This window comes from Methylosinus sp. LW4 (genome assembly GCF_000379125.1).
Taxonomy (GTDB): domain Bacteria; phylum Pseudomonadota; class Alphaproteobacteria; order Rhizobiales; family Beijerinckiaceae; genus Methylosinus.
This window is the reverse complement of record NZ_KB900626.1, coordinates 803,167-856,966: the sequence shown is the minus strand read 5'-3', so window position 1 is coordinate 856,966 and position 53,800 is coordinate 803,167. Positions and strand designations below refer to the sequence as shown.

Annotated in this window: 62 protein-coding genes (1 of these 62 cut by a window edge); 26 read left to right on the top strand and 36 right to left on the bottom strand. The window is 64.9% G+C overall.

The annotated features are described in order from the left end of the window. Both METLW4_RS0104320 and METLW4_RS0104315 read left to right on the top strand, forming a co-directional pair. On the top strand, window positions 1-97 hold the end of the coding sequence (locus METLW4_RS0104320; protein ID WP_018264973.1) for a YcjX family protein. Its footprint begins 1,409 nt before the window's first position; the window shows 97 of its 1,506 coding nt (coding positions 1,410-1,506); its start codon lies beyond the left edge, outside the window; the stop codon is at window positions 95-97. Window positions 98-150: 53 nt separating this feature from the next. Beyond that, on the top strand, window positions 151-378 hold the full coding sequence (locus tag METLW4_RS0104315) for a hypothetical protein (protein ID WP_157234896.1): 228 nt from the start codon (window positions 151-153) through the stop codon (window positions 376-378). 105 nt (window positions 379-483) lie between these two features. Here the strand turns inward: METLW4_RS0104315 and METLW4_RS0104310 are convergent, their stop codons facing one another. The 7 genes from METLW4_RS0104310 to ribH all read right to left on the bottom strand — a co-directional run bounded on the left by METLW4_RS0104310 (window position 484) and on the right by ribH (window position 6,255). Beyond that, a complete protein-coding gene (locus METLW4_RS0104310) occupies window positions 484-711 on the bottom strand; it encodes a hypothetical protein (RefSeq protein WP_018264971.1) in 228 nt (75 codons plus the stop codon). A gap of 3 nt (window positions 712-714) precedes the next feature. Further along, a complete protein-coding gene (locus METLW4_RS0104305; protein ID WP_018264970.1) occupies window positions 715-957 on the bottom strand; it encodes a hypothetical protein in 243 nt (80 codons plus the stop codon). 21 nt (window positions 958-978) lie between these two features. Then, window positions 979-1,674 carry an HAD family hydrolase gene (locus tag METLW4_RS0104300; RefSeq protein ID WP_018264969.1) on the bottom strand — a complete coding sequence of 232 codons (696 nt, stop codon included), beginning with the start codon at window positions 1,672-1,674 and terminating at the stop codon, window positions 979-981. 72 nt (window positions 1,675-1,746) lie between these two features. Next, complete coding sequence (locus METLW4_RS0104295) at window positions 1,747-3,930, bottom strand: sodium-translocating pyrophosphatase (RefSeq protein WP_026191235.1); 2,184 nt, start codon at window positions 3,928-3,930, stop codon at window positions 1,747-1,749. A gap of 202 nt (window positions 3,931-4,132) precedes the next feature. After that, window positions 4,133-5,110, bottom strand: coding sequence for a thiamine-phosphate kinase (gene thiL, locus METLW4_RS0104290; protein WP_018264967.1), 978 nt, complete (start codon window positions 5,108-5,110; stop codon window positions 4,133-4,135). A gap of 189 nt (window positions 5,111-5,299) precedes the next feature. Continuing rightward, window positions 5,300-5,758 (bottom strand): transcription antitermination factor NusB, encoded by a 459-nt coding sequence (gene nusB, locus METLW4_RS0104285; protein ID WP_018264966.1) that lies wholly within the window; start codon window positions 5,756-5,758, stop codon window positions 5,300-5,302. After that, window positions 5,755-6,255 carry a 6,7-dimethyl-8-ribityllumazine synthase gene (ribH, locus tag METLW4_RS0104280; RefSeq protein WP_018264965.1) on the bottom strand — a complete coding sequence of 167 codons (501 nt, stop codon included), beginning with the start codon at window positions 6,253-6,255 and terminating at the stop codon, window positions 5,755-5,757. The genes nusB and ribH overlap by 4 nt, the downstream gene beginning before the upstream one ends. Before the next feature lie 292 nt (window positions 6,256-6,547). On the opposite strand from ribH, the gene METLW4_RS27630 reads away from it, so the two are divergent. After that, complete coding sequence (locus tag METLW4_RS27630) at window positions 6,548-7,012, top strand: hypothetical protein (protein ID WP_157234894.1); 465 nt, start codon at window positions 6,548-6,550, stop codon at window positions 7,010-7,012. 156 nt (window positions 7,013-7,168) lie between these two features. On the opposite strand, the gene METLW4_RS0104275 is transcribed toward METLW4_RS27630, so the two are convergent. The 5 genes from METLW4_RS0104275 to glyA form a co-directional block, all read right to left on the bottom strand. Further along, the gene (locus METLW4_RS0104275) at window positions 7,169-7,771 is read right to left on the bottom strand and encodes a riboflavin synthase (RefSeq protein WP_018264964.1); all 603 of its coding nucleotides are present in this window, start codon (window positions 7,769-7,771) and stop codon (window positions 7,169-7,171) included. Between the two features lies 1 nt (window position 7,772). After that, window positions 7,773-8,912, bottom strand: coding sequence for a bifunctional diaminohydroxyphosphoribosylaminopyrimidine deaminase/5-amino-6-(5-phosphoribosylamino)uracil reductase RibD (gene ribD / locus METLW4_RS0104270; RefSeq protein WP_018264963.1), 1,140 nt, complete (start codon window positions 8,910-8,912; stop codon window positions 7,773-7,775). After that, on the bottom strand, window positions 8,909-9,418 hold the full coding sequence (nrdR, locus tag METLW4_RS23970; RefSeq protein ID WP_018264962.1) for a transcriptional regulator NrdR: 510 nt from the start codon (window positions 9,416-9,418) through the stop codon (window positions 8,909-8,911). The genes ribD and nrdR overlap by 4 nt, the downstream gene beginning before the upstream one ends. Before the next feature lie 28 nt (window positions 9,419-9,446). Continuing rightward, on the bottom strand, window positions 9,447-10,025 hold the full coding sequence (locus tag METLW4_RS0104260; protein ID WP_018264961.1) for a hypothetical protein: 579 nt from the start codon (window positions 10,023-10,025) through the stop codon (window positions 9,447-9,449). A 63-nt stretch (window positions 10,026-10,088) separates the two neighbouring features. Then, window positions 10,089-11,363: a serine hydroxymethyltransferase gene (gene glyA, locus METLW4_RS0104255; RefSeq protein ID WP_018264960.1), complete on the bottom strand. Its 1,275-nt coding sequence runs from the start codon at window positions 11,361-11,363 to the stop codon at window positions 10,089-10,091. 403 nt (window positions 11,364-11,766) lie between these two features. Here glyA and METLW4_RS0104250 point away from each other — a divergent pair, with 403 nt between their 5' ends. Together METLW4_RS0104250 and METLW4_RS28245 are read left to right on the top strand one after the other, a co-directional pair. Beyond that, entirely contained in the window at window positions 11,767-13,512 is a 1,746-nt protein-coding gene (locus METLW4_RS0104250; protein ID WP_018264959.1) for an alkaline phosphatase family protein, read from the top strand. A 99-nt stretch (window positions 13,513-13,611) separates the two neighbouring features. Continuing rightward, the gene (locus METLW4_RS28245) at window positions 13,612-13,992 is read left to right on the top strand and encodes a hypothetical protein (protein ID WP_018264958.1); all 381 of its coding nucleotides are present in this window, start codon (window positions 13,612-13,614) and stop codon (window positions 13,990-13,992) included. Window positions 13,993-14,001: 9 nt separating this feature from the next. Here the strand turns inward: METLW4_RS28245 and METLW4_RS0104240 are convergent, their stop codons facing one another. From METLW4_RS0104240 to METLW4_RS0104205, 8 genes are all read right to left on the bottom strand, one after another. Continuing rightward, window positions 14,002-14,385: a hypothetical protein gene (locus METLW4_RS0104240; protein ID WP_018264957.1), complete on the bottom strand. Its 384-nt coding sequence runs from the start codon at window positions 14,383-14,385 to the stop codon at window positions 14,002-14,004. An 82-nt stretch (window positions 14,386-14,467) separates the two neighbouring features. Beyond that, window positions 14,468-14,758, bottom strand: a complete 291-nt coding sequence (locus METLW4_RS0104235) for a type II toxin-antitoxin system RelE/ParE family toxin (protein WP_018264956.1) — start codon at window positions 14,756-14,758, stop codon at window positions 14,468-14,470. Next, window positions 14,755-15,036 carry a ribbon-helix-helix domain-containing protein gene (locus METLW4_RS0104230; RefSeq protein WP_018264955.1) on the bottom strand — a complete coding sequence of 94 codons (282 nt, stop codon included), beginning with the start codon at window positions 15,034-15,036 and terminating at the stop codon, window positions 14,755-14,757. The genes METLW4_RS0104235 and METLW4_RS0104230 overlap by 4 nt, the downstream gene beginning before the upstream one ends. Before the next feature lie 57 nt (window positions 15,037-15,093). After that, window positions 15,094-16,746 (bottom strand): peptide chain release factor 3, encoded by a 1,653-nt coding sequence (locus tag METLW4_RS0104225; protein ID WP_371212319.1) that lies wholly within the window; start codon window positions 16,744-16,746, stop codon window positions 15,094-15,096. Window positions 16,747-16,843: 97 nt separating this feature from the next. Then, window positions 16,844-17,182: a hypothetical protein gene (locus METLW4_RS0104220; protein ID WP_018264953.1), complete on the bottom strand. Its 339-nt coding sequence runs from the start codon at window positions 17,180-17,182 to the stop codon at window positions 16,844-16,846. A 90-nt stretch (window positions 17,183-17,272) separates the two neighbouring features. After that, entirely contained in the window at window positions 17,273-17,863 is a 591-nt protein-coding gene (locus tag METLW4_RS0104215; protein WP_018264952.1) for a DUF3501 family protein, read from the bottom strand. A gap of 150 nt (window positions 17,864-18,013) precedes the next feature. Beyond that, window positions 18,014-19,354 carry a heterodisulfide reductase-related iron-sulfur binding cluster gene (locus METLW4_RS0104210; RefSeq protein WP_026191232.1) on the bottom strand — a complete coding sequence of 447 codons (1,341 nt, stop codon included), beginning with the start codon at window positions 19,352-19,354 and terminating at the stop codon, window positions 18,014-18,016. Between the two features lie 211 nt (window positions 19,355-19,565). Next, window positions 19,566-19,985 (bottom strand): rubrerythrin family protein, encoded by a 420-nt coding sequence (locus METLW4_RS0104205; RefSeq protein ID WP_018264950.1) that lies wholly within the window; start codon window positions 19,983-19,985, stop codon window positions 19,566-19,568. A gap of 255 nt (window positions 19,986-20,240) precedes the next feature. Here METLW4_RS0104205 and METLW4_RS0104200 point away from each other — a divergent pair, with 255 nt between their 5' ends. The 3 genes from METLW4_RS0104200 to METLW4_RS0104190 all read left to right on the top strand — a co-directional run bounded on the left by METLW4_RS0104200 (window position 20,241) and on the right by METLW4_RS0104190 (window position 21,870). Further along, window positions 20,241-20,720: a J domain-containing protein gene (locus METLW4_RS0104200; RefSeq protein ID WP_018264949.1), complete on the top strand. Its 480-nt coding sequence runs from the start codon at window positions 20,241-20,243 to the stop codon at window positions 20,718-20,720. Between the two features lie 222 nt (window positions 20,721-20,942). Continuing rightward, window positions 20,943-21,560 (top strand): hypothetical protein, encoded by a 618-nt coding sequence (locus METLW4_RS0104195; RefSeq protein WP_157234892.1) that lies wholly within the window; start codon window positions 20,943-20,945, stop codon window positions 21,558-21,560. Window positions 21,561-21,576: 16 nt separating this feature from the next. Next, a complete protein-coding gene (locus METLW4_RS0104190) occupies window positions 21,577-21,870 on the top strand; it encodes a hypothetical protein (protein WP_018264947.1) in 294 nt (97 codons plus the stop codon). Here METLW4_RS0104190 and der read toward each other — a convergent pair whose 3' ends face one another. From der to METLW4_RS0104150, 8 genes are all read right to left on the bottom strand, one after another. Beyond that, on the bottom strand, window positions 21,871-23,268 hold the full coding sequence (gene der / locus METLW4_RS0104185) for a ribosome biogenesis GTPase Der (protein WP_018264946.1): 1,398 nt from the start codon (window positions 23,266-23,268) through the stop codon (window positions 21,871-21,873). It lies immediately after the preceding gene. 50 nt (window positions 23,269-23,318) lie between these two features. After that, a complete protein-coding gene (locus tag METLW4_RS0104180; protein WP_018264945.1) occupies window positions 23,319-24,032 on the bottom strand; it encodes a tetratricopeptide repeat protein in 714 nt (237 codons plus the stop codon). A gap of 244 nt (window positions 24,033-24,276) precedes the next feature. Continuing rightward, window positions 24,277-24,642: a 2Fe-2S iron-sulfur cluster-binding protein gene (locus METLW4_RS0104175; RefSeq protein ID WP_018264944.1), complete on the bottom strand. Its 366-nt coding sequence runs from the start codon at window positions 24,640-24,642 to the stop codon at window positions 24,277-24,279. A 61-nt stretch (window positions 24,643-24,703) separates the two neighbouring features. Further along, window positions 24,704-25,858, bottom strand: coding sequence for a glutathionylspermidine synthase family protein (locus tag METLW4_RS0104170; protein WP_018264943.1), 1,155 nt, complete (start codon window positions 25,856-25,858; stop codon window positions 24,704-24,706). Beyond that, the gene (locus METLW4_RS23960; protein ID WP_018264942.1) at window positions 25,855-26,280 is read right to left on the bottom strand and encodes a hypothetical protein; all 426 of its coding nucleotides are present in this window, start codon (window positions 26,278-26,280) and stop codon (window positions 25,855-25,857) included. Before METLW4_RS23960 ends, METLW4_RS0104170 begins: the two co-directional genes overlap by 4 nt. Window positions 26,281-26,285: 5 nt before the next feature. Continuing rightward, window positions 26,286-26,693: a DUF350 domain-containing protein gene (locus METLW4_RS0104160; protein WP_018264941.1), complete on the bottom strand. Its 408-nt coding sequence runs from the start codon at window positions 26,691-26,693 to the stop codon at window positions 26,286-26,288. 78 nt (window positions 26,694-26,771) lie between these two features. Further along, window positions 26,772-27,215, bottom strand: coding sequence for a hypothetical protein (locus tag METLW4_RS28240; RefSeq protein ID WP_018264940.1), 444 nt, complete (start codon window positions 27,213-27,215; stop codon window positions 26,772-26,774). A gap of 182 nt (window positions 27,216-27,397) precedes the next feature. After that, the gene (locus METLW4_RS0104150) at window positions 27,398-27,859 is read right to left on the bottom strand and encodes a flavodoxin family protein (protein WP_018264939.1); all 462 of its coding nucleotides are present in this window, start codon (window positions 27,857-27,859) and stop codon (window positions 27,398-27,400) included. Window positions 27,860-28,076: 217 nt separating this feature from the next. On the opposite strand from METLW4_RS0104150, the gene lnt reads away from it, so the two are divergent. The 10 genes from lnt to METLW4_RS0104095 all read left to right on the top strand — a co-directional run bounded on the left by lnt (window position 28,077) and on the right by METLW4_RS0104095 (window position 37,546). Then, the gene (lnt, locus tag METLW4_RS0104140) at window positions 28,077-29,759 is read left to right on the top strand and encodes an apolipoprotein N-acyltransferase (protein WP_018264937.1); all 1,683 of its coding nucleotides are present in this window, start codon (window positions 28,077-28,079) and stop codon (window positions 29,757-29,759) included. Between the two features lie 123 nt (window positions 29,760-29,882). Further along, window positions 29,883-30,326: a helix-turn-helix domain-containing protein gene (locus tag METLW4_RS0104135; protein WP_018264936.1), complete on the top strand. Its 444-nt coding sequence runs from the start codon at window positions 29,883-29,885 to the stop codon at window positions 30,324-30,326. Between the two features lie 150 nt (window positions 30,327-30,476). Further along, on the top strand, window positions 30,477-31,667 hold the full coding sequence (gene metK / locus METLW4_RS0104130; RefSeq protein WP_026191231.1) for a methionine adenosyltransferase: 1,191 nt from the start codon (window positions 30,477-30,479) through the stop codon (window positions 31,665-31,667). A gap of 41 nt (window positions 31,668-31,708) precedes the next feature. After that, the gene (gene trmB, locus METLW4_RS0104125; RefSeq protein ID WP_020493710.1) at window positions 31,709-32,431 is read left to right on the top strand and encodes a tRNA (guanosine(46)-N7)-methyltransferase TrmB; all 723 of its coding nucleotides are present in this window, start codon (window positions 31,709-31,711) and stop codon (window positions 32,429-32,431) included. Window positions 32,432-32,489: 58 nt separating this feature from the next. Then, window positions 32,490-33,383, top strand: a complete 894-nt coding sequence (locus METLW4_RS0104120) for a thioredoxin family protein (protein WP_018264935.1) — start codon at window positions 32,490-32,492, stop codon at window positions 33,381-33,383. Between the two features lie 47 nt (window positions 33,384-33,430). Further along, entirely contained in the window at window positions 33,431-34,099 is a 669-nt protein-coding gene (locus METLW4_RS0104115; RefSeq protein ID WP_018264934.1) for an LON peptidase substrate-binding domain-containing protein, read from the top strand. Window positions 34,100-34,235: 136 nt separating this feature from the next. Continuing rightward, window positions 34,236-34,460, top strand: coding sequence for a Trm112 family protein (locus METLW4_RS0104110; RefSeq protein ID WP_018264933.1), 225 nt, complete (start codon window positions 34,236-34,238; stop codon window positions 34,458-34,460). Between the two features lie 4 nt (window positions 34,461-34,464). Next, complete coding sequence (locus METLW4_RS0104105; protein WP_018264932.1) at window positions 34,465-35,352, top strand: acyl-CoA thioesterase; 888 nt, start codon at window positions 34,465-34,467, stop codon at window positions 35,350-35,352. A 318-nt stretch (window positions 35,353-35,670) separates the two neighbouring features. Beyond that, on the top strand, window positions 35,671-36,009 hold the full coding sequence (locus METLW4_RS0104100) for a P-II family nitrogen regulator (RefSeq protein WP_003610684.1): 339 nt from the start codon (window positions 35,671-35,673) through the stop codon (window positions 36,007-36,009). A 31-nt stretch (window positions 36,010-36,040) separates the two neighbouring features. Beyond that, window positions 36,041-37,546 carry an ammonium transporter gene (locus METLW4_RS0104095; protein WP_018264931.1) on the top strand — a complete coding sequence of 502 codons (1,506 nt, stop codon included), beginning with the start codon at window positions 36,041-36,043 and terminating at the stop codon, window positions 37,544-37,546. A gap of 83 nt (window positions 37,547-37,629) precedes the next feature. On the opposite strand, the gene METLW4_RS0104090 is transcribed toward METLW4_RS0104095, so the two are convergent. The 4 genes from METLW4_RS0104090 to METLW4_RS0104075 all read right to left on the bottom strand — a co-directional run bounded on the left by METLW4_RS0104090 (window position 37,630) and on the right by METLW4_RS0104075 (window position 40,186). Beyond that, complete coding sequence (locus METLW4_RS0104090) at window positions 37,630-38,343, bottom strand: SAM-dependent methyltransferase (protein ID WP_018264930.1); 714 nt, start codon at window positions 38,341-38,343, stop codon at window positions 37,630-37,632. A 32-nt stretch (window positions 38,344-38,375) separates the two neighbouring features. Continuing rightward, entirely contained in the window at window positions 38,376-39,464 is a 1,089-nt protein-coding gene (gene hrcA / locus METLW4_RS0104085) for a heat-inducible transcriptional repressor HrcA (protein ID WP_018264929.1), read from the bottom strand. Window positions 39,465-39,563: 99 nt separating this feature from the next. After that, window positions 39,564-39,908 (bottom strand): type II toxin-antitoxin system RelE/ParE family toxin, encoded by a 345-nt coding sequence (locus METLW4_RS0104080; protein WP_018264928.1) that lies wholly within the window; start codon window positions 39,906-39,908, stop codon window positions 39,564-39,566. Then, window positions 39,905-40,186: a type II toxin-antitoxin system ParD family antitoxin gene (locus METLW4_RS0104075; protein WP_043332161.1), complete on the bottom strand. Its 282-nt coding sequence runs from the start codon at window positions 40,184-40,186 to the stop codon at window positions 39,905-39,907. The genes METLW4_RS0104080 and METLW4_RS0104075 overlap by 4 nt, the downstream gene beginning before the upstream one ends. Window positions 40,187-40,289: 103 nt before the next feature. Between METLW4_RS0104075 and METLW4_RS0104070 the strand changes: the two genes are divergently transcribed. Continuing rightward, entirely contained in the window at window positions 40,290-41,330 is a 1,041-nt protein-coding gene (locus METLW4_RS0104070; protein ID WP_018264926.1) for a patatin-like phospholipase family protein, read from the top strand. A gap of 59 nt (window positions 41,331-41,389) precedes the next feature. On the opposite strand, the gene METLW4_RS0104065 is transcribed toward METLW4_RS0104070, so the two are convergent. After that, window positions 41,390-42,637, bottom strand: coding sequence for a glycosyltransferase (locus METLW4_RS0104065; protein WP_018264925.1), 1,248 nt, complete (start codon window positions 42,635-42,637; stop codon window positions 41,390-41,392). Beyond that, a complete protein-coding gene (locus METLW4_RS0104060) occupies window positions 42,634-43,821 on the bottom strand; it encodes a glycosyltransferase (protein ID WP_018264924.1) in 1,188 nt (395 codons plus the stop codon). The genes METLW4_RS0104065 and METLW4_RS0104060 overlap by 4 nt, the downstream gene beginning before the upstream one ends. Before the next feature lie 232 nt (window positions 43,822-44,053). Between METLW4_RS0104060 and METLW4_RS0104055 the strand changes: the two genes are divergently transcribed. Together METLW4_RS0104055 and METLW4_RS0104050 are read left to right on the top strand one after the other, a co-directional pair. Next, window positions 44,054-44,953, top strand: a complete 900-nt coding sequence (locus METLW4_RS0104055; RefSeq protein ID WP_018264923.1) for a hypothetical protein — start codon at window positions 44,054-44,056, stop codon at window positions 44,951-44,953. 81 nt (window positions 44,954-45,034) lie between these two features. Beyond that, the gene (locus METLW4_RS0104050; RefSeq protein WP_018264922.1) at window positions 45,035-46,201 is read left to right on the top strand and encodes an LptF/LptG family permease; all 1,167 of its coding nucleotides are present in this window, start codon (window positions 45,035-45,037) and stop codon (window positions 46,199-46,201) included. Between the two features lie 90 nt (window positions 46,202-46,291). Here the strand turns inward: METLW4_RS0104050 and METLW4_RS23955 are convergent, their stop codons facing one another. Both METLW4_RS23955 and METLW4_RS0104040 read right to left on the bottom strand, forming a co-directional pair. After that, window positions 46,292-47,032 carry an ABC transporter ATP-binding protein gene (locus tag METLW4_RS23955; RefSeq protein ID WP_018264921.1) on the bottom strand — a complete coding sequence of 247 codons (741 nt, stop codon included), beginning with the start codon at window positions 47,030-47,032 and terminating at the stop codon, window positions 46,292-46,294. Beyond that, window positions 47,022-47,819: an ABC transporter permease gene (locus METLW4_RS0104040; RefSeq protein WP_371212328.1), complete on the bottom strand. Its 798-nt coding sequence runs from the start codon at window positions 47,817-47,819 to the stop codon at window positions 47,022-47,024. The genes METLW4_RS23955 and METLW4_RS0104040 overlap by 11 nt, the downstream gene beginning before the upstream one ends. Window positions 47,820-48,030: 211 nt before the next feature. On the opposite strand from METLW4_RS0104040, the gene trxA reads away from it, so the two are divergent. From trxA to METLW4_RS0104015, 5 genes are all read left to right on the top strand, one after another. After that, entirely contained in the window at window positions 48,031-48,357 is a 327-nt protein-coding gene (trxA, locus tag METLW4_RS0104035) for a thioredoxin (RefSeq protein WP_018264919.1), read from the top strand. Window positions 48,358-48,398: 41 nt separating this feature from the next. Beyond that, entirely contained in the window at window positions 48,399-49,118 is a 720-nt protein-coding gene (gene modB, locus METLW4_RS0104030) for a molybdate ABC transporter permease subunit (protein ID WP_018264918.1), read from the top strand. After that, complete coding sequence (gene modC, locus METLW4_RS0104025; protein WP_018264917.1) at window positions 49,115-50,209, top strand: molybdenum ABC transporter ATP-binding protein; 1,095 nt, start codon at window positions 49,115-49,117, stop codon at window positions 50,207-50,209. Before modB ends, modC begins: the two co-directional genes overlap by 4 nt. A gap of 102 nt (window positions 50,210-50,311) precedes the next feature. Further along, on the top strand, window positions 50,312-51,706 hold the full coding sequence (locus tag METLW4_RS28870; protein WP_083919214.1) for a tetratricopeptide repeat protein: 1,395 nt from the start codon (window positions 50,312-50,314) through the stop codon (window positions 51,704-51,706). A 444-nt stretch (window positions 51,707-52,150) separates the two neighbouring features. Further along, window positions 52,151-53,800: beta strand repeat-containing protein (locus tag METLW4_RS0104015; protein ID WP_026191225.1), on the top strand; the 1,650-nt coding region annotated here is incomplete at its 3' end.

The following is a 53,800-nucleotide window of genomic DNA, read 5'->3' as shown; positions in this document are numbered from 1 at the left end:
GATCGCCTCCCTCGGCCGCGACAAGGAGCCCTTGCCCTTGCCGCATATCCGGCTGGATCGGGCGATGGAGTTTTTGTTCGGGGATCGGTTGGGGTGAGGTCTGGCCTTTCGTCCCGCCGTGAGACGCAGACCAATTCCCTTGAAGGCAAAATGATGGCACCTTCCATTTATAGGTGGCGCAAGACTTCGGACGTCAATCGCGATTACGCGCTGTTCGAGTTGATATGTGGTGAGACTGCGCTACTCGACCTTGGATTTTCTGACGACGGGACACTTGAAATTGTCTTCAATACAAACATCAGCGGAAAGATTTTAGGATGGGCGGAACTTCTCGAGTTGCTCGAGGAGGGCAAAGCCTTGGCGGAGCTTGATCGATGAAATCAGCCAAATGCTTGCGAGGAAGCGGCGTCAATACAACATGGTTCTGCGACAGGCTATCCGGTCTACGGTCGGAACAACGTCGCCTCGAGCGGCCAAAATGGATTATTTTTCTACCAATTTGCTGCGGTTGAAAACGATGATGTCTGCCGATTCGTCATCCTGGAAATGTTCATGCTCCCACTTAGGGTTCAATTGCATCTGCTCTGCACATCGAGCAAAGAAATCTCTCAGGGCGAGAGCTTTGGATTGATCGATACATATTGTGACCTCTCGTAGCTCTATTAGTTTTTTTCCATTTAAAAGGCCATAGCCGTAAAGCTTGATCGTCATCACTCACTCCATGCCCTCGAGAATGGACAGCTTCTCATAGAGCGATCCGAAACGCTCGAGACTGGACTCATAGGCGGACATGACATGCACTCGCGGTCGCGACTTGTCATGCTTTTCGACATAGGCGCCGAGCGCGTCCTCGACAATCGACTGAAGGGGCCGACCCTCTTTCTCGGCGATCCTACGAATTGCTGTCAGCAAATCGCGATCGACGCGGGCGACAATTTTCTCCCGAGGGATGGTCATCACATTCTCATCGGCATGAAGTTAAGCTCTCGACAATAGTTCGATCACCGCCTCGAGACGCGAGAAATCCTCGACCACATGCTCCGCACCCTCCTCGCGCAGTCGCTCGGCCTCAGCGCCGCTTCCCACGCCGAGAAAAGAGAAGCCGAGCGCTCGCGCCGTGACGACGTCCCAGACTCCATCGCCAACCAGCACGATCCTCTCGAACGAACCAACTGTGCGCTCGACCGCAAGAGAGAAAATGCGCGCGCGTTCGATGGCGTCATCGCCGCAGGCGAAGGGAAAGCCCCCAATGTCGACGCCGGCGACTGCAAGCTTCATCGAAATCGGCGCTCGCCACGCGCCTGTCGCGATCGCCACCTCGAAGCGAGCGTCGGCCGCGAGAGCGCTCAAAAGACGCGAAGCGCCGAGCGTCTCCTGAAGAACCTCGCGACCGGACACCGCCGCCTCGAGACGCGACATGAAACGTTGCCGAAAATCGCGCAGCTCCTGCGCCGTCGGCGCGCGACCGAACCTGTGCGCATAGAGCTCCGTGACGACGCCGGGGTCGGTCACATGCTCATAGGTCGTCCAGTCCAGACTTATGTCGGTCGTATCGAAATGCTCGAACAATGCCGCGCCATAGCACTCGCCGTCCACGGCCATCGACTGGATGAGAGTGCCATCGACGTCAAAAACGACCAAAGTCTTGCGTTTTGTTTCAAAAACCGCGGCCATCGGCCTGTCCTCTCGAAATAAAAAAGGCGGGGTCGCCCCCGCCTCTCTTCGCTACTCGCTATTCGCCCGCTCTCACCGCGCCAAAATCGCCAGCAGCAGCAACGCCACAATGTTGGTGATCTTGATCGCCGGATTCACGGCCGGGCCGGCGGTGTCCTTATAGGGGTCGCCGACCGTGTCGCCCGTCACCGAGGCTTTGTGCGCGTCGCCGCCCTTGTAATGGGTGACGCCGTCCTTGTCGGTGAAGCCGTCTTCGAAGCTCTTCTTGGCGTTGTCCCAGGCGCCGCCGCCGGAGGTCATCGAGACCGCGACGAAGAGGCCGTTGACGATGACGCCGAGAAGCGCCGCGCCCAGCGCCGCAAAGCCATTGGCCTTGGAGCCGGAAATCAGCGTCACGCCGAAATAGACCACGATCGGCGCCAGCACCGGCAACAGCGACGGAACGATCATCTCCTTGATCGCCGCCTGCGTCAGCATGTCGACGGCGCGGCCGTAATCCGGGCGCTCCGTGCCATCCATTATGCCGGGCTTCTCCTTGAACTGGCGGCGCACCTCCTCCACCACGGAGCCGGCCGCGCGGCCGACCGCCGTCATGGCGACGCCGCCGAAGAGATAGGGGATGAGGCCGCCGAGGATGAGGCCGGCGACGACATAAGGATTGGCGAGATCGAAATCGACCTTGCCGATATCCTTGAAGTAGGGAACGCCGCTCTCGGTGAAATGCCGCAGATCATTGGAATAGGCGGCGAACAGCACCAGCGCGCCGAGACCGGCGGAGCCGATGGCGTAGCCCTTGGTGACGGCCTTGGTGGTGTTGCCGACGGCGTCCAGCGCGTCGGTATTGTGGCGCACTTCCTTGGGCAGGCCCGCCATTTCGGCGATGCCGCCGGCATTGTCGGTCACCGGGCCGAAGGCGTCGAGCGCGACGATGATGCCGGCGAGGCCGAGCATGGTCGTCACGGCGATGGCGACGCCATAGAGCCCGCCCGCCTGATAAGCGAAGATGATGCCGAGCGCGATGACGATCGCCGGCGCCGCCGTGGCCTCGAGCGAGACGGCGAGGCCCTGGATGACATTGGTGCCATGGCCCGTCACCGAGGCCTGGGCGATCGACGCCACCGGGCGCTTGCCCGTGCCGGTGTAATATTCGGTGATGTAGACGATGAGGCCTGTCACGACGAGGCCGATGAGGCCGGCGAAGAACAGGCCATAGCCGTGGATCGCCTCGCCATTGGCCTTGCCGATCTCACCCCAGCCGACCGTGAAGGTGGTGGCGAGGAAGAGGCCGCCGATCGACAGCACGCCGGCGGCGATGAGGCCCTTGTAGAGCGCGCCCATGATCGTGTCCGGCACGCCGATCTTGTCGAACAACGGGCCGGCGATCTTGCCGATCTCGGAATCATCGGCGCCGAGCTTCACGAAATAGGTGCCGGCGATGGAGGTGACGATGGAAAGGCCGCCGATCGCCAGCGGATAGACGATCGCAGAGGCGAGGCCCGCCTGCCCGGCGAAGAAGATCGACGCCAGAACCATGGTCGCGACAATGGTGACGACATAGGTCTCGAAGAGATCGGCCGCCATGCCGGCGCAATCGCCGACATTGTCGCCGACATTGTCGGCGATGGTGGCGGGGTTGCGCGGATCGTCCTCGGGAATGCCGACCTCGACCTTGCCGACGAGATCGGCGCCGACATCCGCGCCCTTGGTGAAGATGCCGCCGCCGAGGCGCGCGAAGATGGAGATCAGCGAGCCGCCGAAGCCGAGCGCCACCAGCGCGTCGACCACGACGCGATCGGAAGGCGCATAGCCCGCGAAGACGGTGAGGATGAAGTAATAGATCGCGACGCCGAGCAAAGCGAGGCCGGCGACCAGCAGGCCGGTGATCGCGCCCGCCTTGAAGGCGATGTCGAGCCCGCCGGCGAGCGATTTCGTCGCCGCCTGCGCGGTGCGGACATTGGCGCGCACGGAGACATTCATGCCGATGAAGCCGGCCGCGCCGGAGAGCACCGCGCCGATGAGAAAGCCGAAGGCCACCGCCCAGCCGAGCAGAATGACGAGCAGCACGAAGATGACGCCGCCGACATAGGCGATCGTCGTATATTGGCGTTTCAGATAGGCCTGCGCGCCTTCCGCGACGGCGCCGGATATTTCCTGCATGCGCGCAGAGCCGGCGTCCGCCTTCTCGAGTTCTTGCCAAGTCTTGACGCCATAGGCGACAGACAATAGTCCGAAGACGATGCTGAGAAACAATACCATGACGATTGCGCCCTCTCCGTTCCTCGGCCGCGCGCGCTGATTTGTTCTCGTGGCCCGCGCTTGCGGCAATTTCGTCCCCGCGACAACGATAGTCCGACCGCAGTCGAATCGTACGGCTGCGGCGCCGGGGGAAAAGCGCGTCAGTCATGCCAGAAACACCGGTTTTCGGCAATGCCGGCAAAGGTCGCGCACCGCCGCGCGATTAGAAGTGACTGAAGGATAGACGGTTGAATTTTATAATCGTTCCAGAAGAATTTAAGAATTGTGGCGGCTCGGCGCCGGCTGTGACGACGCCGATCTCAGCGAGGGCGATCCCCGCCTTCCCTGCCGCCAGCGCGGGGGCGGCCTCGGCGGAGGCGCAGCAGAGGATCTCGTAATCGTCCCCGCCCGTGACCGCGCGGGAGAGCAGCTCCGGCTCGCGCGCGATCGCCTCCTGCGCCGCCGCCGAGAGCGGAACCTTCTCGAGCTCCACCCGCGCGCTCGTGCCGCTCGCGCGCAGCAGCTTGGCGAGATCGCCCGCGAGCCCATCGGAGACGTCCATGGCGGCGCTGGCGTGCGCGCGCAAGGCTGCGATCAAGGGCAGCCGCGGCTGCGGAAGCCGGTAGCGCTCGAGCAGATGCGTCCGCGCGCCCTCGCCGAGCCTTTCCGCGAAAGCCTCGCCGCGCGCGACGCCGAGGCCGAGCGCGGCGTCGCCGATCGTCCCGGAGACGAAAATGCGATCCCCCGGCCGCGCGCCCGATCGCGAGACGAAGCGCGTCGCGCGGCCGAAGGCGGCGATGGAGATGGTCAGAGGACCGGGCGTCGCCGTCGTGTCGCCGCCGAGCAGCGGACAGGCGAATTCGCGCGCATCCTCGGCGAGGCCGGCGGCGAAGCTGCGCGCCCAGTCATTCGTCCAATCGGGCGGCAGCGCCAGAGTAAGCAGAAAACCCAGAGGCTCCGCCGCCTTGGCCGCGAGATCGGAGAGATTGACGCGCAGCGCCTTCTTGGCGACGAGGCCAGGCGGATCGTCGGGGAAGAAATGCACGCCGGAAACCAGCGCATCGGTGGTGACGACGACCTCCCGCGCTCCGCCCAACGGCAGCAGAGCCGCATCGTCGCGCAGGCCGAAGGCGCTCTCCGCGGCGAGCGGCGCGAAGATTTCGGCGATCAGCTCGTCCTCGCTGAAGCGGCGCTCCGCCATGAACTCTCTCTCGAAAGCGAGTCTCCCGGCTCGCATCGCCCCTGGCCGAACAGTCCCCTCATCCTGAGGAGGCCCCGAAGGGGCCGTCTCGAAGGATGGGCCGCCGCGCCTTCTGAAGCATCCTTCGAGGCTTTTTGCGTTCCGCAAAAAGCGCCTCAGGATGAGGGCGCGTGGTTTCGATCACGCGCCTCACTTCTCGGAAAAATGCTCCGGCCGCGCCTGTCGCGCCAGACGATCCAGCACGGCGTTGATCATGCCGGATTCGGTCGCGCCGAAAAATGCGCCGGCGACGTCCACATATTCCTTGATGACCACTTTGACAGGTATGTCGCGCCGAAACCCCAGCTCGAAGCCGCCCGCGCGCAATATGGCGCGCATCACCGCCTCTATGCGCTGCAGCGGCCAGCCGCCCTGCAAAGCCTGGTCGAGCGCGCGGTCGATCGTCGCCTGATTGTCGAGCACGCCCTTCACGATATCGCGAAAAAACTGCAGCTCGGCCGGCTTATATTGGTCGCCCTCGATCTCGCGGCCGATCCAATGCGACTCGAATTCGGCGTAGATCTCGTTGAGGCCCTTGCCGGCGACCTCCATCTGATAGAGCGCCTGCACAATGGCGAGCCGCGCCGCCGATCTCTCCTCGACGCTCACGAGCGGCCTCCGAGCTTGCGCTTCAGGCGCACCAGCGCCAGCGCGGCCAGCGCGGCGTCGCCGCCCTTGTCGGCCCCGCCCTGCTTGGGATCGGCGCGCACGGTCGCCTGCTCCTCATTGTCCACGGTCAGGACGCCATTGCCGAGCGGGAGACGGCGCGCGACCGAAAGCTCAGTGAGCGCGCGCGCGCTCTCATTGGCGACGATCTCGAAATGATAGGTGTCGCCGCGAATGACGCAGCCGAGCGCCACCACGCCCTCATAAGGCGCGCCGGCGGCCTCGGCCGCGTCCAGCGCTATGGCCGCGCCGGCCGCCAGCTCCAGCGCGCCGGGGACGGTGATGGTGGTGACGTCGCAGCCGAGCTCCTCCAGCGCGCGGACGGCGCCCTCGTGCAGAAGCTCGACGATATCTTCGTTGAAATGCGATTCGACGACGAGAATGCGCGCGCCTTCGACAGGCGCGAGATCATCGTCATCGGCGCGGTAGGACCCTGCCATTCACGACTCCATGGGCGGAGGGGCCGCCCCTCCCTCACCCTCTTCCGCTTCGCGGGAGAGGGATGCAATGAGCGCTGCGCGCACTCTCTTATGAAACGCGCAACCTGCCCCCTCTCCCGCGAAGCGGGGGAGGGCTGGGGAGGGGGCGCGCGACGCTCTCTAGAAACGAAGCGGCGATGGATACACATTTTTTCGGGGAAAGCCTACCGCTCGCGAATGTCGTCGGACACATATTTGCGCCGATGGCTATCGGCTCGTAATCAATTATTTTTTGGCCGACGAGGAGGACTGAATGTCTATCTCGAATCCGTCTGAGACGGGAGCACGGCACATCTCTTTTTCTGCTAGAGAGAGAGCCGAGGATTCTGTCGAGTTGGCGATACGAGCGTTCGGAGAAGATTTTTGTGCCAGCGGAGCGGCATTTTTCAGTATCGCGGAGCTCAAAATTTTTGTGTCCGCGCTTCGCGGTTTTCCATTGATTGAAGAGCCATTTATATCTGGAGGATATTTTGATGACGCCGGAGATAACATCTCTAACGAAAATTTCTACATTTCCGTGGCAAAATTAAATACAACAGGCCTTTTGGTGATGAAGGTCAGAGCATTTACGCCACACCCAGAATATTGGAAGAAAGGACTGGGCTCTGGAGGTCAATGCAGCTATTTTCTATATTATGAAGATTTAAAGAAATTCGCTGATGAGTTCGAGCGCCTCATCGAAGGCGAATCCTCATATTTAATTTTAGCAACTTCATGAACATTTGAGAACGCCTGATGCACAGCGGCATCCACGTTAGGACGCAGTTCGATAGTCTGTCCGATACGAAATGACAACGCCAATCGCTTCAACAGCTTGGACAGGCCCAGCCAGCGTTGTGCAAGACGCCGTCGTCGCGAGCCGAATGATGACGCCCTACTTCGCTTCCGCCAGCCGGGCGGCGTATCTCGCCATCAGATCGACCTCGAGGTTGAGGCGGTCCCCTGCCCTGTAGCCGCCCCAGGTCGTCACCGCGAGCGTGTGCGGGATGATGAGAACGGAGAAGCGGTCGCCCTCCACCGCATTCACGGTGAGCGAGGTTCCGTCCAGCGCCACAGAGCCCTTCTCGGCGATGAAGCGCGCATATTGATGCGGCGCCTCGATCCAGAAGCGCGACATGCCGTCGAAATCATCGCGCGAGACAATCGTCGCGACGCCATCGACGTGGCCGGTGACGATATGGCCGCCCAATTCGTCGCCGATCGTCAGCGAGCGCTCGAGATTTATGCGGCGGCCGACCGCCCATTCGCCCGCCGTGGTGCGCGCCAAGGTCTCGGCGGCGGCGTCCACCTCGAAGACCGTGCGGGCGCCATCGCGGCGCAGGCCCACCGCCGTGAGGCATGGGCCGGAGCAGGCGATGGAGGCGCCGAGCGCGATGCTCTCCAGCGGATAGGCGCAGGCGATGGCCAGGCGGCGCAATTCGCCGCGCGGCTCGACCGCGAGGATTTCGCCGACGTCGGTGACGAGGCCCGTGAACATTTCAGCCGATCCTCTCGTAGCGGGTCATGCGATCGACGCCGAGCATGGCCGTATCGGCGAGGCGATAGCGGCTCTCATCCTCGAGAATGGCGCGCGCCGCCGGGGTGAGCGCGAGCCGGCCCTGACGGCCGAGCGGCTTCAGCCCGGTATGGAGAACGACGTCGTCGGCGAGCGCGGCGGCGAGCAGGCTCTCGGCGATGCGGGGACCGCCCTCGCTGAAGACGCGGGTGATTCCACGTTGCGCCAGCAGGCCGAGCGCTTCCCCCAGAACAAGGCGGCCGGCGGCGTCCACTCCGGCGCGCGCGACCTCTATTCCGGTGGCGGCGGCGAAGTCCTGCGCCTCGGCCTCGGCGACGCCCTCCCCTACGATGACGAGCGTCGGCGTCTCGCGCGCCGTGGCGGCGAGGCGGGAGCTGCGCGACAGGCTCAAACGCGCATCCAGCACCACACGCAGCGGCTTGAAGGCCTCGAGGCCGGGCAGGCGCACGGTGAGCAGCGGGTCGTCGACAGAGGCAGTGCCATAGCCGACCATGATCGCGCTGTGCAGCGCGCGCTCGATATGGGTGACGCTATCGGCGAGCGCGCCGGTGATGAAGAGGCGCGGGTCGTGCTCGGCCCCGGCGGCGTAGCCGTCCGCCGTCTGGGCGAGCTTCAGAGTGACCATGGGCCGCCCCTGCGTCACCCGCAGAATATGGCCGAGATGATCGGCGCGAGCCTCACGCGCACGCACGCCGGTCGTCACCTCTATTCCCGCTTCCCGCAGCCGGGCGTGGCCGCGGCCGGCGACGCGATCGTCCGGGTCCTCGAGCGCCGAGACGACGCGGGCGATTCCAGAGGCGATGATCGTGTCCACGCAGGGCGGCGTCGCCCCGTGATGGGAGCATGGCTCCAGAGTGGCGTAGAGCGTCGCGCCGCGCGCAGCCTCGCCAGCGGCGGCCACGGCGACCGCCTCGGCATGCGGACGCCCGCCCAGCGCCGTATAGCCGCGCGCGATCACGACGCCATCCTTGACGAGGATCGCGCCAACGGCGGGATTGGGCCCGGTGCGGCCGAGATTGCGCCGGCCGAGCGCCAGCGCCGCCGCCATGAAGGCGTCGTCCAGAAGGTCCAGTGAATCGGATTGCGGCTTCGTCGCGGTCATCTCCCGCCCGGCGCGGTTTCGGCGTCCACCACCGTATCCGCGCGCTGCTCGCCCTCGCTATGCGACAATTCGTCGATCAGCGCATGGAAATCGCCGATCTCGCGAAAGTCACGATAGACGGAGGCGAAACGCACATAGGCTACGTCATCGAGCGTTTTGAGGCCCTGGATCACCAATTCGCCGATCTGCGTGCTCTCGATCTCCGTATCGCCGGAACTCTCGAGCTGGCGTACGACGCCATTGACCATGCGCTCGACGCGCTCGGGATCGATGGGCCGCTTGCGCAGCGCGATTTCCAGCGAGCGCATCAGCTTGTCGCGATCGAAAGGCACGCGGCGGCCCGATTTCTTCACCACGATCAGCTCGCGCAGCTGCACGCGCTCGAAAGTGGTGAAACGGCCGCCGCAGCCGGGACAGACGCGCCGACGCCGGATCGAGGAGGAATCCTCGGCCGGCCGGGAGTCTTTCACCTGCGTGTCGGGCGAGCCGCAATAGGGACAGCGCATCAGTGTTGCTTTCGTCGCTTCCGACTTTTCATGTCGCGTCGGTGCTCTCGGTTTCGAGCTGCTTCGAGAGTGGCGGCATCGAGACGAACTCGCCGATCCGTTTTCTGTCCTCTGAACAGAAAGCCCTTGTAGGGATAGCCATGAGGCCAGAACTCGGCTCTCGGAAGACAAGCTTCTTCTTCGTCAATTTAACGGCCTTCAGACTGGACCATGGCCAAATTTTCGTGACCCCGGCGCCGTCCCTCGAAAGAATAGAGATCGCATCCAATTCGTAATAACGATCGAGAGCCCCCGGGACCATCCGATTGAATTTAAAATATATTTTCAGAATCGCAGAAGCAAAGGCGACCAGCACGGAACCGAGCGCGAACCAAGGCGCCGGGGAACGGAAAAACCAACCGCCAACCAAGCTCGGGTCAAACGGAGCATCCACCATTTCCGGTCGCAGAAACTTCATCGCATCGACTAGCAAGACAAGCCATAGGCCGAATGCCAGCAAGAGCGAAACAAGGAGCACGAGAACAAAGCGAAAAAATATGACAGCCGGTGAAGCGAGAAAGTCAAAAAGACCCAGCGTCGTCCGTCCGAACACTTTCGCTTCCGACATGCTCACCAAATCCTATTTATGCGTCCCCCTCCTCCCAATTGGAAGGAGGGGGACATCATCCGATCAATAGATCGGGAACTTCGCCGTCAACGCGTGGACCTTCTCCTTCACCGCGGCTTCGGTCGCGGCGTTGTCCGCCTCGCCCTTGGCGGCGAGACCGTCCAGCACCTCGACGATATAGCCGCCGACCGTCTTGAACTCGGCCGTGCCGAAGCCGCGCGAGGTGGCGGCCGGCGAGCCGAGGCGGATGCCGGAGGTGACGAAGGGCTTCTCCGGGTCGAAGGGGATGCCGTTCTTGTTGCAGGTGATGTGGGCGCGGCCGAGCGCCGCTTCCGCCGCCTTGCCGGTCAGCTTCTTCGGACGCAGGTCGACGAGCATCAGATGATTGTCGGTGCCGCCGGAGACGATGGCGAGGCCGGCGTCGACCAGCGTCTGCGCCAGAGTCTGGGCGTTGTCCTTGACCTGCTGCTGATAGGCCTTGAACTCCGGCTTCAGCGCCTCGCCGAAGGCCGCCGCCTTGCCGGCGATGACATGCATCAGCGGGCCGCCCTGCAGGCCGGGGAAGACTGCCGAATTGATCTTCTTGGCGATCTCTTCGTCATTGGTCAGCACCATGCCGCCGCGCGGGCCGCGCAGCGTCTTATGCGTGGTGGTGGTGACGACATGGGCGTGCGGGAAGGGCGACGGATGCAGGCCCGCAGCCACCAGACCGGCAAAATGCGCCATATCGACCATGAAATAGGCTCCGACGCTATCCGCGATCTTGCGGAAGGCCTCGAAGTCCCAAATGCGCGAATAGCCGGAGCCGCCCGCGATGATGATCTTCGGCTTGTGCTCGGCGGCGAGAGCGGCGACCTGCTCCATGTCGATGCGCTGATCGTCCTTGCGCACCGTATAGGGAACGGGCTTGAACCATTTGCCGGAGAGATTGACCGGCGAGCCGTGGGTCAGATGGCCGCCAGCGGCGAGATCGAGGCCCAAGAACGTATCGCCGGGCGTCGCCAGCGCGAGGAACACCGACTGATTGGCCTGGCTGCCGGAGTTCGGCTGCACATTGGCGAAGCCGGCGCCGAACAGCTGCTTGGCGCGCTCGATCGCCAGATTTTCGGCGATGTCGACGAATTGGCAGCCGCCGTAATAGCGCTTGCCCGGATAGCCTTCGGCATATTTGTTGGTGAGGACGGAGCCCTGCGCTTCCAGAACCGCCTTGGACACGATGTTCTCGGAGGCGATGAGCTCGATCTCGTCGCGCTGACGGCCGAGCTCGAGGCCGACGGCCTTGGCGAGATCAGGGTCCGAATCGGCGAGCGAGGCAGTGAAGAAAGCGGATTGGCTCATTTAGCATCCTCTATCGAGACAAGGCGCGGCAAGTGACGGCGGCTCCCGGCTCGCCCGCGCCTTCGGGCGGAGCCGTTCGCGGGAAGCGAGGTTTCGCTCGGGGACGCCGGAAACGGCGACCCCGAAACGGCCTCGAGCTCCCGTTTTCAGCGCAAAACTCTTCCGGCCGATCGAAATCCGGCCGCAGAATGCGCGCTCGCGCATCGGTGTGAGGGTTCGCTTATCACGCTCTCGCAGGGACGAAAAGAGGCGCAACCGACGCGGAGACGGAGTTTGTCGCGGCGCCGGCCAATTCGCTCCGCTTTCTGGGGCGTCGCAGGCGATCGAAGCGTCGCCGCGACTGTCACAGGCCCGATATTTTGCGTCGCTAGCGTCCGCCCCGCCAATATAAGGGGGCTACAAAATGTTCCTGAAGCACTCGATCGGCGGCCTCGCGGCCCTCGCCTGCGCGGCGTCGGCTACTCCCGCCAGCTCAGAATCTCTGCACGAATTCAATCACATCGTCGTCATCTACCAAGAAAACCACAGCTTCGACAATCTGTTCGGCCTGTGGGGCGCGGTGAATGGCGAGCCGGTGCAGGGACTGCCCTTCGCCGACGCCGCGCACACCAAGCAGGTCCGCGCCGACGGAACCACCGCCTATTCCTGCCTGCTACAGAATGATGCGAATCTCGCCTCGCCCTCGCCTTTGGCGACGAGCTGCACGGATGCGACCGGCGCGACGTCCTTTGTGAGCGCCTTCCAGAACAAGCCCTTCGAGATCGACGATTATATCGCCTCGACCGACAAGACCTGTCCCGCGCCCGGCGTCTCCGCTGCGAATGGCGTGCCGAAGAACGCCGCCGGCGCCCTCACGGGCGGCTGCACGCGCGATCTCGTGCATCGCTATTACAGCGAGCAGTTCCAGATCAACGGCGGCAAGCAGAACCGCTATGTGACGGGCAGCGACGCCGCCGGCCTCTCCATGGGCTATTACGACACCACCAAGCTGCCGATCTATGTCGCGCTCCACAAGCATGGCGCGCCGCATTACGTCATCGCCGATCATTTCTTCCAATCGGCCTTCGGCGGCTCCTTCCTCAATCATCAATGGCTCGTCGCCGCGGCGACGCCGGTCTTCGCCAATGCGCCGAATGACGCCAGCGCGAACGACCTCCATTCAGTGGTCGACGCCAATGGCATGGCGACCGGCGCGCCGCTCTATTCCAACTCGCTCGGCTCCGCCGCCAAGGACGCGCAGCTGACCGCCTCCTGCACCCCGCCCGCGGGACGTCCGGCGACGCCGGCGACTGTCGTCTGCGGCGATTTCGCGGTCAACACGACCCAGCCTTATTATCAGCCCTACGCGCCCGGCACGGCGGAGGCGAAGCGTCTGCCGCCGCTGGAAAATCCGACGATCGGCGATCGCCTCTCCGCGCGCGGGATCGACTGGGCCTGGTATTCGGGCGGCTGGTCCAACGCCAATGGCGACATAGGCGCGCCCGGCTGGACCAATGGCGCCGGGACGAACTGCGCCGATCCGAACGCGCTGGCGACGGCGGTCTTTCCGAACTGCCCGGACAAGCTGTTCCAGTTCCACCATCAGCCATTCAACTATTTCAAGGCCTATGCGCCGGGCACGGCGGCGCGCCGCGATCATCTGCGCGACGAGGCCGAGTTCGTTCAGCTCGCCAAGACCGGGCGGCTCAAGCCCGTCAGCTTCGTGAAGCTGATCGGCGCGGAAAACGAGCATCCCGGCTACGCCAGCGAGCCGGATGGCAGCTCGCATCTCGTCGATCTGATCGCCTCCATCGTCAACGGCCCCGACGGGCGCGAGACGCTCATCATCGTCACTTATGACGAGTTCGGCGGCGCCTGGGACCATGTCCCGCCGCCGCCCTATCAGACCGAGCAAGTGGCCGAAGGCGAACGCCATCACGGCCGCGAGCATCACGCCGGCGGCGGCGCGCATGATCGCTGGGGTCCCGGCACGCGCATTCCGGCGCTGCTGATCTCCAAGCGCTTCGACCGCTCCGGGGTGGATCATGTGAATTACGACACGACCTCGATCCTGAAGCTGATCGAGGAGCGCCATCATCTCGCCCCGCTCGGCTCCCGCGACGCGGAGGTCCACAGCCTCGCGCGGGCGCTGGAAGCCGCCGAGCGCTGAGCGACGCCACGCACGAGAAAACGGCCCCGCGCGAGCGGGGCCGTTTTCATCTTTGTCACGAAAGTCGCGTCGAACTTTTCAGAGCTGCGCGATCATGCGATGAAGCCTGCGGCGCCGGCCCGTTCGCCCGCGCAGCAGAAGGGGCTCGCCAAGATGAATTCCTCCAGCTCCGGTCGGCGCGCGACGCTCGCCTGCATCGGCTCGCTTCTCGCGCTCCTGTCGGGAGCGGCGGTCGCGCAGGACGCCGAATTCTCGCAATTGCCGCTCTATCGGGAGTTTCGCGACCAGCTCGCCGCGCAGGGCTGGAGGCCGGACGCCGGCTTCGGCCTCAAGCTCCCCTCCGGCAAGCCGCTCTATCGCTTCCCCGAGGTTCTGTGCGGGCCGAAAATCTGCCACGCGCGCTGGCTCCGCTCGGGAACGGAGAAGATCGTCACGCTGATCCGCGGCGATCTCACCGAGGAATATCGCGTCTCGCCCTGACGCGCCGGCTCATTGCCGCGCCGGCGCGGCGGTCTGCGTCGCGAGAACGGCCAAGAGCCGTTCAACGAGATCGCCCGCGACCGCCGAGGGAAGCGCGAAGGCGAGCCGATTGCCGTCCGGCGAGACGAGGGTGAGCAGAAGATTGTCGCCGAGCATCTCCCGGTGCAGCGCGATCGACTCCACCGGCGTCGCCAGCACCGCCTCGACCTCGCCGCTGGCCGGCTGCCGCTGAGCGAGGCCCTTCTCGCGCAGCGCCAGGGCGGAGCGGGTCAAGTCGAGAATATCGGCGGCGGTGAGGACGATTTTGGCCGTCACGCCATCGTCGCCTTTCCGGCTCAGAATGAAATCCTCTCCGATCGGATCGAGATTGAGGCCGGACGACGCCTCGGACATGGGTCGGTGCTCCTTTGCTCTTGCGATCGGGCAGCATAGGCGAAGGCGAACGGATTGTCTCGCTTGGCCGTGGCGAGGATCGTCAGGCCAGAGCGGCCTCCCAGTCCTTGCCGCCGTAGAACAGGCGAAGGATAGTGACGCGCTCTTCCTCGACGAAAAAGGCGATCGTCACGCGCCGCTCGAAACCGACCGCACGAAGCCCAGGCCGCAGATCATCTCTGCGACGCCCTCTTTCGGACGCCCGGCAATAGGTTTCGAGCCGGCCGATATAGGCGAGCGCGACGTCCGAGCCGGCCCTCTCTTCTATCCAATCGTAAATCTGCAGAATGTCGTCGCGCGCTTCTGGCGAGAAAACGATCGCTCGCCGTCTCAACCGCGATCCTTCGATCGAAACGCGTGACGCGCCCGCACCTCGTCGAATACCGAGTCGATAGAGACGGCGCGGTCCGGCTCGGCGCGCATGGCGTCATAAACGGGCGCGACGTCTTCCCGTAGCCATCGCTCGACGGCGGCGTCCCGCTCCTGCAAGGCGGAAAGCGCCGCGCGGATCACATCGCTCTCCGAAGCATAGTCTCCGGCGGAGACCTTCGCCTCGATGAAGGCCAAATTCTCGGTCGGCAGGCTGAAGCTCCGCTTTTCGACATTCGCCATCCGCGCTCTCCTCGCGAAAACTGTAACACGATCGCGCCACAGGCGACAGCGAGCCGCTCACCCCTTCCCCGCCCCGCTCTTCTGATAATCCTTCACATCCGAGAACACGATGGACGAATGCCGCTCCGCGTCATAGCGAAGCTGGAACTCGCTCGACGACATGAACACGGGCGCGCCGTCTATGTCCTCCGCCATCGAGGAGCCGTGCGAGTCGATGAAGCTCTTCAGCGCGATCGGGTCCTGAGAGGTGATCCAGCGGCATATGCCGAAGCGCGAGGTCTCGTATTTCGTCTCCAGCCCATATTCGGCCTCGAGCCGCGTCGCCAGCACGTCGAGCTGTAGCGCGCCGACGACGCCGACCAGCGCGCCGGAGCCGTCATTGGGCAGGAAGAGCTGCACCACGCCCTCCTCCGCCAGCTGGCGCAACGCCTCGCGCAGCTTCTTGGCCTTCATGGCGTCGGAGATGACGATGCGGCGCAGAATTTCCGGCGCGAAGCTCGGCACGCCGCGGAAGGAAATCTCCTCGCCCTCGGTGAGCGTGTCGCCGATGCGCAAAATACCATGATTGGGAATGCCCACCACATCGCCCGCATAGGCTTCATCGGCGATGGAGCGGTCGCGCGCGAAGAAGAATTGCGGCGCATTGAGCGAGATGGTTTTGCCCGTGCGCACGATCTTCGCCTTCATGCCGCGCGAGAGCTTGCCCGAGCAGACGCGCATGAAGGCGATGCGGTCGCGATGGTTGGGGTCCATATTCGCCTGAATCTTGAACACGAAGCCGGCCATCTTCGGCTCCTTGGCCTCGACATGGCGCTTGTCGGCGTCCTGCCCGCGCGGCGAGGGCGCATATTCGGCCATTGCGTCGATGAGATCGCGCACGCCGAAATTGCGCAGAGCGCTGCCGAAGAAGACCGGCGTCAAATGCCCCTCGCGAAACGCCGCGAGCTCGAACGTCTTGCAGCCCTCCTCGGCGAGCATGGCCTCTTCCAGCCAAGCGTCCGCCTCATGCGCCGGCAGCAGCGCGAGCAGCGCCGGATCGTCGAGGCCGGAGACCACCATCGGCTCGGTGTCGGCGTCGATCTTGCGCACGGATTTCGTCGCGAAGCAGTAGGTGCCGGCGAAGCTGCGGCCGGAGCCGATCGGCCAAGTCACCGGCGCCGTGTCGAGCGCCAGCGTCTTCTCGATCTCGTCGAGCAGCGAGAAAGGATCGCGCCCCTCGCGATCGAGCTTGTTGATGAAGGTGACGATCGGAATATCGCGCAGCCGGCACACTTCGAACAGCTTGCGCGTGCGCGCTTCTATGCCCTTGGCGGCGTCGATCACCATCACCGCCGCATCCACGGCGGAGAGCGTGCGATAGGTGTCCTCCGAAAAGTCCTCATGGCCCGGCGTGTCGAGCAGGTTGAAGACGCAATCGCCATATTCGAAGGTCATCACCGAGGTGACGACGGAAATGCCGCGCTCGCGCTCTATGCTCATCCAGTCCGAGCGCGTCTGCTGGGCGTTGCGCTTGGCCTTCACCGCGCCGGCGAGCTGGATCGCGCCGCCGAACAGCAGAAGCTTCTCGGTGAGCGTGGTCTTGCCCGCGTCCGGGTGGGAAATGATGGCGAAGGTGCGCCGCCGCGAGACGGGGTCGCTCGGCTGGGAGGTGGTCAAGTCTCGAACTCGCTGGAAGGGAGTGGCGAATGTCGCCACGCCCTTTAAGGTCATTCGACCGATAAGGCCAGAGGGTCGAAGGCCGACGGGACTGCTCCAAGGGTTAAAATACTGAAAAATCAGCGAGGCAGGCGAATGAATCGGTGATATCTCACAGGAGGCTCGAGACCGCGAATTTGTGAGCGGACGAATGCTCATGGAGCCTGATCTGTCTGCCGAGCTCCGTCACGGGTCCGACTCCGTCGATCTTTCGACCGTCTCGCTTGGTGAGCCCGTCATAGTCATAGCCCGTCACAAAGCGGCCTCTCATTTGGGCTTTCTTGACGACGAACGCATCGAATTTGCTCTCGAGAAGGAGCAGCGATTGGCTCGTGCCGTTGACATGATAGCCGAGAAGCGCGTTGTCGACGGCCCTGAGCTCGGCGCTCCTTTTCGCGCCGAAAATATAGGTGCGCGTCATCCATTGCTGATAGGTCATGATCTCGTTCATTTTCGTCCCCTTGCTCGCCATTGCGATGGACGAAGATTTACGAGACGCGCTTCCGAAAGGATGTGGCCAAAGCCACGACTCGCGCAGCCGTCAGTCGAAATCGCCCGACAGCTCCGCCCGCACCGCCTCCGGCATCACTGCGATATGCCCGTAATTCTGATGGGTGAAGCCGATCAGCGCGCGCGCTCCCGGCTCGCGAAAAGCCGCGACCTGCACGTCGGTGAAGGGGAAATGCACGAATTGCACGGCGGAGGCCTTGCCGTCCTCCCTGGTGCGGTCCTGGTCCGCCTCGGCGACGCCGGCGATGCGCTCGCCGCCCAATTCGATGAAGGCGGTCTCCTCTATCGCGCCCAGCGTGTCCAGCACGCGCTTTCTGCGCAGCGGATCATCGATCTCGATCATGAAAGTGGCGACCAATTCGCGGCCCTTGGGGATCAGCGGCGCATAGGCGGCGATCTCGCTCGGCGCCTGCTCGAGCGTCCCCTTCTCTATGTGGATCATCTCCTGGATCTGCAGCCAGATCGTCTCGAAATCCTCGAAATAAAAGGTCACGAAAGGCCCGACCTCGACGCGGCGACTGCGCTTGCGCGCGGCGATGCGGCGGCGGCTCTCGACGCGGATCTTCGCATATTCGTCCGGCGGAAGAAGATCGGCGACGGTGATGTGGTGCTTTTGCGCCATTGATCGCTCCAATTCTTCAAGCTACGCGAGCCCCCTCCCCGGCCCTCCCCCGCTTCGCGAGAGAGGGAGCAGATTCGGCCCTTCATCGAGGGTTCGCGAAACGCCGGCCGCCCCCTCTCCCGCGCCAGCGGGGAGGGTGAGGGAGGGGCCTCACTTCACCCCATAGGCCCGCGCGATCAGCTCGATCGGATGGACGAGAAGCTCGGGCTTTTTCGCCTCCGCGTCCAGTCGCTCCATGCCCTGCGCGATATGCGGGCCGGAGAGCGGACATTCGGAAACGATATAGGCTTTGCCGGCGGATTGCGCCTGTCGCGCCACCGGCTTGCCGACCTTCAGCGCCGTCTCGAAATTCTGCGCCTTATAGCCCCAGGCGCCGCCATGGCCGGAGCAACGCTCGATGACGGCGACATCGGCCTGCGGAACGAGATTCAACAGCTCAGCGCCTTTCCGCCCGATATTCTGCGCGCGCGAATGGCAGGAGACATGGAAAGCGACGCCGCCCTCGATCGGCGAGAGCCCTTCCGCCAGCCCCTCCTTGCGCGCAAGGCCGACGACATATTCGCTGAGATCATAGGTGGAGGCGGCGAGACGCTTCACTTTTGGATCATCAGTGACGATCAAAGGCCATTCGAATTTCAGCATCAGCGCGCAGGAGGGAACCAGCGCGATAATGTCATAGCCCTTGTCGATCCAAGGCTCGAAGGCGGCCGCGACCTGTTTCGCGGAAGCCGCGACCTCGCCGATGAGCCCCTGCTCCAGCAGCGGCATTCCGCAGCAATGCGGGTGCAGAATCTCCGTCTCGACGCCATTCTTGGCGAGCACGGCGCGCGCGGCGAGGCCGACGCCGGGATCATTATATTCGCCGAAGCAGGTGGCGTAGATCACCGCCTTGCGGCCGAAGCCCGGCGCCTCTCTGTTCACCTCGGCCGGCGTCTCCTTCGCGAGCGCGGCCAGCGTCTTCTTCGAATATTTCGGCAGCACGGCCTCATGATGCAGGCCGGCGAGCTTCTCCAACGCATCGCGCGCAGCCGTGTGTACGCAATCGGTCGCCCAATTGGCGAGCGGCGCGAGTTTCGTCGCCAATGCGCCATTGCGGTCGGTCTCGGCGAGCTGGCGATCCGCGAAGCCGACGCCCTTCTTCTTCGCCTCGACGGCGCGATAGCGCAGCATCAGATGCGGGAAGTCGAGATCGAACTCATGCGGCGGCACATAAGGGCATTTGGTCAAAAAGCACATGTCGCAGAGCGTGCAAGCGTCCACGATCTTTTTGAAATCCGCGCTGGCGACGGTCTCGACTTCGCCTTTCGCCGACTCGTCGACGAGATCGAACAGGCGCGGAAAGGAATCGCAGAGATTGAAGCAACGCCGGCAGCCGTGACAAATATCCAGCACGCGGCGCATTTCGGCGTCGAGCTTCGCCTCGTCGTAGAAATCTGGATTTTCCCAATCCAATGGACGCCGGAAGGGCGCCTCGAGCCCGCCTTCTCTCATCGCTTCCATGCCCTGGTCGAATTATTCCGATCGGCTCATGCGTTTTCTCCCTCTCCCCGCGCGCGGGGAGAGGGCCGGGATGAGGGGCTCGGGGCGTGAGCCACAGACGGAAAACGCCCCGAGCCCCTCATCCGCACCTTCTCCCCGCAGGCGGGGAGAAGGAAGGCGGCGAAGGCCGCGCAAAGGATCAGCCGGAAATCGGGTCGCGCGCTTACTTCAGCTCGTCGAGCGCCTTTTGGAAGCGGCCGGCGTGCGAGCGCTCGGCCTTGGCCAGCGTCTCGAACCAATCGGCGATCTCCTCGAAGCCCTCCTCGCGGGCCGAGCGCGCGAAGCCCGGATACATATCCGTATATTCATGCGTCTCGCCGGCGACGGCGGCCTTCAGATTGTCCTCGGTCTTGCCGATCGGCAGTCCGGTCGCGGGGTCGCCCACCACCTCGAGAAATTCGAGATGGCCATGGGCATGGCCCGTCTCGCCCTCGGCGGTGGAGCGAAACACGGTCGCGACGTCATTATGGCCTTCGATATCGGCCTTTTGCGCGAAATAGAGATAGCGGCGGTTCGCCTGAGACTCGCCGGCAAACGCATCCTTCAGATTCTGTTCGGTCTTGGTGCCCTTGAGCGTAGCCATGACTAAAGCTCCTTGGATGTACTCTCATGGGGACGCCCGCTGTCCCGACGGCCAGTCGGAACGCCCTTGTTTAGAATAATTTGAAATTACCGCTTGCCAAGCGCCATAGCGGCCTTTGGCTGGGGACGGCGGGTCAAAAACCATGCTGCAACGCGATATTGGCTTCGAAACTGCATGTAACGTGAGATTGTACGAATGCGGCGGCCCCTTTCGCACAAAAGCGACGGAGCGCCCGACGGCACGAGAGCGGACCGAATGGCGGAGCAATTGGACTGGGTCGTCTGGAACGGCTCGCTCGGCGTATCCGACAAGGTCGCGATCGGCCGCGTCGAGACCGTCGACGGCGTCCGCATGGCCTGTCTCGCGCCGCCCTATGATGTGGTGGGGCCGTTCAGCCTGGACGAATTGGAGACGCAGGGCCGCATCGCCTTCGGCGCCTGCTTCGTGATGTCGCTCCAACGCTGGAAGGAAGATCAGGTCGAGCTGCGCTTGGAGGGCCGCAAGCAGCGCGCCGCCTTCCAGAAGATGTTCGATTTCGACCAGGACGACAATCAGGAGCATCGCGAGACGCTGGAATTGCCTCTGGAAGGCGCGCTGGAGCCGGCCGAGATCAAATCCGCCTTCCGTCGCCTCGCCAAGACCGCCCATCCCGACGCCGGCGGCAGCGCGGAGGACTACCGCCGCATCGCCGAGGCGCGCGACGCGCTGCTGGCGCAGTTCGAAGGGGCGAGCTGAGGAGCGCGGGGCGACCGATTTCCGTTCCCGGAAAGCAGCGATCGTTGTAGTCTGCCTCCATTGCAAGTCCCGGAGGCGGCGATGGGGCAGACGACAGAGCATTATAGGATCGAAACGCGATATTTACGCGGCGGCGACCTTTGGGGCCGCGCTCTGCTCGCCGCCGGATTGACCATCGCCAGCGTCTCCGTGCTGTTCTCGGGACTATTCGGTCTGGTCGTCATGACGCTGGCGGCGATCGGCGCGCTATTTTGCGGCGCAGCGACGCTCTCGGCGTTCGGAAAGCTGCTCGACCGATCTCCCGCCCTAGTCATCGATGCAGAGGGCTTGGTCTATCCCTCCGTGTCCGCCGAGCTCCTGCCCTGGCGGGACTTCGAATCGATCTCCCGGACGAAGCACGGCGGACGCGAATGGTGGACGCTGCGACTGACGCCTGTCGCGACGCGACGCTTTCTACGCGGCAGTTTCTGGAACTGGATCGCCCAATGCGACCGCCGAATGCCGCAGGAAATTTTTCTCCCTGCTTTGCGCCTCGACATTGAAACGACGCAGCTCGTGGAGATCATAAGGGCGCGCATCGAAGCCGCTCATGGCGCGGAGAGCCTCGAAGTAGATGCTTCGACTATCGATGATGCGCCGCCATTTCGCAGTCTCGGACGGGCGCTCGGCGCGATCATTCGCAACCTGGGCTATGTCCTGTTTTGCGTGGTGGTCGGCGCAACGCTGCTCTCCGGCTCACCGGAAGAAATTTACGGGGCGCTCCTCGCTGTCGGCGCCGGCATTGTCGTCCAGCTCGCACAGAGCCATTTCGTGAAAAGCTACATTTTAGAAAGGCGTTGAGAGCACGGAGCCGAACATGCGCTTTTTCCGAAGACACGCCCGCATCATTTCCGCCATTCTACTCAGCGAGCTCGATTTGACGCTCGCTCTTTTCGGCGCGCTGCTCACCCTGCTGCCGATCGGCCGATCGGAGCGCGCGAACAGAGGGTCCGCCGATCCGACAAAGCCCGGCGCCTATGATTTTTGGCATCCGCTGACCCCCATCACACGGCCCGAGCAATTCAGGAGAGACCAGACGACCGAGCTGATCGTCGAGGCGCCGGCGAAGCCGTCGCTCGCGCCGAAGAAATCGGACGTCGAGCGAGGATGACTACCTCTTCCCCTTGTCGAACGGATTCTCGCCCGAGCGCGTCGAGATGCGGATCGGCGTGCCGGGAAGATCGAAGGCGCGGCGCAATCCATTGGTGAGAAAGCGCTGATAGCTCGTCGGCAGCTCGTCGAGCTGATTGCCGAACAGAATGAAATGCGGCGGCCGCGCCTTGGCCTGCGTCATATAGCGGATCTTGATGCGCCGGCCGGAGACCGCCGGCGGCGGCGTCTCGTCGATCGCGCTCTCCAGCCAGCGATTGAGCCGCGCGGTCGAAATGCGGCGATTCCAGACTTCATGCACATCGAGAATGGCGCGCATGAGCTTGTCGAGCCCATAGCCGGTCACGCCCGAGACGGCCACGACCGGCGCGCCTTTGATCTGCGGCAGCAGGCGCTCGGCTTCCTCGCGCAGCTTGCCGAGGCGCGTTCCCGGATCGTCCACCGCATCCCATTTGCCGAGCGCAATGACCACGGCCCTGCCCTCGCGCGCGGCGAGATCGGCGATGGTCAAATCCTGCTTCTCGAATGGAATGGCCGAGTCGAGCAGCAGCACGACCACCTCCGAGAAGCGCACGGCGCGCAGCGCATCGGCGCCGGCGAGCTTCTCCAGCTTGTCGACGACCTTGGCGCGCTTGCGCAGGCCGGCGGTGTCGAAGAGCTTCATATCGCGGTCGCGCCAGCGGAAAGGCACGGAAATGCTGTCGCGGGTAATGCCCGCCTCCGGCCCGGTGAGCAGGCGGTCCTCGCCGAGCAGCCGATTGATGAGCGTCGATTTGCCGGCGTTGGGCCGCCCGACCACGGCGATGCGCAGCGGCTTGGTGGGATCGACCTCGCTGCCGTCCTCATCGGACGAGACGGCGACGTCGGTCGTCGCCTCTTCGTCCTCTTCCCAATCCGCTGTCGCCTCCGGCAGCGCCTCGCGCAGCGCGTCGTAGAATTCGCCGAGGCCCTCGCCATGCTCGGCGGAGAGCGGCACGGGATCGCCGAGGCCGAGCTCATAGGCCTCGACCAGGCCCGCCTCGCCCTTGCGCCCTTCCGATTTATTCGCGGCGAGGATCACCGGCTTGCCGGCGCGGCGCACCAGATCGGCGAAATATTTATCGTCCGGCGTCACGCCGACGCGCGCGTCGATCATAAAGAGAATGGCGTCGGCGGTCTCGATCGCCGCCTCGGTCTGCGCGCGCATGCGCCCTTCCAGCGTGGCGGAGGCGCCTTCCTCCAGCCCGGCCGTATCGATGATGGTGAAGCGCAGATCAGCGAGGCGCGCCTCGCCCTCGCGGCGGTCGCGCGTCACGCCGGGCCGATCGTCGACGAGCGCGAGCTTCTTGCCGACGAGCCGGTTGAACAGAGTCGACTTGCCGACATTCGGCCGGCCGATGATGGCGAGCGTGAAGGACATTGTGGCCCTTTGGTCCAACGTCGCGGCGACGCCGCCTGTGAGGCTCGCGCTTACTTGGCGGGAGCGGGTGCGGAAGCGGGAGCGGCCGGCTCCTTGGCGGCCGGCGGCGGCGCGGAGCCGCGCGCGGCGTCCAGCAGCGCCTTATAGGCGCCGGCGCGCTGGCGCATGGCGTGCGGCGCCTCCTGATCGTTGAGGATCACCTTGAAGGCGCGCTCGGCCTCGTCGAAATCGCTGTCCTGCAGCGCGTCGAGCCCGATGAGCTCCTGCGCCGTGTAGCGGAACGGGCCATTGGCGGTGACGAGCTCGCCGAGCAGATCCGCCATCTTCTGGCGGTCGCCCTGCTCGAGCAGCAGCACGCCGGCGCGCAGCTTGGCGACCTGCTGGGTCAGCTTGTCGACGCCCTTGTCCTCGGCGATGGCGGCGAAGGCGGCGACGGCCTTGGCCTTGTCGGTCTTGGCCAGCCCCTCGGCAGCGCGCATGCGCGCCAGAGTGGCGTAGCCCCGCGGCGAATCCTTGGCCAGCGCCTCGAAGGCGGCGACCGCCTCGGCGTCCTTGCCGTCGGTCGCCAAAGCGGCGGCCGCGTCGAAACGCAGATTGGCGGCCTCGGCCGTCTTCAAGCGATTGCTCTCGTAGAAGCTGTAGACGCCCGTCGCGACGACGACCAGAAAAGCGCCGACGAACACCGGCGTCTGATAGCGCTTCCAGAGGTTGGCCGCCTTGTCCCGGCGGACGTCTTCGTCGACCTCGTGGAAAATGTCGGACATGACCGCTCCTGTCGCGTGGGCGCCGGCGGTTCCCGGCGCGGAGGCCGCTGTTAGCATGCGCGCGCACGCAAGGCCAGTTCCCCGGGCGTCGCCCGCGCCGAAACCGGCTTCGCCACAGCCAGGGGCGAAGCCGGCGGGAAAATCGCCAGGATCGATATAGCGCGGCGCCCGCTCGAGGGGGCTGTCGACGCGTCTGATCCAGAGCCGGCCTGCGGCTCTGGATCGAAAGCGCTCGGGCTCAGAGTCAGGCGCCGCCGGGCTCTCCGGTGAATTTCACCAATATGTCCTGGTCGCGCACCACATATTGGCAGGCGAGCCGAAACTTGGGCGGAATATCGTCGACCACCGCGCGGGAAATCTCCTCCGCTGTGATCTTGCCCATGGATTTCAGCTGCGCTTTCTCCTTCTCGGTGAGCGTCGCGCCCATGGTCTTGTCGTCGAGCGGCGTCACCTCGATGAGGCAGGAGCCGCATTCGCCGTCCTTGCAATCATGCGGGATCGGAATCTTATTCGCCTCGGCGACGGCGAGTATCGTGTGCGTGTCGCCGGCGACCGCATAGACCGTCACATTTTTATGGAGAAGAGGGGTGGAGAAGGTGACATCGGGCATGGCCGTCCTCCCTTGTTTTTTTATTTTGCAGGGAAGAGCGTACGCCCCGACTGGGTAAGCGTCAATCGATGATCGCATGCGGCAAAAAGCGCGAGCGATCCGTCGTCACCAATGACGAATCCTCGCGCACGCCCATGCCGGCCGGCTCGCCGCCGACGAGCCAGCAGCCGAGCACGGGATGACGTCCGCCGAAGCTCGGCAACGCGCATAATTGCTGATGCACAAAGCCTTCGCCGCCATAGTCGCCATCCGTGCGCGCGAGCAGAGTCTCTCCATCGTAGAGCGCGACATTGGCGCCCTCGCGCGAGTAGAGCGGCTTGCGCGCATATCGCGTCAAAGACGCAGCGCGCGCGTCATCCTCGAAGAAGCAGGGCAGAAGATTGGGATGGCCCGGCGCCGCCTCCCACAAATAGGCGAGAAATCCCTTGCTGGACGCGATCGCTTTCCATGGCGGCTCGACGAAACGCGTCGCGCCCATCGCCGCCGATTTGCCGAAAGCGTCGGCGAACATCCATTCCCAGGGATAGAGCTTGAACATTCGCTCCACGCGCCGGCCCAGGCGATCGACGAATCTCTCGCCTGCGAGGCCGATGTCGCGCATGTCGATGCGCGCGGTCCAGGAGCCGGCCTGCGTCGCGCAATCGGCGAGATAGGCGACATTGCCGCGATCCTCGACGCTCTGCGTCATGCAGGCGAAATGCACAGGGCCGCCGTCGGCGATCTCGCGCCAGCGCGCGATCAGGCGATCATGCAGCGAGTTGAACTGATCCGCGCCTTTCGGCAAATGGCCGCGCGCGATCATCTGCTCGAGCCAGAACCATTGCACGACGGAGGATTCGTAAAGGCTCGTCGGCGTGTCGGCGTTATATTCGAGCAGCTTCGGCGGCCCGTCCCCGCCAAAGGAAAAATCGAAACGGCCATAGAGCGAAGGATCGCGCCGCGCGAAGCTCTCGGCGATGAGCCCCCATGCGTGACGTGGAATGCGCAGACGCTCGAGCGCCCGCTCGTCTTTCACGATGCGCGCGACGACCTCCTCGCTGAGCGCGGAAAGATCGGCCGTCGCTTTCTCGAGATCGTCCTCGATCTCGCGCAAGGAGAAAACATAGCGCGCGCTCTCGTCCCAATAAGGCTCGCCGTCGGGCTGCGCATATTGAAAGCCGATTTTGCGCGCCTCCTCGGCGAAGTCCGGCCGCGGCGGCGAAAGTTCGCGCCTCACGAGCCGCCGCCGTGGCCAGCGCCGGCGCCGCCGAAACCGCCGAATGAGACGGCATGACCGAGAGAGGAGCCTCCCGCATGGCCGGACGCGCTCTCGCCCGAGGATGAATGCGAGGAGGAAGACGACGAGCCGCTGGAATAGGAATGTCCGCCCGAGCCGCCGTGGCTGCTGGATTGACTGCTGGATTGGCTGCAATCCTGCCGCTCGGGATCAGCGCTCTCGGGACAATCGCGCCGCGGCTTCTCCATCAACGCGAGCGCGCCGATCGACAGCGAGCCGACCGCTATCGCGGCAATGGCGAGCGTGCGCTTGCGAAACGGAGACGCAGAAGCGCCGCCGCCAGCAAGCCCTTTGGGCGCATGGGTGACGATGGGCGGCGCCATTCCGCGGCGGCCGAATTCCTTGCGCGGCGGCTCGGCCATGGCTCTCACGGACTCATGCAGGCGGCGCTGAGCACGCCCGCGGAAATGGAGACCGCGCCGAGCCACACCGCCGCGGCGATGGCGTTCTGCTCGATCGCCTGCGAAAGCCCAGGATGCGCGAGCCGCGCGAGAAGAAAAGCGATGATCTGCGTGGCGAAGGCGACAAAGCCCCAAATGATGAATTCGAGCGCCGTCTGCGTGTTGTGCACCGCGCCGGCGAGTGCGATGGCGAAGCCGATGAGGCTGCCGCCGAAAGCGATGGCGGCGGAGGCGTTGTGCTCCTCGACGATGAGGTCGAACTCGCAATGCGGCGTCAAGCGCGTGTAGACGACGCAAAATGCGGCGCAATAGGCGATGGCCCCGAGAAAATACGCCGCAAAGGACAGAAGGCCGGATGCGAGATCTGCTGGCAAGGTCGGTCCTCTCGTAAAAATCGCGACGAGGTTAGCAAAGCGGATGAACGAAAGATAGAAGCGCAGCCAGGCGCCGTCTCACGAGCCGCCCGCGTGAAAGCCGCCGCTTTCGCCGAATCCGCCGTAATAGGCATGATATCCCGACCAACCGCCGCCGCCGCCGCCGCCCCCACCTCCGCCGCCCCCGCCTCCCGGGTCGCTGCCGCGTTCACAATCGCGCCGCGGATCGGCCGCGCATATTTGACGATCGACGATCTGCGCCAGCGCGAAAATTCCGATCGAGATCGCGCCGAGAGCGATCAGCGCGATGGCGAGCGGCCACGCTTGCTCTGACGGCAGATGCAGAGATTCGCCGACGGGCTCCTCGAGGCGAGGCGGCGGAGCCGGGCGCGGTCCGAGGCCGTGGCCATAGATCGCTATGCCTTCGCGTTCGACGCGAAGCGATCGCTTGCGCGGGCTCTCCGCGCGTCTCGGCCCCAGACCGTGGCCGAACAATTCGATGCCGGGCTCTTCCTCCACCATGACTCATCGACCGTGGGGAAAAGCGATGCAAAGGAACAGCGCCGACGCAATGACGCCGATGACAAATCCCGAGCGCAAAGTCGCACCTTTCGAAAATAGATACGCGAACATATCGAGAGACCGCGAAGAAAGATAGGCGCGCCGGAATCGACGACGCCTCGCGCGACGGACCGCCGCCTCCTTCAAAACACCCCCGCCTCCAGCCCCGCCGCCATCGCCATGCCGAGCTCGCGGCACGCCTCGACGAACTCCTCGCGCCAAGGCCCGCGAAAGATCAGCGGCTCCTGCACGGCGCGCCAGCGCAGCCCGGTCGCGACCGTCTCGACGCTGCGCCGCGCGCCGGAGCCGTCGTTTCCGGCGCGAATATAGAGCGCATAAGGACGGCCCTGCATGCGCTCGAGACAGGGATAATAGCTGCGATCGAAGAAATCCTTCAGCGCGCCGCTCATATAGCCGAGATTTTCGGTCGTTCCCAGAATGAGCGCATCGGCTGCGAGCGCATCCTCCGGCGTCGCCTCCAGCGGCGCGCGCATCACGATTTCGACGCCGGCGATCTCGCGCGCGCCGGCGTGAACCGCCTCGCGCAGACGCTCCGTATTGGGCGAAGGCGCATGGGCGAGGATGAGAAGGCGCTTGGCGGTCATCGGGCGAATTCGTCTCTCGATTCGTCTCGCGCGGCCGTTGCCGCGTGCGCCGCCGCACAACGCGGCCGTGCGCGGAAATGATAACGATTCTCGCAAATAGCGCGAGCGATCACAATTCGATCCCATTGAAATGCGAGAGCCGTTTTCCAGCCGGCTCTAGGGCGTAGCCATTGGACGGGATAAAGTCGTTACGCCAATTCGAATCGAACGGATGCACATGGCGCAGCAATTTCTCACCCGCTCCTTCGCCGATGGCGCGCGGACGGGGCCGACACTTCCGCAACGCATCATCCTCGCCGAGGGCTGGACGCGCCGCGCCATCGCCTTCGCCGCGGGCGCCGTGGGCGCGCTGGCTCTGGCTCCGCTCGATCTCGCGCCGGCCATGCTCGTGACCATGTGCGTCTCCGTGTGGCTGCTCGACGGCTCGGCCTCGGCGCGCGGCGACGGCGGCCTCTCCTATCTCGCCGGCTCCATGCGCCGCGCGGCGGGCGCCGGCTGGTGGCTCGGCTTCGGCTATTTTCTCGCGGGGCTTTGGTGGCTCGGCGCGGCCATGCTGGTGGAGCCGGACCAGTTCGCCTGGGCGCTGCCGCTGGCCGTCATCGGCGCGCCGGCCGTCCTCGCGCTGTTCCCGGCGCTGGGCTTCGCGCTCGCGCGGGCGTTGTGGTCGGGCGGCTCGGCGCGCATTTTCGCGCTCGCGGCCGGGCTCGGCGCCTCGGAGTTTCTGCGCGGCCACATCCTCACCGGCTTTCCCTGGAATGATTTCGGCATGGCGCTCGCCGCCATTCCCTTTCTCGATCAGACCGCCGCGATCGTCGGCCTGCATGGGCTGGATATTCTCGCGGTCATTCTGTTCGCCGCGCCGGCGACGCTCATCGACGGCCCGCGCCGCCTGACGCCGGCCATCATCGTCGCGCTCGTCCTCTCCATCGGCATGGCGGGCTATGGCGCGCTGCGGCTCGGCGCAGGCAAGACGGAATATGTCGAGGGCGTCAAATTGCGGCTGATGCAGCCCAATCTCCCGCAGGACGCGAAATTCAAGCCCGAGAACGGCCCGGCGATCGTGAGCCGCTATCTCGAGCTCTCCGATCGCGCCGTCGCGCCCGGCCGCTCCGGCGTCGCCGACGCAACGCATCTGATCTGGCCGGAATCGGCCTTCCCCTTCATTCTCTCGCGCGATCCCGAGGCGCTGGCGCGCATCGCCGCGACCATGCGCGGGGCCGTGCTGCTGACCGGCGCGGCGCGCGCGGAGGAGGATGCGCGGCGCGAGGACGGTAAGCGCCACACCAAGATTTTCAATTCGATCCTCGCCGTCCAAGGCGGCCGCATCGTCGCCGCCTATGACAAGGCGCATCTCGTGCCCTTCGGCGAATATCTGCCACTCTCCAAGCTTCTCGCGCCGCTCGGCGTCTCGCAGCTAGTCCCCGGAACGTGGGACGAAGGAACCGGGCCGCGACGGCTCGCCGCGCCGGGATTGCCGCTGGCCGCGCCGCTGGTCTGCTATGAGGCGATCTTCCCCGGCGAGACGGCGGAGCCCGCCGGCGAGCGGCCGCAATGGCTGCTGAATGTCACCAATGACGGCTGGTTCGGCATGACCAGCGGACCCTATCAGCATTTCGCCCAGGCGCGTCTGCGCAGCATAGAGGAAGGGCTGCCGCTGGCGCGCGTCGCCAACACCGGCGTTTCCGCGGTCGTCGACCCTTACGGCCGCGTTCTCCACCGCCTTCCGCTCGGCGTCGATGGCGTCATCGATGCGCGCCTGCCGCGCGCGGCCGATGCGCCGCCCTTTGCCGCCCATCCTTTTCGCTGGACTTCAACGCTTTGGTTCTTCACAATAATTTTCGCCCTGTTCGGACGCTTTCGTGGCCTCGCGGGTTCGACTTCCGGTCGTGCGAGCGCGTGACGACACGCTCCTCGACACTATGGCGAGCACCACCGCGCCAGCGATCGAAAGGGCGAAATCCGCTGTAGATCAGCCTCTTCGAAACAAAAGGCGGCACCTGATGAGCAAAAGGAAGCATTCGCAGTGAAAAAAGCGCCCGATCCGATCGACAGGCATGTCGGAAGTCGCGTGCGCATGCAACGCATCCTGATGAAGATGAGTCAGGAGAAGCTCGGCGAGGCTCTGGGCCTCACTTTCCAGCAAGTGCAGAAATACGAGAAAGGCACCAACCGCATCGGCGCGAGCCGGCTGCAGCAGATTTCCAAGACGCTGAACGTGCCGCCCTCCTTCTTCTTCGAGGGTGCGCCCAACGCCCAGCCGGCCTCCGGCGACGGCTTCGCAGAGGAGTCCTCCTCGCAATATGTCGTCGATTTCCTCTCGACGGCGGAAGGCCTGCATCTCAATCGCGCCTTCGCCCGCATCAAGGACCCCAAGGTGCGCAAGCGCGTCATCGACCTCATCTCGACGCTGGCCGAGCAGGAGGAAGTCGCGCGGGAGCCGGCGATAGGCGACACGGCCGACAAATAGGCCGAAGCTCGGCGCAGCCCGCCCGAGTTCTCTATAAAGAACATTTTGGCACATACGGCTTGACGAAACGAACGCCGCCTGTACTGATTTAGGCGAATGGAGAGGTCTGTCCGCCGAAGCGGCGGAGCGGCGATTGGACGGAGATTGGATGTGACGCGACAGAACTATCTTTTCACCAGCGAGTCGGTTTCCGAAGGCCATCCCGACAAGGTCTGCGACCGCATTTCCGACGAGATCGTCGATCTGTTTTTTCGTGAGGGCGCCAAATTCGGCGTCGACCCTTATCAGATCCGCGTCGCCGCGGAGACGCTCGCCACCACCAATCGCGTCGTGATCGCCGGCGAGGTGCGCGGCCCCGCCATTCCCAAGGAGCAGATCGTCGACGTCGCCCGCAAGGCGATCAAGTCCATCGGCTATGAGCAGGCCGGCTTCCATTGGCAGAACGCCGACGTCGAGGTGCTGCTGCACGCCCAGTCCGCCGATATCGCGCAAGGCGTCGACGCCGCCGGCAATAAGGACGAGGGCGCGGGCGATCAGGGCATCATGTTCGGCTACGCCGTGCGCGAGACGCCCGACCTGCTGCCGGCGCCGATCTATTACGCGCACAAGATTCTGGAGAAGCTCGCCCACGCCCGCCACACCGGCAAGGAGAAGGGCCTCGGCCCGGACGCCAAGAGCCAGGTCACGCTGCGCTATGAGAATGGCAAGCCGGTCGAGGCCACGCAGATCGTGCTCTCGCATCAGCACACCGACGAGAATCTGACGCCGCAGGACATTCGCGCCATCGTCGAGCCCTATATCCTCGAGGCGCTGCCCGCGGGCTTCGTCACCAAGGGGACGGTTTGGCACGTCAATCCGACCGGCAAGTTCCACATCGGCGGCCCGGACGGCGACGCCGGCCTCACCGGCCGCAAGATCATCGTGGACACCTATGGCGGAGCCGCGCCCCATGGCGGCGGCGCCTTCTCCGGCAAGGACCCGACCAAGGTGGACCGCTCCGCCGCCTACGCCGCCCGCTATCTGGCCAAGAACATCGTGGCCGCCGGCCTTGCCGATCGCGCGACGCTGCAGCTCTCCTACGCCATCGGCGTGGCCGAGCCGCTGTCGATCTATGTCGATCTGCATGGCACCGGCCAGGTTCCCGAGGACAAGCTCGAGGCCATTCTGCCGCAGATCATCCGCCTGTCGCCGCGCGGCATTCGCGAGCATCTGCAGCTCAACAAGCCGATCTACGCCCGCACCTCGGCCTATGGCCATTTCGGCCGCACGCCGGACGAGGAAGGCGGGTTCTCCTGGGAGCGCACCGATCTCGTCGACGCGCTGAAGGCGCAATTCTCCTGACGCAGGCGATTTCCGGCGACGAAGACGCCCGAGACGAAGCCATGGAAGAGGCGATCGACGGCGGCGCGGCCCATGTGGCGCGCCGCCTCTACGGCCGCAGCAAGGGCAAGGCGCTGCGCGCCGGCCAGGCTCGGCTGCTGCAAGAGCTGCTGCCACGGCTGACGCTCGATCTCACGCAGCCCTGCGCGTCCGCCGTCGGCCTGTTTCCGACCGCGGTGACGGAGGTGCGTCTCGAGATCGGCTTCGGCGGCGGCGAGCATCTAATCGCCGCCGCGGCCGCCCGGCCCGATGTCGGCTTCATCGGCTGCGAGCCCTTCGTCAATGGTATGGCCAAGCTGCTCGCGCGGATCGACGCGCTCGGCCTCGCCAATATCCGCCTCCACCAGGGCGATGCGGCGGAGGCGATCGGCTGGCTGCCGCAGGCGAGCCTCGGCCGGACCTATCTCTTCTACCCGGACCCCTGGCCCAAGCGCCGGCATCGCAAGCGCCGCTTCGTCTCGAAGGAGACATTGGCGGCGCTCGCCCGCGTGATCCGCCCCGGCGGAGAATTGCGTTTCGCCACGGATATCGACGATTATGCGGGCTGGACGCTGGCGCGCGTCCGAGAGTCCACGGATTTTGCATGGACAGCTCGAGCCTCGGCAGATTGGCTGACGCCCTGGCGGGGCTGGACACAGACGAAATACGAGGCGAAAGCGATGGCGGCCGGACGCAAACCGGTCTATCTGACTTTCGAGCGTCGTGACGGAGCTCGCGACGCCTAGAGTTTTCGAGCGAAGCGGAACCGGCCGAAGCTCTGCAGACGGTGCGGGAGAGGGTGCGATGGCGGCGGAACTGACGGCGCAAGACGACGCCCGAACGATCGAGACGACGACCGAGAGCTTTCGCGCCGACGTCCTCGAGGCGTCTCTGCGCCAGCCCGTGCTCGTCGATTTTTGGGCGCCCTGGTGCGAGCCCTGCAAGCAGCTCGCGCCCGCCCTCGAGCGCGCGGTGAAAGCCGCCGGCGGGCGCGTCAAGCTCGTCAAGATGAATATCGACCAGCATCCAGAGGTCGCTGGACAGCTCGGCGTCAAATCCATTCCCGCCGTCGTCGCCTTTCAGCGCGGACGGCCGGCGGACGGCTTCGTCGGCGCGCTGCCGGAGAAGCAGCTGCGCGGCTTCATCGAGCGCCTCGCCGGCCCGCTGGAGGACGAGGGAACCGACGATTTCCTCACCGCCGAGGCGCTGATCGGCGAGGGCCAGCTCGAGGCCGCCGAGGCGATCTTGGCTCAGCTCGTCGCGCATCAGCCCCCTTACACGAAAGCGGCGGCCGAGCTCGTCCGACTCTATGTCGAGCAGGAGCGCCTCGCCGACGCGCAAGCGCTGCTCGACGGCCTGCCCGACCCCATCCGCGCCGATTCTCTGGTCGCCGCCGCGGCGGCGTCGCTGGAGAATGCGCTCGCCGCCTCCGATCTCGGCGAGATCGACGAGCTGCAAAAACGCGTCGCCTTCGATCCCGACGATCTGCAGGCGCGCTTCGATCTCGCCCTCGCGCTCAACGCCAAAGGCAAGCGCGACGAGGCTGCAACGGCGCTCCTTGACATCATCCGAAAGGACCGTAGTTGGAGCGACGACGGGGCGAGGAAGCAGCTCATCCAGTTCTTCGACGCCTGGGGACCGCTCGACAAAGCGACCATAGGCGCCAGGCGACGCCTGTCGTCGCTGCTGTTCTCATGATGTGAGCGCGTTTTCTCGAGGAGCAGCGGCGACCGCCGCCGACCGCCATGAGCGTCAATCATCCCTATAAAGACACGAGCGCCCTGCCCGTCGTCATTCCCGTTTTCCCGCTGACGCGCGCGCTGCTGCTGCCGCGCGGCGAGCTGCCGCTGAACATATTCGAGCCGCGCTATCTGGCCATGGTCGACGACGCCATCGCCTCGCAACGCGTCATCGGCATGATTCAGCCGCTGCCCGGCCAGGACGAGCGCGAGCAGACGCCCGCGCTGCACAAGATCGGCTGCGCCGGCCGCATCACGCGCTTCTCCGAGACCGGCGACGGCCGCTATCTCATCTCGCTCACCGGCATAGCGCGCTTCCGCATAGAGGAGGAGCTGCCGACGACGCTGGCCTATCGCAGCTGCCGGGTCAGCTATGACGACTTCCTCGTCGATCTCGAGCCCGGCGCCGGCGAGGACAATGTCGATCGCACCGGGATGATCCGCATGCTGCGCGAGTTCGCCGACGGCTCGCAGCTCGACGTCGACTGGACCAGCATAGACGCCGCCCCCAATGAGGCGCTGGTCAATGCGCTGGCCATGATGAGCCCCTTCGGCGCCAGCGAGAAGCAGGCGCTGCTGGAGGCCGTCGACCTGCGCTCGCGCGCCGAGATTCTGGTGGCGCTGGCCGAACTCGATCTGGCGCAGAACAGCGACGATCCGCCGCAATTCCATTAGAGACTTTTTCCGCCGCTGCGGCATATAGCGAGATAGTTTTTACCTCAACCGGGCCGCGGCCGAGGCTGCCTGCGGCGTTTTCCAGAAAGCCCCGGTGTTCCCGAGGCCCCGCGGCTCGCAGCAGAAAGGCGTCACGATGAGCGACAAATCCGACAAGCCCGCGCATGAGGGCGAGGACGCGTCCGAGGCGACGAAGGTCGATCCGCGCCTTCTCGAAATTCTGGTCTGCCCTCTCACCAAATCGACGCTCGAATATGATTCCGAGCGCCAGGAGCTGATCTCACGCTCCGCGCGGCTCGCCTATCCGATCCGCGACGGCATCCCCATCATGCTGCCGGAGGAGGCCAGGCCGGTCGACTGACCCGATGGACGCGCTCAACCCCACGCGCGAGCTGCTCGCGCTTCTCGATCTCGAGCCGATCGGCCCGGACGCCTATCGCGGCTACAGCCGGTGCAAGAATGCGCGCGTCTATGGCGGGCAGGTGGTGGGCCAGGCGCTGGTCGCCGCGCAGCGCAGCGTGCCGGCAGACCGCCCCGCCCATTCCCTGCACGCCTATTTCCTGCTCGGCGGAGACCCGCACGAGCCGATCGACTTTTTCGTCACCCGGCTGCGCGACGGCAAGAGCTTCACGACGCGGCGCTGCGAGGCGAAGCAGCGCGGGCGGACCATTTTCTCGATGGAGGCCTCGTTCCATATCGAGGAGCCGGGTCTAGAGCACGCCGTTCCCGCGCCGGCGGCGCCGCCGCCCGAGACGCTGCCGACGAAAAACGCGCTGGCCGAGCGTTTCGCCGATTTTCTCCCGCTCGCGGCCACGCAATGCATCGCCGGATCGCCGTCGGTCGATATACGCGTGATCGATCCGAGCGCCTTTTTTTTGAACAATGCCGCGGCGGATGCTCGACAATTCATCTGGTTCAGAATCGCCGACCGCATCGGCGACGAGATCGGCCTGCATCAGGCGCTGCTCGCCTATCTTTCCGACATGACGCTGCTCAACACGGCGCTGGTGCGGCACGGCCGCTCGATCTTCGACGAACGCCTGCAGGTGGCGAGCCTCGATCACGCTTTGTGGTTCCATCGCCCCTTCCGCGCCGACGAATGGCTGCTCTACACGCAGGACAGCCCCACCGCAGCCGGAGCGCGCACGCTCACGCGGGGAATGATTTTCTCCTTTGACGGACGCCTCGTCGCCTCCGTGGCGCAGGAGGGCCTGATCCGCGATCATTCATCCGAAACTCGAGCAGCGGATTGATGATTTTATAGGCGCCTGCCGCCTTTTTGCAGGCGCCTGCGCTTTCTGCGGCGTTCCGGCCCCTCTCCGCAACCGCCGGCGCAAATCCTTTTCGCAGCAGGCCCTGCGCTTCCTGCGGCGCTTCGCCACGGACTTGATTTTTTTTGCAGTTCTTTTCCAATTCGTGTCGCGCCGCGAGAGCGCGCCAGAGATGGCACGGCATTTGATGGTTCTGCGGCATGAGCACAACGGTGCTCATCATGGCCATCGCCGCATTGGGCGCCGTCTCGCGACGCGAGCAGTCATAGCCATGAAGGTCTAAAACAACAGGATAGGCAGATGAAAATCGTGACAGCGATCATCAAGCCCTTCAAGCTCGATGAGGTCCGTGACGCGCTGACGAACATCGGCGTCCACGGACTCACCGTGACGGAAGTCAAGGGATACGGGCGCCAGAAGGGTCATACCGAGATCTACCGCGGCGCGGAATACGCCGTCAGCTTCCTTCCGAAGCTGAAAATCGAGGTCGCCGTGACGTCCGAGCTCGTCGCCAAGGCCATCGAAGCGATCACGACCGCCGCCCATACCGGCCAAATCGGCGACGGCAAGATTTTCGTCCTTCCCCTCGAGCAGACGATCCGCATCCGCACCGGCGAGCGCGACGCCGACGCGCTCTGACCCACTCTCGAAAAATCACCAGGAGTTCCAAATGAGACTTCGTCTGCCTCGGAGCCTGTCTGCGGCTTCGACTTTCGTCGGCGCGGCGATCGCCGTGGGCCTCGCCGATCCCGCCTTCGCCGCCGGCAACGCGCCCGTTCCCAACCCCGGCGACACGGCCTGGGTGCTCGTCTCGTCGGCGCTGGTGCTGCTGATGTCGATCCCCGGCCTCGCGCTGTTCTACGGCGGCCTGGTGCGCTCGAAGAACATGCTCTCCGTCCTCACGCAGACCTTCGCCATCGTGGCGCTGGTCGGCGTCGTCTGGACGCTCTACGGCTATTCGCTCGCCTTCGGCGACGGCGGCTCGCTCAACGCCTACATCGGCGGCTTCAACAAGCTGTTCCTGAAGGGCGTCGACGCCTCCTCCAACGCGCCGACCTTCACCCCCGGCCACGTCATTCCCGAATACGCCTATTTCGTGTTCCAGATGACATTCGCCATGATCACGCCGGCGCTCATCATCGGCGCCTTCGCCGAGCGCATCAAATTCTCGGCGGCCTTCGTGTTCGTGCTGCTGTGGGTGACGTTCATCTACTTCCCGGTCGCGCATTGGGTGTGGGGCGTCGCCGATCCGAACGCGCTCGTCGACGCGGCCACCAAGCTCGCCGCCGCCACGACGGATGAAGCCAAGACCGCCGCTCAGGGCGAGATCGACAGCCTCTCGGCCTCTGTCGGCTGGATCGCCGGCGGCCTCGCTCCTTGGATGAAGGGCGTCGGCGCGCTGGACTTCGCCGGCGGCACCGTCGTTCACATCAACGCGGGCATCGCCGGCTTCGTCGGCGCGCTGATCCTCGGCAAGCGCATCGGCTATGGCAAGGAGGCCTTGCCGCCTCACTCGCTGACGCTGTCCATGGTCGGCGCCTCGCTGCTGTGGGTGGGCTGGTTCGGCTTCAACGCCGGCTCCAACCTCGAGGCCAATGGCACGACGGCGCTCGCCTTCGTCAACACCATGGTGGCGACCGCCGCGGCGGCGCTCTCCTGGCTGCTGACGGAATGGGCGCTCAAGGGCAAGCCCTCGCTGCTCGGCCTCATCTCGGGCGCCGTCGCCGGCCTCGTCGCCGTGACCCCGGCCTCCGGCTTCGCCGGTCCGATCGGCTCCATCGCGCTCGGCTTCATCGTCTCGCCGATCAGCCTGTTCTTCGTCTCCAAGGTGAAGAACTTCTTCGGCTATGACGACTCGCTCGATGTGTTCGGCGTGCACGCCATCGGCGGCATCACCGGCGCTCTGGCCACCGGCATTCTGGTGAGCCCGGACTTCGGCGGCGTCGGCATCACCGACTACACCAACATCGGCGAGAATTTCGCCGGCAAATACGATCTCGTGCAGCAGATGATCTCGCAGGCGACCGCCGTCGGCGCGACCATCCTCTACTCCGGCATCGGCTCGGCGATCCTCTACAAGATCGTCGATGTGGTGATCGGCCTGCGCGTCGCTCCCGATCAGGAGCGCGAGGGCCTGGACATCGCCGATCACGGCGAGCGCGCCTACAACTACTGAGACCTCGGTCTCGCGAAAGCAGAACGGCGTCCCTCGGGGCGCCGTTTTTGTTTGTGGGCCTGCAGGCACGCGCGACATCGCGCTCAGATTCGTTTCGTCATCATCCAGCCGCCGAAGAGGAAGGTCTGATAGAAGCGGATGGGCGCGCCGAAGCCCGCCTCGCGCAGCAATTCGAGCAATTCGCCCTCGGAAACGAAGGCGATGTCACTCTCGATATGGGCGCGATCCTTCTCCAGTTCCGGCGCAGCGGCTCCATGGGACGCGTAGGACGCCAGCCATGCGTCCAGCAGCGTGCCGAATTCGCTCGAAGCTCTGTCACCGAAAAGGTCGGCGAGGAGGAACGATCCTCCAGGCTTCAGCAGCGACGAGATCGCGCGGAAATAAGCGAGCTTCTCCTCCCGCCCCGCGATGAAGTGGGACACGAAGATGGACGAGGCCGCGTTGAAGGACGTCGCCGATCGAAACTCCTGCACACGCCCCTGGAAATAGGCGACGCGCTCCGCCATGCCCGCGGCGGCGACACGGTTGCGGCAAGCCGTCGTCATATCGCTCGAGACGTCGACCGCAGTGAAGCGCCAAAGAGGAAAGCGGCGGCCAAGAGCGAGAATCTCGGCGCCCGTTCCAGCGCCGGCGGAGAGAAATTCGGCGCGCTCCGGCAGGCGCGAGAGCCAAGCCGCTGTCATGTGATGCAACGCGTCATAGCTCGGACAGAACGATCGAATGCGCCGATCGTATCGCGTCGCGGAAGCCTCGTCGAAATGCGCCGCCGCATCGAATGCGTCGCCGGGCCGTGACATGAAAATCCCTTATCTAAATCGGCGCGCGAGCGCTAACCGCCCACGACGCGCGCCACCACCTTCGCCGTGTAATCCACCATGGGCACGATGCGCGCATAATTGAGCCGCGTCGGGCCGATGATGCCGAGCGCGCCGACGATGCGCTTATTGCCGTCGCGCAAAGGCGCGGCGATCATCGAGGAGCCGGAGAGCGAGAACAGCCGGTTTTCCGAGCCGATGAAGATGCGCACGCCCTCCCCCGTCTCGGCGCGCTCCAGGAGATCGATGACCTCGGTCTTGGTCTCGAGGTCGGAGAAGAGGAGGCGGATGCGCTCGAGATCGGCCATCGCCGTCAAATCCTCGAGCAGATTGGCTTGGCCGCGCACGATCAGCTGGCGATGCTCCGCCCCCGCCCCGCCCCAGCTGGCGAGCCCGGCGTCGACGAGCCGCGCGGTCAATTCGTCGAGCTCGGTCTGCGCGGCCTTGCGCGCATCCTCTATTTCCGTGCGGACCTGGCCGAGGGTGAGGCCACGAATGCGCGCGTTGAGATAATTGGCGGCTTCGATCAGCGAAGAGGCCGGCAAATCGCGCGGCACCTGCAGCACGCGGTTTTCGACCGAGCCGTCCTCGCCGACGAGAATGGCCAGCGCGCGCTCCGGCTCGAGGCGCACGAATTCGATCTGCTTCAGCCGAGCATTGTCCTTGCTCGTCACCACGACGGCGGCGCCGCGAGTGAGGCCGGAGAGCAGGCTCGTCGCCTCCGCCAGCACGCCTTCGAGATCATGGTCCTTGGAGGCGGCCTCGACCTGCGCCTCGATCTGCGCGCGCTCATCCTCGGCGACATCGCCGATCTGCAGCAGAGAATCGACGAAAAAGCGCAGGCCGAGCTCGGTGGGCAGACGGCCAGCGCTGGTGTGCGGCGCATAGACGAGGCCGAGTTCCTCCAAATCCTGCATCACATTGCGCACCGAGGCCGGCGACAGCGCCATGGGCAGCAGCCGCGACAGCTGGCGCGAGCCGACGGGATCGCCGCTCGACAGATAGGTGTCGACGATCTGGCGAAAGATTTCGCGCGGCCGATCGCCGAGATTGGCGAAGCTCTGCGCGCCGGCGGGAGGGATCGAATGGCCCATGCGGATCATGACGGAAGAATGGCGCCTCGGCGGCGCGGGTCAAGCCCGGTCTGCGCGAAGGAGCGAAGGGATTTCAAATAGGCGCTCCGCGCCATGCCGGCGACAGCGTCAACCGATATCCGACGGGATATGCCGAGCGAGGTCCATGGCGTCATGCAGGATGCGCAGCACTTCGACGACCCTCCCCTCCGCCCTGCGATACATGATGAAATGCCGTCCGCGGCGACCGCGCCGCGCCAAATGGAGCGTACGAAGCCCCGGAAGGATTTCGTCGCGCGCTAGGCTACCCGCCACATTCGGTCCTTGCGTCAGCTCGGCGAGGGCGTCCATGAGCGTCGCTTTATAAATCGCCATCTGACGCGACCCGAAGGTCTCCGCCGTATATTGCAGAATGCGCAGAAAATCGCGCTCCGCCTCGGCGCCGAGGCGGATGCGCCAAGGCGCCTCGGTCACTTTTCCACGGCCTCGGAAGCGGCGAGCGCGTCGAGATGGGCGAGAAGCGCGGAGGCGTCCACGAATTCTTTGAACTCCGCGCGATCGAAAGCCGAAGCGCCGTCTCGCGCTGCGCTGCGCAGAGCCTCGAGCTTGCGCGCCTCCTCGATCTCACGGCTCTCGACGAGGCGCAGGCCTTCCCGCAGCACCTCGCTCGCATTCTGATAGCGGCCGCTCTGAACGAGCGCCTCGATCAAGCTTTCCTGCCTCTCGGTGAGAACGACGTTGCGGGTCGGCATGACGGACTCCTCGCTTTTCATAATCATAGTGTCCTTTGGCATATTATGCCAGCGCGAGCCGCGCGGGATGGCGAGCGGAGCCGACGCCCTATCTCTCCTGGATATGATTTTAGGCGGGGCGGGCGCGATGCGAGACGAAATCCTCGTCGATCTGGCCTTGCAGGGCGGCGGCGCGCATGGCGCCTTCACCTGGGGCGTAATCGATCGGCTGATCGAGGAGCCGTGGCTGCGCATAGACGGGGTCTCCGGCACTTCGGCCGGGGCGATGAACGCCGCCGCGCTGATCCACGGGTTCTCGCAGGGCGGCGTCGAAGGCGCCCGCGCGGCGATGGAGGAGTTCTGGCGGCGCGTCGCCGCCGCGGCGCGGTTCAGCCCTTTGCAGCGCAGCCCGCTGGATATGCTGCTCGGCCGCTGGACGCTCGACAATTCTCCGGCCTTTCTCGCCATGGATTTGTCCTCGCGGCTGGTCTCGCCCTATGACCTCAACCCTGCCGGCGCCAATCCGCTGCGCGATATATTGTGCGAGACCATCGATTTCGAGCGTCTGGCGCGCTCGCCGATCAAGCTCTTCGTGACGGCGACCAATGTGCGCACCGGCCGCGCGCGCGTCTTTCGCAACGCCGATCTTTCCGCCGAGGCGCTGCTCGCCTCCGCCTGCCTGCCGACCATGTTCCAGGCGATCGAAATCGACGGCGAGGCCTATTGGGATGGCGGCTACGCCGGCAATCCGACCATCACGCCGCTCGTGCGCGAATGCGCGTCGAAGGACACGATTTTGGTGCAGGTCAATCCGATCGAGCGAAAGGAGACGCCACGCAGCGCGATCGACATATTGAACCGGCTGAACGAGATTTCCTTCAACTCGCCGCTGCTGAAAGAGCTGCGCATGATCGCGCTGCTGCGCGAGGTCGCCGATCCCGGCCATAGCGAGGGCGCGCGCTGGGCCTCCATGCGCATTCACGCCATCGCGACGGACTTGGCCGCGGAGCTGTCGGCCTCCTCCAAGCTGATCGCCGAATGGGATTTCCTGCTGATGCTGCGCGAGGAAGGACGGCGCCGCGCGGAGGCGTTTCTCGAGCGCAATGGCGATGAGCTGGGCAAGCGCTCGAGCTTCGATCTCACAGCGATGCTGGATTATGTCTGATCGTCGAGAATGCGAGCCTGAAGGCTCGCGGTCCAGGGCGCGCGTCGGACCGCGCGCCTTCAGGCTCGCATCTTCGCGCCGATGAGCGCCGGCGCGAGAGCGGCGAGATTGGCGCGATAGGCGTCGAGCGAGAAATGCGCGTCATAGAAGCGGCGCATCTCGCTCGCCGCGCGTTGCGCCTCGCTCGGAACGCGCGCATCGGCCGCCGCGGCCTTCAACGCGCGCGCGAAATCTTCCGCGCTGTCGGCGATCGTCACATCGGCGAAGCGCGCGAGATCGACATGCATTCCGCGAAAAGCGTGGCTCGTCGAGAGAAGCGGCAGGCCGCTCGCCAGCGCCTCCACCGTCTTGATGGAGAGGCCATGGCCGCTGATCGTCGGCAGCAGCACGAGCCGCGCCGTCGCATAGGCGGCGCCGGGATCGTCGACGCGGCCGACGAAGGATGCGCGATGCGCGGCGTAGAGCGCGGGGTCGCGCGCCTTCACGCCGGCGTCGACATTGCCGACGATGCGCAAATGCGGAATGCGCGTATCGCCGAGAACCTCGCGCAGGAACCAGCAGACGCTATCGACATTGGCGCTGTTGTTGCTGGCGACGAGTAGAATATCCTCGCCGCCGGGGCCGAGCGGCGCTTCCGGCGCGCTCGGATAGAGCAGCGCATGGTCTTTCTCGGGCAGAAGCGCGCGGAAATCATCATATTCCTGCGCGTTGAGATGCAGCAGAAGATCGGCGCCGCGCATCAGCTCCAGCTCGCGGGCGAGCATTTGCTCATAGGTCACGCGCGGCGGCAGCCAGGGCATGTGCTCGTTCATCAGCGCGAATTGGCGCGCCTGCAGATCATGACTGTCGAGCATTATGGGCGCGCCGCGCGCGAGGCGCTTCGCCGCCGACATCAGGAAGAAATGATTGCAATGCACGAGATCGAAGCGCCGATCCATGAGGCCCAGCGCCAGCTCCGCGCGCTCGGCCACGCCGGCGCGAATAATGGCCTGATCGCCATGCAGATAAGGCCACAGAACATCGCGCAGAAAGCGCGGCGTCGCGAAAGCGTGGAAAGGCGCGCCGCCGAACCAGCGCTCGCCCCGCGAGAGCTCGGGCGTCGCCTCGACGAAAGCGCGCCAGCGCCAGGCGCGCTCCGGCGTGAAGCCCGGCATGTCGCAAATGGCGACCGGCGCGACGCGGGCGCCGAGCGCGCGATAGGCGGCGACCTGCCCCAGCACGACGCGATATGTGCCGCAGGAATGCCAGGCCGGATGCACAATGGCGACATGACGCCCGGCGAGCGGCCGAGAAGCTGTGTCTTTCATCGCGCGAGCAACGGCGCCGCCGTCTCGTGCAAGGCGCGCGCATAGGCGGCGGGGCTGAACATATCGTCATAGAGGCGGCGCGTGTCGGAGACTTCGCGCGCGCCCGCGTCGCGACGCTGGCCGATCTCGCGCAGGGCGGCGGCGAAATCGGCGGCCTCATCGGCGAGAATGACATTGCCGAGCCGCTCGGGATCGATGGCCATGCCGCGAAAGGCTCGGCGCGTGGCGATGAGCGGCGCGCCGCTCGCCATCGCCTCCACCGCCTTCACCGAAAGGCCGTGACCTTCGACTGTCGGCAGCAGCACGCAGGCGGCCTGCGCATAGACCGCGCCGATATCGTCGACGCGCCCCTTGAACAGCGCGCGATGGGACTCGAAGAGCGATTTGTCGAGGCGCTTCACGCCGGAATCGATGTTGCCGTAGATTTCCACCTCGACGCCAGGGGCGAGCGGCGCGACCTCGCGCAGAAACCAGCGCAGGCTGACGAAATTTCCGTAATTGTCGCTGGCGACGATGATGATGCGATCGCCGCCCGGCCCGCAGGGAACCGGCGCGATGGCGGGATAGACGAGACGATGGCGCGCCTGCGGCAGCAGACGGGCGAACTCCGCCCGCTCCTCCTCATTGAGGTGTATGCAGAGATCCGCCGCGCGCATCCACTCCAGCTCTATCGACAGCATGTCGTCGTAGGACACATAGGGCGGCAGGAAGAAGCCGCCTTGGTTGCGCAGAATATACTGACGCGCCTGGATATCCTGCGTCTCGACCATGACCGGGACATTTCGCCCGCGAAGCAGTCGAGCAACAAAAGGCAGGGTGAAGTAATGATTCGCATGCACGAGATCGACATTCTCGTCTGCGAGGCCCGCAGGAAGATCGACGAGCTTGGCGAGCTCGACGAGCCAGGTCGCCTGATCGCCATGGATCAGCCGCCACCACGCGTGAGCGAGAAAGGACGGCGATAGGGCGGCGAGCCGGCTCGGACCACAGAAATAGCGCTTGTCGGCCGGCAGATCGGCGGAGGCGGCGAAATAGGCCTCCCAGCGCGGCCCATGCGGCGGACGCGGGGCTGGCGCGTCCATCAGAGCGACGGAGATCGTCCGCGCTCCGAGCGCGCGATAGGCCTCGAGCTGGCTGACATTGACCTGATAGCTGCCGCAGGAATGCCAGGCGGCGTGAATCACCGCGACCGTTTTCCCGGCGAGCGGTCCTGCGGCGACGGAAGCGTCGTTGGAAACCAGCTGCTCTATCGCCCCCTCCCGTTCCCCGCGACTTTAGGACGCACAGCGCGCTGGCGCCCTCCCCTTCAAGGGGAGGTGGAAACGCCTCTTCCTGCGCGGTTCCGCAGTTTCCGACGCCGGCGCCGTCCGCCCGCCCCGCTTGCCCTGCGACGGCGTTTCCAAGTAGACGGGGTATATGAGCCTTCGACCCGCAAATCCAGATTTTTCCCCGCTACGCGCCGCCTCGGACCAGAGCGGGGCCGCGGCCGGCAAGCGCTATGGGATCGCCATCGTCGGCAATGACAAGATCATCGACTGGCTGCTTCCCTTCCTCGAGAGCTATGCGCAGACCAACGCGCATCTGCCGCTCTATCTCGTCCCCTATGACGAGAATGTCGCGCAGACGCGCCGCGCGGCGGACATATACGGCGCCCATTTCATCGAGGAGGTTCCCGAGGCGATCGACCGGCTCGCGGCCGAGCTCTATCCCGGCCCCTTCAATGGCAATCGCCGCCGGCTGCGCAAGCTGCAGGCCCTCGCCCTGCCGCTGGACGAGGTCGCCTATGTCGATGTCGATGTGGTGCTCTATCGCGATTTCTCGCCCATTTTCGGCCGGCTCGAGGCCAAGAAGACGGAATTCATCGTCGCCTCGCCGAGCTTCGAATATGTCTACAACGAGAAGAAGGCGAACTACCCCTTCCTGCGCGACGCGCTGCTGTTCAATGACGGTTTCTGGGTCACGTCCAACCAATATTTGAAGCTCGACCATTTCATCGAGACGATGCGCGAGGACGCCAAGCTCTTCCATGAGGTGCGCAAGCGCGGGCAGCTCTTCGCCCAGCCGCTGGTGAATTTCGTAACGCATCGGCGCGGGCTCGCCATCACGCTTTTGCCGCATTGCGTCGAGCGCGCCTCGCATGAGAGCTTCTATCAGGCGCCCGGAATCACCTTCGCCGACGGCAAGCCGCTCGATCCCGACGGCAAGGAGATCTACTTCTGCCATTGGGCGGGAGCGACCGCCCTCCCCTCGACGGGCGTTTTCGACGCCTCGTGGAAGGAGTTTTCCAAAGCCGCCTGGGCGAAATTTCGCAAATAGGCCGAATTCCGCTATGAGACTCTCGTGCGGCGGCGGCCCTCCCTCCGGGACGGGCCATTCTCGACGCGCGGAACAGGACCAATGCCTCGCCTACTCTTTCTCTATCTCGCACGGCGCATCCTGTTCACCACGCTCGTCGTCCAGCTCGCGCTCATCGTGCCGGTCGTGCTCTCCTATCTGCTCTACACGCTGACGCCGGCGGCGATTCGCGCCGGCCTGCTGGCCCCGGCGCTCATCGGCACCATGCCGACGGTCGGCTTCATCACCCTGCCCATGGCCATAGGCGTCGCCACGGCGCTCGAATTCGCGCGAATGTCCAATGAGGGCATGATCGCCGTGCTCTATGCGCTGCGGCTGTCCGTATGGTCCATCTGTCGGCCGGCGGTCGTCTGCGCCGGCGCGCTGGTCGTGCTCGGCTACGGGCTCGCCAATCTCATGGCTCCCTATTACGCCAGCGGCTTGCAGGACGTCATCAATGTGGTGCGCAACTCGCTCAATCACCGCATGCTGGACGCGGCGCATTTCTACACTTTCGACAATGGCGTGAAGACGCTCTACCTCCAGCGCTGGGAGTCGCCGGACATAGCCGTCAATCTCTTCGTGCGGCAGATCTCCATCGAGAAGCGCCAGGAGGAGACGATCACCGCGGCGCGCGCAGAGTTCCGTCGCCAGCCCTCCGGCGTCGTGGTGGCGCTGTCCAACGGCAGCATTCAGACCAAGCCCTTCGACACGGACGAGGTCCGCATCGCCAATTTCGACGAATATGCGATGGCGCTGCCGATGCAGGGCAGCGAATCGCTGCCGCCGCGCAATTGGCGCGGCGTCTATGAGCTGACCTTGCCGGAATTCATCGCCAATTGGCAGACCGCCAAGCTCGACCGCCGCCAGGCTGGCGAATGGATGGCGGAGGCGGCCAAGCGCTTCGGCGTGCCGTCGCTCGCCATTGCGCATACGCTGCTCGCCATGGCGCTGGTCTTGACCTTCGGCAATGTCACCGGACGACGCGGCGGCATGAGCTCGCTGGTCATCATCGCCATTCCGGCGGTGCATATCCTCTTTCTGGTGGCGCTCGAATCGCTGCTGCGCGCCGACGCCCGCTTCGCTTTCCTTCTGGGAGGAGCGGCGGCGCTCGAGGTCGGCGTATCGATCCTGCTGATCTACCGGCGCAACAGAAGCACCAGCCCGATGCGCAAGCTCTCGGCCTTCGAGACCATCGCCGCAGCCGAGCCGCAGACTGTCGCGGCCTGACCAACCTTCGTCCATAGCGAGGAGCGAAGCGGCGATCCTGGGGGCCGCCCTCGTCTCCTGGATTGCTTCACATCGCTCGCGATAACGACATCACGCCGCGGCGAGCACCACCTCGCGATAATGGGGGATGACGACATCCGGCGCGCCGGTCTCGCGCACCGCGCCCTCGTCGATCCAGATCACGCGGTCGCAGAGATCGCCGAGAAAGCGCAGATCGTGCGAGACCATCAAAATGGTCCCTTTCTTGGCGAAATCGGCGATGAAGGCCTCGCATTTGGCCTGGAAAACCTCATCGCCGACCGACAGCGCCTCATCGACGATGAGAATGTCGGCGTCGGCGTTGGCGCAAATGGCGAAAGCGACGCGCGCCACCATGCCGCTGGAATAGAGCCGCATGGGCTGATCGAAGAACGCCCCGATATCGGCGAATTCGGCGATGGCCGGCAGGCGCTTCTCCACCTCCTTGCGCTTCAATCCGAGGATCGCGCCGCCGATCATGGCGTTCTCGCGTCCGGTGAGCAGGCCGTCGAAGCCCGAGCCCAGCGCCAGAATCGGCGCCACGCGGCCCTTGACCTCGAAGGAGCCGCGCGTCGGCCGCGTGATGCCGCACAGAATTTGCAGCAGCGTCGTCTTGCCCGCGCCATTGCGGCCGATAATGCCGACCTTCTCGCCCTTGCCGACCTCGAAGCCTATGTCGTGGAGCACCCAATGCTCCTGATAGAACTTCTTCCACAGGCCGAAGAGGATCTGCTTCAGCTGGTCGTTGCGGTGCAGATAGAGCTGGAACGCCTTGCCGACGCCGTCGCAGCGGATGATGGGTTCAGATGACATCGACGATGACCGATTTGTAGCGCATGAAGAACTGATAGCCGAACAGGAATATCCCGTAAGACACCAGGGCCAGCGCGACATAAGCGATGGGGTTGGGCAGGACGCCGTCGAGCGCCACGCCGCGCAGCATCTCTATATAGTCGCCGACGAGATTGAGGCGCAGCCAGATCGAAATATGCGACGGCATCTGATCGAGCCGATAGAAGATCGGCGTCGCGAACATCAGCACCGGCACGACCGACACCATGATATGCGCCACATCGCGGGTGAAGGCGCCGAGCGCCATCAGAAACCAGACGACGCCGAGCATGAAGCAGGCGAAGGGCAGAATCAGCAGCGGCGCGAAGAAAATCGTCATCGGCAATTCGCCGGCCGTCAGCAGGCGGAAAATCACATAGACGCCGAGGCTGATGCCGCCATAGACGAAGGAGCGAATCGTCGCCACCCAGGCGATCGTCTCGCTGGGGAAGATCGATTTCTTCACAAAGGTCACATGCTCGTGCAGCAGGCCCGGCGCGCGATAGGCGAGCTCGCTGAACACATTGAAGACGATGAGCCCGATGAAGATGCCGGCGGCGTAATCGCTGGTGCTCATGCCCGCCGACAATTGCGGAACCGTTATGGAAAACAAAACGGTATAGGTCAGCAGCATGATCAGCGGGGCGAGCACGGCCCAGAGCGGCCCGAGCACGGAGCCGCGGAATCTGGAGGTCAGCTCCCGCCGCACCACGGCGCGGATGAGCTCCCTATGGTGCCAGGCCCGCTCGAAGGGAGCGACATAGGCGATGGGCGGTATCTGAGCGAGCGACAGGCCGAACCTCCTTCGATCGAATACGGCGGCGCAGCCGCATAGACCAGCTCGGCGCCGCCTCTGTCAACGGTCGGGCGCCGGGCGGGCCGGATCGACCCGGCTCCGCCTCGACAGGGTCGACCTCGGCTTGACGCGCCGCCGCGCCGTTCCTACTCTTTCGACAAAGTTTCAATTCGAAAGGAAAGCCATGTCTGCCGCGACCGTCAAAGTCTCCGATGCGAGCTTCGAAGCCGAGGTTCTGAAATCCGACCAGCCGGTCGTCGTGGATTTCTGGGCCGAATGGTGCGGCCCCTGCCGCACCATCGCGCCGGCGCTCGAGGAGATCGCCACCGAGCTCAAGGACAAGCTCAAGATCGTCAAGCTCAATGTCGACGAGAACCCCAATGTCGCCGGCATGCTGGGCATTCGCTCCATCCCGACGCTCATCATCTTCAAGGACGGCAAGGCCGCCTCGCAGAAGGTGGGCGCCGCGCCCAAGGGCGAATTGCTGCGCTGGATCAACGGCGCTATATAAGCGCTCGACGTAGCGGGAGTGAAGGCGTAAATCCTCCGGGCATGACCCTCTCGGATCTCGCGCCTTCCCTCCAATTCTCCCCGCAGGAGCTGACGGCGATCGCCCTCAGCCTGAAGGTCGCGGGGACGGCGACCGTCTTCTCGCTGCCGCTCGCTGTCTTCGTCGCCTATGCGCTGGCGCGCTGGCGCTTCCCTGGCCATGCGGCGCTGAACGCCTTCATTCATCTGCCGCTGGTCATGCCGCCGGTCGTCACCGGCTTCGCCCTGCTGCTGCTGCTCGGCCGCAAGACGCCGCTCGGCCATTTTCTCGCGGAATATTTCGGCGTCGTCTTCGCCTTTCGCTGGACCGGCGCGGCGCTGGCCGCCGCCGTGATGAGCTTTCCGCTGATGATCCGCCCGATTCGCCTCTCCTTCGAGAGCATAGACGAACGGCTGGCGCTGGCCTCGCGCTCACTGGGCGCCGATCCGCTGTGGACCTTCTTTCTGGTGACGCTGCCACTGGCGGCGCCCGGCGTCATCGTCGGCTCGATTCTCGGCTTCGCCAAGGCGCTCGGCGAGTTCGGCGCCACCATCACCTTCGTCTCCAACATTCCCGGCGAGACGCAGACGATTCCCTCCGCCATCTACAGCTTCACCCAGACGCCGGACGGCGACGCCGACGCGCTGCGGCTCGCCGCCGTCTCGGCGACGATCGCCGTGGCCGCGCTCGTCGTCTCGGAGATCTTGCAAAAACGCGCCGATGCGACGCGAGCCGGCAAATGATCGGCGTCGACATAAAATTGCGCCGGGGCGATTTCACCCTCGCCGCCGCCTTCACCTCCAAAGCCCGCATTCTCGCGTTGCATGGCCCGTCCGGCTCCGGCAAGACGACGCTCGCCCATCTCGTCGCCGGCCTCGCCGCGCCGGACGAGGGCCATATCGTCGTCAATGGCGCGCTTCTCGTCGATACGGCGCAGCGTCTCTTCGTGCCGCCGGAGAAGCGCCGGATCGGTCTCGTATTTCAGGATGCGCTGCTGTTTCCGCATTTCGACGTGAAGACGAATATTCTGTTCGGCCGCTTCTTCACGCCCAAGGCGGAGCGCCGCGTGCCCTTCGACGCCGTCGTCGAGACGCTCGGCGTCGCGCATCTGCTGCGCCGCCGCGCCGGCGCGCTCTCGGGCGGCGAGCGGCAGCGCGTCGGCCTCGCCCGCGCCCTGCTCTGCTCGCCACGCCTTTTGGTGATGGACGAGCCCATGGCCTCGCTCGACTATGACCGGCGCCAGGAGATTATGACGCTGATCGAGCGGCTGCGCGACGAGTTCTCGATTCCGATCCTGCTCGTGTCTCACGCGGCCGACGAGATATTGCGCCTCGCCGACGAGGTGATCTCGCTCGAGCGCGGCGGCATCGTCGCGCAAGGCCTGCCCTCGGAGACGCTCGCCGCCGCGAGCCGGCATACGGAAGGCGGTCGCTTCTCGGTGGTCAGCGCGCTGGTGGCGCATGTCGGCGACTATGATCCGCGCTATGGCGTGACGCGGCTCGCGCATCCCTCGGGCGAGATCGTCGTCGCTGCGCATGTCGCCAATGGCGACCGGCAGGTGCGCGCGCTCGTCAACGCGACCGATGTCGCGCTCGCCTACCGCAAGCCGGAGAACACCAGCATACGCACCGTGCTTCTCGGCCGTATCGTCGCGATCGACGAGGATGCGAGCCCGCTCGCCTTCGTGCGGCTCGAGCTCGAAGGCGGCGATCGGCTCATCTCGGCGACGACGCGGCTCTCTGTCGCCGAGATGAATCTGAGCGTCGGCGCGCAAGTCTATGCGCTGGTGAAATCGGTGGCGCTCGACGAGAGAGCGCTCCGCGCGAATGCGTGACGCATTGTCGTAAGCGGCCCCTCCCACGGGCTTGCGAGATCACGAGCCGCGCAATACGATGACGCGCATACATTCTATCCATTTTTCGCTGCAGGAGAAACGATGTCAGACCTGGAGAGGCCCAGGAGCGACAGCGCCGCGCAAGCGTGGCCGAGCATCGTCAAATGGGATTTTGGTCAATCGAGGCAGAGTTTCCGACTGGCTCTTTCCCTGCGAACGACAATTATCGTCTATTGCTGCCTCGCGGTCGGTGGAGTTTTCCTCGGCAGGAATTGGTCCGTGATCGAAAGCCGGCTCGGACTCTGGGAGTTCGACGACGGGTTCCGCGCTTGGCTCCATCCCATCGCTTGGACGCGTGGAGACAAAAGCTTCATCCGAGGCGAACGCGAGATACGAGCGCGACATTTCACAGATGCTCTGTCGGCCTATGAAGACGCACTCGCCGCATTCGGCGAAGCAGGCGCCGAAAAGAGACAAGCCGATGCGCTGGTCCGCATCGGCTTTTCGGAATATGGACGCGGACATTACGACGACGCGCGCACGTCTTTTCGTAAGGCTCTGCAGAGCTACGCCAAGGTCGATAATCCGCTCGGGCGCTCCAACGCTTGGCTCGGCGTCGGTGAGGTCGAGCGTCTTCTCGAGCATGACGAAGCTGCGCGAACCGCCTATCGCGAGGCCGCACGTTTCGCTGCCCTGTCTCAGCAATCTCTCGCGAGAGGTAACGCTCATTTGGGCATCGGGCGCATAGAGGCGCGGTCGGGACTCGAAGAGGATGCGAAGGCCGCGTATCGAGAGGCGCTGACGTCGTTCGAAATGGCGAAGAACCTATCAGGGCAGGCGAGCGCATGGGCCAGCCTCGGTGAGCTGCACCGCCGCCACGGACGCGCCGATGCGGCCCACGAGGCCGATGAGAAAGCATTGGCGCTCTATCAAAAAGCCGATGATCGGCTGGGACAGGCCACGACATTGTACAACATCGGGGAATTCGCCGCCGAACTGCGGCGAGACGACGAGGCCCGCATCGCCTATCGCAGCGCGTTGTCTGTATATAGTTTGATCGGCGAACGCTTGGGCCAAGCGAATACGCTCTTCCGGCTCGGTGAGATCGAACGCTCGAATGGAAACGACGAGAAGGCGCGCGCCTTCCATCGCGACGCCCTGGCGCTCTATGAACAGATCGACTCGCGGCGTGGGAAAGCCAACGCTCTCCATGCTCTTGGAGCGATCGAGGCTCACTCCGGGCGCGAGGCGGAGGCCCGCTCCGCCTTTCGGGAGGCTCTGACGCTCTTCGAGCAGTCCGGCGACCAGCTTTGGCAGGCGATCGCTCTGAACGATCTCGGCGCATCGGAGGCGCGATCTGGCCATAAGTCAGAAGCGCGCGCCGCTTTTCTCGCCGCAGCAATGCGATTTTACGCGGCCGGCAAGAAGGATCGCGCAGATGCGGCGCAGAAATCGGCTACGGGGCTGGAGCAAATCACGCCGCGCCGACGACGATGATCCCGGCATGAAATTCGACGCCGCTCGGAACGTCTCTCCGCGATCGGAACGCGGCGCGCTCTAACTGGAACAATAGGAATTCGTTAGCTCTTTCATTTAGATGTTTGTTAAGACCTCCATGCGATTTTCAAAACCGCGAAGCCTCCGATAAGGGATCGCTTCGTATTCGCGCCGAACAGGACAGATGATCTGTCCGCCGCCGGCCCGGCACAGGAATCTCGAGCCCCGTTCGGCTCGCGGGTCTCCGCCGGAGGCACGGCCAAGCGCGACGGTGTTCTCCAAACCTTCGTGAACCAAGGCACAGCCGCCGGAGCGATCGCTCGCGCGTCCTCGCTGCGTCCTGCGCTCACGCCCGATGCGGACCGAGCGCGCTCGGGCCGAGAACCGTCACGCCGTCACACTTTCGTTTCTTCGTAAACAGCTTCATTGGAAGCGGAGCGCCCGATGACCTCGATCTTCACCTCTCTCACCGCCACTCAGGTTGCCGGGCTCACCACGACCATCATATCCAATCTGACGACGACGGACATAGCGGCGCTCAACACCACGCAGACGGCGGCGCTCAAATCGACGCAGCTCAACGCGCTCAACTCGACCGATCTCCAATATTTCGCGCAGACGCAGATCGCGGCGCTCTCGGCCAACGCCATCGCCGGCCTCTCGCTCGCGCAGATCGGCAATTTGACGACGACGCAGGCCGACCAATTCACCGCCACTCAGGTCGCGGCGCTCACCACCTCGCAGATCGGCGCGCTCACCTCGACAGAGCTGCAAGGCTGGGACGGCACGCAGCTCGGCGCGCTCACCTCCACGCAGATCGGCAAGCTCACCACCACGGCGATCAGCAATCTCTCGACGACGCAAATCTCGACGTTGAGCCAGACGCAGGTCCGCGGCCTCACCACCTCGCAGCTCAATGCGCTGACCACCGCCGATCTCATCGCGGTCAATCTCGCCAATCTGACCACCTCGCAGATCGCCGGCCTCGACGGCGCCGCGGCCGGCAATCTCTCCACCACTCAGGCGGAAAACCTCACATCCTCGCAGATCGGCGCCTTGTCGGCGACGGCTTTCGCCGGCCTCTCGTCCACGGAAGTCCAAGCCTGGAGCACCACCCAGCTCGCCGGCCTCACCGCGACGCAGCTGGGCAAGCTCACCACCACAGCGCTGTCGAACCTCTCCACCACGCAGGTCACCGACCTGACCTCGACGCAGGTCCGCGGCCTCACCGCAACGCAGATCGGCGGCCTCTCCGCCTCCTATCTCGACGCCATCGACGCCGGAGACTTCTCGACCTCACAGATCGGCGCGCTCGACGCCACCGTCACCGGCAATCTCTCCACGACCCAGGTCGGCAATCTCACCTCCACTCAGATCGGATCGCTCTCCGCCACCGCCTTCGGCGCGCTGACCTCCACCGAGGTGCAGGCCTTCACCTCCACCCAGCTCGCCGGCCTCACCGCAACGCAGATCGGCAAGCTCACCACCACAGCATTGTCGAACCTCTCCACGACCCAGGTCACTGATCTGACCTCGACGCAGGTCCGCGGCCTCACCGCAACGCAGATCGGCGGCCTCTCCGCCTCCTATCTCGACGCCATCGACGCTGGCGACTTCTCGACCAGCCAGATCGGCGCGCTCGACGCAACCGTCACCGGCAATCTCTCCACGACCCAGGTCGGCAATCTCTCCGCAGCGCAGATCGGATCGCTCTCCGCTACCGCCTTCGGCGCGCTGACCTCCACCGAAGTGCAGGCCTTCACCTCCACCCAGCTCGCCGGCCTCACCGCAACGCAGCTCGGCAAGCTCACCACAACCGCTCTGTCGAACCTCTCCACCACGCAGGTCACCGACCTGACCTCGACGCAGGTCCGCGGCCTCACCGCGACGCAGATCGGCGGCCTCTCCGCCTCCTATCTCGACGCCATCGACGCCGGAGACTTCTCGACCAGCCAGATCGCCGCGCTCGACGCAACCGTCACCGGCAATCTCTCGACGACCCAGGTCGGCAATCTCACCTCCACCCAGATCGGATCGCTCTCCGCCACCGCCTTCGGCGCGCTGACCTCCACCGAAGTGCAGGCCTTCACCTCC

What these genes read in the sequence shown, in the direction of transcription:
- METLW4_RS0104315 (WP_157234896.1), top strand. Translation starts at nt 151, where the DNA reads ATGATGGCACCTTCCATTTATAGGTGGCGCAAGACTTCGGACGTCAAT.
- METLW4_RS0104310 (WP_018264971.1), bottom strand. Translation starts at nt 711, where the DNA reads ATGACGATCAAGCTTTACGGCTATGGCCTTTTAAATGGAAAAAAACTA.
- METLW4_RS0104305 (WP_018264970.1), bottom strand. Translation starts at nt 957, where the DNA reads ATGACCATCCCTCGGGAGAAAATTGTCGCCCGCGTCGATCGCGATTTG.
- METLW4_RS0104300 (WP_018264969.1), bottom strand. Translation starts at nt 1,674, where the DNA reads ATGGCCGCGGTTTTTGAAACAAAACGCAAGACTTTGGTCGTTTTTGAC.
- METLW4_RS0104295 (WP_026191235.1), bottom strand. Translation starts at nt 3,930, where the DNA reads ATGGTATTGTTTCTCAGCATCGTCTTCGGACTATTGTCTGTCGCCTAT.
- thiL (WP_018264967.1), bottom strand. Translation starts at nt 5,110, where the DNA reads ATGGCGGAGCGCCGCTTCAGCGAGGACGAGCTGATCGCCGAAATCTTC.
- ribH (WP_018264965.1), bottom strand. Translation starts at nt 6,255, where the DNA reads ATGGCAGGGTCCTACCGCGCCGATGACGATGATCTCGCGCCTGTCGAA.
- METLW4_RS27630 (WP_157234894.1), top strand. Translation starts at nt 6,548, where the DNA reads ATGTCTATCTCGAATCCGTCTGAGACGGGAGCACGGCACATCTCTTTT.
- METLW4_RS0104275 (WP_018264964.1), bottom strand. Translation starts at nt 7,771, where the DNA reads ATGTTCACGGGCCTCGTCACCGACGTCGGCGAAATCCTCGCGGTCGAG.
- ribD (WP_018264963.1), bottom strand. Translation starts at nt 8,912, where the DNA reads ATGACCGCGACGAAGCCGCAATCCGATTCACTGGACCTTCTGGACGAC.
- nrdR (WP_018264962.1), bottom strand. Translation starts at nt 9,418, where the DNA reads ATGCGCTGTCCCTATTGCGGCTCGCCCGACACGCAGGTGAAAGACTCC.
- METLW4_RS0104260 (WP_018264961.1), bottom strand. Translation starts at nt 10,025, where the DNA reads ATGTCGGAAGCGAAAGTGTTCGGACGGACGACGCTGGGTCTTTTTGAC.
- glyA (WP_018264960.1), bottom strand. Translation starts at nt 11,363, where the DNA reads ATGAGCCAATCCGCTTTCTTCACTGCCTCGCTCGCCGATTCGGACCCT.
- METLW4_RS0104250 (WP_018264959.1), top strand. Translation starts at nt 11,767, where the DNA reads ATGTTCCTGAAGCACTCGATCGGCGGCCTCGCGGCCCTCGCCTGCGCG.
- METLW4_RS28245 (WP_018264958.1), top strand. Translation starts at nt 13,612, where the DNA reads ATGAAGCCTGCGGCGCCGGCCCGTTCGCCCGCGCAGCAGAAGGGGCTC.
- METLW4_RS0104240 (WP_018264957.1), bottom strand. Translation starts at nt 14,385, where the DNA reads ATGTCCGAGGCGTCGTCCGGCCTCAATCTCGATCCGATCGGAGAGGAT.
- METLW4_RS0104230 (WP_018264955.1), bottom strand. Translation starts at nt 15,036, where the DNA reads ATGGCGAATGTCGAAAAGCGGAGCTTCAGCCTGCCGACCGAGAATTTG.
- METLW4_RS0104225 (WP_371212319.1), bottom strand. Translation starts at nt 16,746, where the DNA reads ATGACCTTAAAGGGCGTGGCGACATTCGCCACTCCCTTCCAGCGAGTT.
- METLW4_RS0104220 (WP_018264953.1), bottom strand. Translation starts at nt 17,182, where the DNA reads ATGAACGAGATCATGACCTATCAGCAATGGATGACGCGCACCTATATT.
- METLW4_RS0104215 (WP_018264952.1), bottom strand. Translation starts at nt 17,863, where the DNA reads ATGGCGCAAAAGCACCACATCACCGTCGCCGATCTTCTTCCGCCGGAC.
- METLW4_RS0104210 (WP_026191232.1), bottom strand. Translation starts at nt 19,354, where the DNA reads ATGAGAGAAGGCGGGCTCGAGGCGCCCTTCCGGCGTCCATTGGATTGG.
- METLW4_RS0104205 (WP_018264950.1), bottom strand. Translation starts at nt 19,985, where the DNA reads ATGGCTACGCTCAAGGGCACCAAGACCGAACAGAATCTGAAGGATGCG.
- METLW4_RS0104200 (WP_018264949.1), top strand. Translation starts at nt 20,241, where the DNA reads ATGGCGGAGCAATTGGACTGGGTCGTCTGGAACGGCTCGCTCGGCGTA.
- METLW4_RS0104195 (WP_157234892.1), top strand. Translation starts at nt 20,943, where the DNA reads ATGACGCTGGCGGCGATCGGCGCGCTATTTTGCGGCGCAGCGACGCTC.
- METLW4_RS0104190 (WP_018264947.1), top strand. Translation starts at nt 21,577, where the DNA reads ATGCGCTTTTTCCGAAGACACGCCCGCATCATTTCCGCCATTCTACTC.
- der (WP_018264946.1), bottom strand. Translation starts at nt 23,268, where the DNA reads ATGTCCTTCACGCTCGCCATCATCGGCCGGCCGAATGTCGGCAAGTCG.
- METLW4_RS0104180 (WP_018264945.1), bottom strand. Translation starts at nt 24,032, where the DNA reads ATGTCCGACATTTTCCACGAGGTCGACGAAGACGTCCGCCGGGACAAG.
- METLW4_RS0104175 (WP_018264944.1), bottom strand. Translation starts at nt 24,642, where the DNA reads ATGCCCGATGTCACCTTCTCCACCCCTCTTCTCCATAAAAATGTGACG.
- METLW4_RS23960 (WP_018264942.1), bottom strand. Translation starts at nt 26,280, where the DNA reads ATGGCCGAGCCGCCGCGCAAGGAATTCGGCCGCCGCGGAATGGCGCCG.
- METLW4_RS28240 (WP_018264940.1), bottom strand. Translation starts at nt 27,215, where the DNA reads ATGGTGGAGGAAGAGCCCGGCATCGAATTGTTCGGCCACGGTCTGGGG.
- METLW4_RS0104150 (WP_018264939.1), bottom strand. Translation starts at nt 27,859, where the DNA reads ATGACCGCCAAGCGCCTTCTCATCCTCGCCCATGCGCCTTCGCCCAAT.
- lnt (WP_018264937.1), top strand. Translation starts at nt 28,077, where the DNA reads ATGGCGCAGCAATTTCTCACCCGCTCCTTCGCCGATGGCGCGCGGACG.
- trmB (WP_020493710.1), top strand. Translation starts at nt 31,709, where the DNA reads ATGGAAGAGGCGATCGACGGCGGCGCGGCCCATGTGGCGCGCCGCCTC.
- METLW4_RS0104120 (WP_018264935.1), top strand. Translation starts at nt 32,490, where the DNA reads ATGGCGGCGGAACTGACGGCGCAAGACGACGCCCGAACGATCGAGACG.
- METLW4_RS0104115 (WP_018264934.1), top strand. Translation starts at nt 33,431, where the DNA reads ATGAGCGTCAATCATCCCTATAAAGACACGAGCGCCCTGCCCGTCGTC.
- METLW4_RS0104110 (WP_018264933.1), top strand. Translation starts at nt 34,236, where the DNA reads ATGAGCGACAAATCCGACAAGCCCGCGCATGAGGGCGAGGACGCGTCC.
- METLW4_RS0104105 (WP_018264932.1), top strand. Translation starts at nt 34,465, where the DNA reads ATGGACGCGCTCAACCCCACGCGCGAGCTGCTCGCGCTTCTCGATCTC.
- METLW4_RS0104100 (WP_003610684.1), top strand. Translation starts at nt 35,671, where the DNA reads ATGAAAATCGTGACAGCGATCATCAAGCCCTTCAAGCTCGATGAGGTC.
- METLW4_RS0104095 (WP_018264931.1), top strand. Translation starts at nt 36,041, where the DNA reads ATGAGACTTCGTCTGCCTCGGAGCCTGTCTGCGGCTTCGACTTTCGTC.
- METLW4_RS0104090 (WP_018264930.1), bottom strand. Translation starts at nt 38,343, where the DNA reads ATGTCACGGCCCGGCGACGCATTCGATGCGGCGGCGCATTTCGACGAG.
- hrcA (WP_018264929.1), bottom strand. Translation starts at nt 39,464, where the DNA reads ATGATCCGCATGGGCCATTCGATCCCTCCCGCCGGCGCGCAGAGCTTC.
- METLW4_RS0104075 (WP_043332161.1), bottom strand. Translation starts at nt 40,186, where the DNA reads ATGCCGACCCGCAACGTCGTTCTCACCGAGAGGCAGGAAAGCTTGATC.
- METLW4_RS0104070 (WP_018264926.1), top strand. Translation starts at nt 40,290, where the DNA reads ATGATTTTAGGCGGGGCGGGCGCGATGCGAGACGAAATCCTCGTCGAT.
- METLW4_RS0104065 (WP_018264925.1), bottom strand. Translation starts at nt 42,637, where the DNA reads ATGAAAGACACAGCTTCTCGGCCGCTCGCCGGGCGTCATGTCGCCATT.
- METLW4_RS0104055 (WP_018264923.1), top strand. Translation starts at nt 44,054, where the DNA reads ATGAGCCTTCGACCCGCAAATCCAGATTTTTCCCCGCTACGCGCCGCC.
- METLW4_RS0104050 (WP_018264922.1), top strand. Translation starts at nt 45,035, where the DNA reads ATGCCTCGCCTACTCTTTCTCTATCTCGCACGGCGCATCCTGTTCACC.
- METLW4_RS23955 (WP_018264921.1), bottom strand. Translation starts at nt 47,032, where the DNA reads ATGTCATCTGAACCCATCATCCGCTGCGACGGCGTCGGCAAGGCGTTC.
- trxA (WP_018264919.1), top strand. Translation starts at nt 48,031, where the DNA reads ATGTCTGCCGCGACCGTCAAAGTCTCCGATGCGAGCTTCGAAGCCGAG.
- modB (WP_018264918.1), top strand. Translation starts at nt 48,399, where the DNA reads ATGACCCTCTCGGATCTCGCGCCTTCCCTCCAATTCTCCCCGCAGGAG.
- modC (WP_018264917.1), top strand. Translation starts at nt 49,115, where the DNA reads ATGATCGGCGTCGACATAAAATTGCGCCGGGGCGATTTCACCCTCGCC.
- METLW4_RS28870 (WP_083919214.1), top strand. Translation starts at nt 50,312, where the DNA reads ATGTCAGACCTGGAGAGGCCCAGGAGCGACAGCGCCGCGCAAGCGTGG.